We start from the raw sequence: 57,671 nt of genomic DNA, 5'->3' as shown, positions 1-57,671 counted from the left end.
AGATTTTGCCATAACTGGTTTAGCAGGAATCGGACACATCCTACTTGGCGTAAGTATTGTACTAATCTTATTGCAAATTAAACGCAGCATCGCTCATTGTGCTAATACTTCAGTAAAATAGTGAGTTTGGGAATAAATTAATAAATATTTTATTAAGTATGTAGCACATGTTTCGTATGCGCTACTACGCTAAGAAGGCTTCTATGAACAACGCTGTATATAAGAAAAGTAGATTATACGCTCCTGAGCGTTTCTTTGAATGCGAAGGTAAAGGCTTAAAATGGCTTTCTGAAGCTCACAAATACGGCGGCCCTAGAGTGGCTGAAGTATTTGATTGGGGAAACGGTTACCTTAATATTGAGCGCATTGACACTCACTCAGCAACACCACTTGCTGCATTTGAGTTTGGTGCAGCGCTCGCTCATATGCACGATTACGGTGCAAAATATTTTGGTGAAGCACCAGCAGATTACGATGGCACATGCTATTTTGGACCTTTAAGTGATCCAGTTGAAATGCCAACTGGCACTTGGAGTAACGTTATTGACTACCTTGCGGACGGACGATTGCGTCCTATGGTTGAGCTTGGTATTGCTCGCGGAGAGCTTACTCAAAGCGATTTAGATCTTACAAACGAAGTTATTGATGCGCTGCCTGATTTATTAGGAAAAGCTGCAGAAGATAAGCCTGCTCGAGTTCACGGAGACTTGTGGAGCGGAAACGTGTTATGGACTAAAAGTTCAGACGGCGAACACACTGAAGCTGTTCTTATCGACCCTGCAGCACATGGTGGGCACCGCGAAGAAGATTTAGCTATGCTTCATCTGTTTGGAATCAGCTATTTTAGGCAGATTTTAGACGGCTATCAGTCTGTTCATCCACTTAAAGCAGGTTTTGAGCAGCGCATGATTATTTGGCAGCTCTACCCTATTGCAGGACATTGCGTGTTCTTTGGCGGAGGCTACGTGAGCGAATACCGTAATATGTGCGAAAGTCTTATAAAAAGTTCTATAAGATAATTTTGCTCACTAAAATAGCAATGTAAGTATTTAGCACATGGCTATATACAATGTTAGAAGATAGTTACAAGTAGATCACATATAGACAGCAACAGATAGACCACGAAACGAGAGGTCACTACTATGATTCGTTTGTGCAACAGAACTATGCATCGTTCTTTAGTTATGCTGGCAGCATTAGTTACGATGCTTTTTGTTGTTAGCTCGTGCGCAAGTTCAACAAAAACTTCTTTAAAATCTGAAAATAAAGAACAAGCGAATCACGGTAACGTTATTGTTTTTACTCCATCAGACGGATTAGCAATAACACGCAATAAGCCTCTAAGCACGTGGGACATATTGGTTCCAGAATTAATAAAATCGTTAAAAGATAAGGGATTTGACGATAATTCTATTACTACTAAAACTTCTTCTAGCCTTTCAGAACAAAGCCGCGATGTGCAAGATTATGTAGTAAATTTGCTAAGCTCATTGAACAATGCAAAACAGAATAATTCAGGAAAGCACAATTCTGTTTCTGAAAATTCAAAAATCAAAAAACAATTAAGTAAAACGACAATTGTTATAGCTCCATGGACTAGCAAAAACGGCAATAATAACTATGGAGATTATGCAACGCTGCCTGCGTCTAATTCTGAAAATACACAAAAATCAAATACTCAGGACTTAAATTTACAAAACGACGATAACTCTCAATCATCTAAAGATGAGCTTAATGCAGAAAAACGATTGGCATCCTCACTTCGCCTAGCAAAAAAGGCGGGAATCCACGTTGTTATGCTCTCACGACGTGTTAGCGGTTTCAAACCTGATGTGATGTTCCATTTATCTGACGCAAGAACCATTGGCGAAATTCAAGCAACAACTCTGATACAAAAAATCGCTCTAGATCGTGCAACTAAAGAAAATCCACGCTATATTGAAGTTCTTTTGCCATGTCACAATCAAAAAAATATTAATGCAAACAATAATAATCAACAAAATAACAGCGACGAAGCAAGCGAAGATGATGATTCTAACAACAATACGCATGCAAATAGCGAAACAGCATTCCATGATGATTTTGCTGAAGAAGCATTCGCTGGCATTTGGAAAGTTTTGAGACCATATTTTGCTTCTGGGACATTAATAAGCACTTCTGGAAGATTGAATGTGAATAGTAGCGAAAAAGACTGGACCAATGTTGCTTTCGACGCAGATGTAGCTGACTCTGTGAAAAATGAGTTAACAAAACGAATTACGAAAAGTACAAGTCTTTTTTCACACTCAAAGCATCGCGTTGATGGAATTATTGCGCTCGATGATCAAATTGCTTTACAAGCCGTACAAGTACTAAACAATCTCGGTTATGAAGGAAGCGCAGCAGATATAAACCCATCTTTCAATTTGCCGGACGTTATCGGAAACTTCATAGGGAAACGAGATCTTAATAAAAGACCAGTTCCTGCTCCAAAAGATTCTGCAAAGAAATCCGAAAAAGAATTACAACAACAGCAGAAAAAAGATGAGGAAGAAGAATCAGAAGCAAAGAAATGGCCAGTAATAACTGGTTATGGCGCGTACAAAAATATTATGCCAAACATTGTGAGCGGAAAGCAATGGATGACAACTATAGAAAATCATAAGCAGATTGTTCAAGATCTTACTGCTACTTGTTATTCTTTGAACAGAAACGGTAAACTTGACAAAAAAATCGCTACAGTGCAAATAAAAATTGAACACGGGGAAACTGTACCTACTGTTAACGAGCAATTAGTGGCAGTAAGCGCAACAAATCTAAAGTCACGTTTAATTGACCCAGGTTACGTATCATTAGCAGACGCAGGCTTGTAAATACAATTTTTGAACGCAAGTTATGGAACGCAAGTTGTGAAATATAAGTTGTGGAACGCAATCTGCAGCTTCAAGCTAACTTCAAGCTATATTCCCCACGAATTTACACACAGCTAACGTTTGCGTGGAGCATAAATAACGTGTTCGATAAGGTCGTTATAACGCTCTACAACAACTTGACGACGCGCCTTTAAACTTGGCGTAATCAAACCGTTTGCTTGAGTAAACTCATCTGGAACTATTTCGAACTTGCGAATAGACTCAGCTCTAGAAACTAGCTCATTTGCTTTGCTAACAGCACGTTCAACTTCTGCTCGCACAATACCGTTATGTGAAGCTTCTTTTAAAGACCGTACGGGGCATGCACCACGCGAAGAAAGCCAAGTATTTACTTCTGATAAATCGAGCGCAATAATTGCTGAAACAAACGGCTTCCTGTCTCCGATAACAACAGCTTGAGAAATAATAGGTGAAGACATTAATGAAGCTTCTAACGCATTTGGAGATAAGTTCTTACCGCCAGCAGTAATAATAAGATCTTTCTTTCTGCCTGTAATACGCACAAAACCGTCATCGTCTAAAGATCCAAAATCTCCAGTATGCAACCAGCCATTTACAATCTGCTGTTTGGTAAGCTCAGGATTATTATGGTAGCCTCTGCACACTGCAGGACTTTTAATACACAATTCACCATCATCAGCAATAGCAACAGATACACCCTTTACAGGCAAACCAACGGTACCAATGCGATAACCTGTCGTAGGATTCACCATAGAAGGAGCACAAGTTTCTGTCATTCCATAGCCTTCTAGAAGAGGCAAACCAATGCCATTAAAGAAGTGTGCAATCGACAAATCTAAAGGAGCACCGCCCGAAATAGCGTATGAAACAGAGCCTCCAAATACGTGTAGTAGTGGAGCATACACTAATTTTTTACATATTGAATGGCTAAGAGCGAGCATTGGAGGAACCATTGAACTAGACTGTTGAGCGCGAGACCATTCGCGAGCAACCTTAGATGCATAAGCAAAAATAAAACCTTTTACTCCTCTGCCTGCTTTTTGAGAAGCAGCATTGTAAATCTTCTCAAAAATGCGTGGAACCCCAAGAATAAATGTTGGTTTAAAAGTTTGAAAATCAGACAATACAGTTTTCAAATTACTCGTCAAACCAAGAGTTATATTTCCAGCAAAGCAGAACAATTGCATAAACCTAGCAAAAACGTGCGCAAGAGGCAAGAACAGCAAAAGACGCGGGCTGCCTTTTAACGCAATGTCTGGCATAGAAATAACACCTGATTTAGCAATAAAGACAAAATTGCTATGAGTAAGTTCAATTCCTTTTGGCTCACCAGTTGAACCTGAAGTGTACACAATTGTTGCTATGTCACTTCCATTAACAGCGTGCACTCGCTCATAAAATTCAGCATCAGTTACTGCTTTACCGTATTCAATGCACGCGTCGATAGCACCACGATTCATCACATATACGTCGTGAAGAGTAGGACATTCTTCTTGAACAGCCTCTACTTTCGGCAACATTTCAGGAGACTCCACAAATATTGAACATACTTGAGAATCTTGAACAATATGTTGTATTTGCAACGAAGAGCTTGTTTCATAAATTGGCACTGTCAATGCGCCTATAGACATAATAGCCATATCAAGAATTGTCCATTGCCATGAAGTGTGAGCAATAATTGACACAGCGTCACCAGGCATTACCCCTCTAGCAATAAAGCCTTTAGCGACAGCTATTACTTTATCTCTAAATTCTTGAGCAGTATATGACTTCCAAACGCCGTCAGCTCCAACGTATTCAACCAAAGAACCATTAGGATTGCGCTCTGCTCGCTCTTCTAGCAGTGAGAAAACATTAACATCTGTATCAATAGACTCATCAAGTGGACGAGAATATTCTTGCATATTAGCTCCTCTATCTGCTGAATTGATGTATATCTTTACTATACGCGATTTGCAAGCCCTCGCATATGCGAATATCTACAAGATTGTAATAAATTTTGTTCATTTATCTACAAATATCTACGATACAAATATAGTATTTTGCTTATTCCACAGGCTTAAGCACAATGCGACGCTTAACAGTCATTCTTTCAGGATTAGCATATGTACGATTTTTACGTTTTAAACCCCACTGCACACAAGTTGTGCCGCAATGGTCCGAACCTCCTTCGACATGTGCAAAATTCTGGCCTCTTTTCACAAAAACACCAACGCTAAACTTTGTTACAGCAGGCTCAAAAGTGGATGTCAGTTCACCATGCCTAATAGTCACAACTGATTTACCAGCGACTTTACCAGCAAAACTAATAACGCCATCTGCAGGCGCAAATAAAGGAGTCCCTGTGCTTGCAGCTAAATCTACGCCGCGATGCCCAGCCATCCAAGGTTTAGGCGGAGGATTAAAAGCTTTTACTATTCGTGCAGGTTTTACAGGCCATTGCATAGCTGACTTGCATGTTTTTTCGCTATAAGAGCCTTTAGAAAGAGCACACTTGTGGCAACATGTCACAGCAGATTCTACAACATAATATTTAAGATGATGACTATTTTGCGAAATTTCGGGTTGTAAAAACAGCGTATCTAATAAAATAACTGAGATTATAAAAATCCCCAAACAGGCAGATATTTTGTAATATAATTCATAATTTTTGCGAATACACATATATTCCCCATCCATATTTTTATAAAACGACTTTTATAAAAGTTTTGCAGCTAATTTGCAAAAATCATAAGCTTTTAAAGCATTGTGGATAAAACATATGCTTATAATCACTGTTTCGACACGCCAAAACACGCCATATTTGCATCTTTGAAAATTACGTGTAATATAAATGTCTTGTGCACAGCGCTTAGTTGAGTACAAGATATTCCTGCGTAGCTCAGTTGGCAGAGCGTTCGACTGTTAATCGAATGGTCGCTGGTTCAAGCCCAGCCGCAGGAGCCATGAAGCCACTGGTTTTCCAGTGGCTTTTTGCGTTAAATATTACGACTTGTATCCACAAGCAAAATCTTGATTGTTTAGTGCTCATGAGCGTGGCTAACATAAACATTTTGGCGTATTATATAAACAAGTTGCGTATTTAAATGCGCTAATGTTGAGCAGCAATAGATAACAGAGGACAAATATGAATCAACATAGCTCCGATAGTGTTGAAAAGAGTCAAAAGAAAAAGCTCATTATTCTCATTGTGGGAATTGTTGTGCTAGCTTTAGCTCTTGGCGCAGTTGGCACACTTTGGTATATGAAGCAGACTGAACGCACTAAAGCAGCTCGCAAACAGTGCGAAATAAAAGTTGCACAAATTTCTAAAGCCAAAGCCGTATGGAAAAGTTTAGTACACAACAGCGTAATAACAGATCTCACAAAAGGTGACTCTGATAACGCAAAAGAACTTGCTAAAATCATGAGCGAAAAGGTTCCTGACGCAGTATCTTGCACAGCAAACTCTCCTGAAGAACTTGGTTCCCAAAGCGTAGAAGCTTTAGCTGCTTCTGAATGGTATGCAGTCAAAGCAAAAAGAGTGCGCGAGTTGGCTGTTACATTAATCGATGAAAATAACAAAAAAGATAAAGACAAAGACAAGCAAGACGAAGAAACAAAGAAGCAAGAGATAAATGAATCGACTGGAATTGTAATTCAGCGTTCAAATGTTGTCCCACCAAAGCCAAAGCCAACACCAGCGCCGACGACAAATACTCAAGACACTAAGAAACAGAAGACTGAGAAGAATAAGAATAAAGACAAAGACAAGAACAAAGACAAGAACAAAGACAAGAACAAAGATAAGGAAAAAGAACAGGAAAAGAACAAAGAAAAAGATAAGGATACAAAAGGCAGCGAAGACGGATCTGGCGACGGAAACCATAAAGGAAATGATGGTCAAGAAGATCCGAATGATAAAGCAAAAAAGGGCGACCAAGATTCCTCTGCTAAAGCGGATCTAATAGGACCTCCACCATCTTCAGAATCTCCACAAAAACCATAAAACATATTCCTCTGTTATCTAACTCAATAATAAAAGCTCCCAGTGATATACGCTGGGAGCTTTTACATTATCTAACTCTACATCGTAAACGATGTTGAACTTTATAAACTATTCATTCATTTTGCTACTCGAACATGAGTTAAATCGACTTCCTCAAGAGGAATTACTCGAGTATGATTTTTAATCTTATAACCAATGTATAGAACGATAAATAGCGGCACAGACATGTACGTGATTCCAATAGCCTGCCAGTTAAGCGTTGCAAATGAATGCAAATCCTGACCAACAATAACAAGAATACATAAGAAGAACGCAACAATAGGACCAAACGGATACCACTTTGCTCGATAAACTAATTCATCTAAGGAATGACCTTGAGCCAAGTATGCTTTACGGAAGCGATAATGAGCTGCAGCAATACCAGCCCAAGCAATAAAACCAGTCAAACCACTTGCAGCAACCAGGAACATGTAAATTTGCGAACCAAAAATACTCATAAAGAAAGTAAATAAAGCAACTACAAATGTAGCAATCAACGCAGGAACAGGAATACCACGAAGACTTACCTTGCCAAATACTTTTGGAGCATTATCTTCTTTTGCGAGCGAATAAAGCATTCTTGTTGAAGCATACATGCCGGAATTTGCTGCAGAAATAACAGAAGTCAGAATCACTGCATTCATAACTGCCGCTGCAGCTGCAAGCCCTGCACGTTGGAACACAAGCGTAAACGGACTAATAGCAATATCAGTTACATCAGAACCAAGTAAGTTCTTGTCAGTATAAGGAATAATGCAAGCAATAACGAAAATTGCAAGAATGTAGAAGAGAAGAATACGCCAGAACACTTGCTTTACAGCTTTTGGAATACTCTTTTCAGGAGTTGCAGACTCTCCAGCAGTAATACCAATAAGCTCAGTTCCTTGGAAAGAGAAGCCTGCAATAGCGAACGCACACAACACTGCAGGAACACCGCCTGCAAATGGAGCGTCCTTATGAGTGAAGTTTTGCAAGAATGGCGCTTTGCCGCCAACAATGCCAACAATCGTAAGCGAACCGATAACAAGAAATACGATTACTGCCAACACTTTAATAATAGAAAGCCAATACTCAGTTTCTCCAAAGCACTTAACTGTAAGCACATTGATAACCAAAATAAGCATAAGAACCGACAGTGAGAAAATCCATATTGGCACTGTTGGGAACCAATATTGCAGAACTATTGCTGCAGTACTAACGTCCACCGCAACCGTAATAGCCCAATTAAACCAATAGTTCCAGCCCATTGCGAAACCTAGTGCAGGATCAATAAAACGTCCAGAATACGATGCAAACGATCCACTAATAGGCATAAATGTTGCCATTTCACCAAGGGAAGTCATAAGGAAGTACACCATAATGCCAATCGCACCATAAGCAAGCAAAGCACCACCAGGACCAGCCATATGGATTGTTGCACCACTAGCAACGAATAAGCCGGTACCAATGCTGCCACCTAAAGCAATCATGGAAATATGTCGGGTTTTTAATCCTCGATGAACATCGTTATTTTGCTGAGTATTCTGCTGAGTATTCTGTGCAGCAGTAGATGATAATGAGCTACTCATTTTTCCTCCTTTCATGACAATCAGAGGCAAAACAAGCAAGCAAAAGCAAGCGTGTCGATAGCTCTCCGCAGCGAATGCCGACTCGCTGCGACAGTCCTTGGTATATTAAGCCAAGTCCCAGCTCACTACTTTTGGGATTAAGCAGTAAACTTCGGCGCTCTCCCCTTTTGTAAACAATTAACGCTTTCCCTAGCTCATGCTTACTACTCTTGTCGAGCGCGACCTCTGGTCGATGGTGTTCATTATTAGTACGACTTGCAGACAAACAGTAAAAAATACGGCGTGGCGCATAAAAATTAAAAAATAATAACAAAAAACGCCACCCCCAAAAGAGGTGACGTTTAAAATTTGTGGAGCTAGGGGGATTCGAACCCCCGACCCCCTCCATGCCATGGAGATGCGCTACCAGCTGCGCCATAGCCCCGTTTTTACTTATGCCGTTCAAACGAACCTTTGATAGGTTACAACAAATAGCCGTTCTATCCAAATGCGGCGTGTCGAATTCAACTTACAAATTCTAAAAATCCTGCGAATTCTACTAACAATTTAGTCGCCAATTCGGCAAACCAATTCAAGAACCAATTCGAAAATTAGTTACCATTGGCACTTCCAGATTGATCACCATTACCAGGAGAAGTTACATTGTTTGAAGAACCAGTAGATCCCGAAGATCCAGCAGATCCAGCACCTGCATCAGAACTATCAGCACCCGATCCACTATTCCCACTAGCAGCATCACCTGAATTCGTTCCTGAATCATTGTTAGTATCACTACCTAAATCATTATCGGAATGACCACCTGTCGAACTATCTGCATTTTCATTGCCATGCTCATCATTTTCATCTTCATTACCATCTTTACTATCAGAATCATCATGAGACTTCTTATGGTCTTGATTAGTATTCGTATTAAGACGTTGCTTAGGTTGTGGCTGATTTTGCTGCTGCTCATGACTAATTTCTTCATGCTTATCAATATTGTCTGTGCCTTTTCCTTGTGTAAACAAAAGAACAGCACCTGCAGTAACAATAACAGCTATAAGAGCACTTATAACAGCAACAACAATTGTTGTACGATGATCGTTTCTATTTTGGTAAGATCCAGAAGAGTAACCGTAGTTTTCACTAACAACCTTAGATAACGGCACCGGCTCTGGAATTGTGCCTTCCGACAGTTCCATGTCTTCTTCATGCTGTTCACGTAATTTCGACAATTCCCAAATACGCGTATTTTCTAATTCTGGATTACGGACTTGCGAACTAACAGTGCGTCCAAATCTTGCATCTTGAACAGCCATATTTTTGTCATCTGAAGGATCAGTATTACATTGCAACGAATTTGATGAATATTGCATATGAATATCATCTCCAATTCTTTTAGAATCAACATTCTCTAAACCATTTGAACGCACGCTAGAATCTGACACATTACTAAAATTAGACTGTTCTGTAGAAGTATTCGGATTTACTTCCGAAAGTTTACGCGATGAAGCGTGAATAACATTCTGATACAACTGTGATGCTACTGCTGAGACAATAGAACCAATAGCTACGCCAATAACTGAACCAGCAATACCAATTTTAGAAGCAAGTAAAAACGAAGTCACTGCAGCGAGCGATCCAGCTAATACTTGCGTAAACGATATGCCTTTGAAGAAATTCTTCACTTATGCACCTTAACTATTTATGCGAATATAATGCCAAAATGCATGGCAAATATGCAAATTCCACTACCAACATCATTACAACAATGATGGTATCACTCTACGCAAAAATTGCACAGTATTGCCAGAGCATTCTTACAACAAAATCACAAGTCTTATATACATAAAACTTAGCTACACAAAACTAAAATGCCTAAGACTTAGCAACCTCAAAATCTCTATCTTTATAAGAAAGCTCACAATTCGCTTTTTTATCACAATAATGCTCACCTAAGCTTGCAGTAATAATTGCAGCAAATATTAAAGCAAATCCCACAAAAGCCATGTTAGAAACATGCTCATGAAAAAGAACAGTAGAGAATAAAAGCGTGAACAAACTTTCAGTGCACATAATCACAGAAGCATTTGCAGTAGAAAGATTCACCAAACTATAGTTTTGCATAATTTGCGCAACTACTGTTACTACCACTATAAGGTAGAACATATTAGCAAAAATAGAGAAATGATCAGCAGCGTTAAAGTTTGGCAAAGGCTCACAAATAAGCGCACCAGCTACAAAAAGTACGCCTGAAACAACAAATTGCCCAAAAGTTAACGTAACTGGATTATATTTACGAGAATAATACGCAAGGAACGTAAGATTAAAAGCAAAAATTGCAGCACATAATAGAGTAAGAAAATCTCCATAAGACAATGTGAGCACAAGCATTCCAGGTTTTAATGCCACAAAACCTACTCCAGCAACGCACATAACTGCAGCTACTAATCCTAAAAGAGTTGGCTTTTTCTTGACGATTAACCAAGCAGAAAATGGCGTAATTACGCAATATGCTGCTGTCAAAAACGCGCTACGACCTGGATCAATTGAACGTAACCCTTCAGTTTGCAAAATTAAAGTAGCATAATACGTAATTCCAGTTAGTAAAGAAGGAACAATAAGCTTTTTTGTAAAAGTTTTACGAAGCGTACCGAAAAAAATAACAGCCATAATCGTGCAAGCGCCAACCATACGAACACCCATAAGCCATTGCACAGGAAACACTTCAAGAGCATATTTTGAAGAAACATAGCTGCCACCCCAAATAGCAGCACAAATCAACAACATAATCTGAGCAGTATGAACACTTTTGCCTTGAGGCATGCCCGATTTATCCGAAAGCGGTTCAGCTATAGATTTAGCTGTTTCATATTTCACCTTCATAATGTTCCCCTTCAACTATAAAAGTTGATTCTTTAAAATTTTTCTTTTATAAAGCGTTTTAGCTTATAAAATAGACAGAATAGCCATAAAATCGTGAAAAGTACAACTTTCTGGCGTTCCTTCGTAAAATTTCCGATATACGCTTCAGAAAACAGTGGCAATCAAGTATTTTGCTGTATAAATTTCGCCCACGAAACTATTAAAGAATTGGGTGATTTATATCACAACTTACAATTTTTTTACGCTACACGCTCGTATACACTTTTAAATCAGCGTAATGTAGCAATGTAGGCTTATAAATTGCGTACGAAGAAAGTACGCAATCTTGTTAGGAAAGGAATATTATGGCAACTCTTAGCGCAGATATGAAAGAATTTATTGCGAATAATTTGGCTTGGATTGCAACAGTAAGCAAAGATGGCGAGCTTGATTTGGGACCAAAAATGTCTATGTTCGTACTCGACGACAACCATCTTGCCTACCACGAGCGCACTGCAGGTCAGCATTATAAGAACTTGCAAGACGGCAGCCAGCTGGTTGTAGCAGTTGCTAATTTGGCAGAAAAGAAGGGCTATCGCTTCCGCGGAACCGTTACCCTTCACACTGATGACGCGATTTACGAAGAGCAAGTGCGTATGGCTGAAGAAAAAGGTACGAAGAAGCCGGCTGCAGTTCCAGTTATGGAAATCACTGAGATTCAGGACTTGACTTCTGGAGCTACTGCCGGCAAAACTATTGCAAAAGATTAGTGCGTAGTTATTCAGTCGTGTGGATATTAGTGTGGTAGAGATTTGAGATTTTTCGCACTGAACGAAGGACGCTCGCTCGGTTAACGCGCTCGCTACGAAACTCGCGTTGGAAGTCCACTGGACTTCCAACTTTAGCGAGTTTCCGCTCCGAGTTGCTTTCGCGCACTACGCTCTGAGCGCGAAAGCAGGTCGTCGCGCAAAACGCCGAATTAGTACGTCTATAGTAGGCGTCATACAATATCGAGTGGCGTTCGTCCTCAACGGCGAAGATGAACACCACTCAATTCTTTACTTGATTATTTAGTTGTAACTATTTTACTTGCTTTCTTTACGCAATGCTTGCAGTCTAGTGTTCATTTCTTCCGCTTTCTTCTTCTCGAAGTAATAAATTATTGCAGCAATCGCAATCGGGAAAATAACAGTGAACGCAATCCATCCGCAAATCACAGCTGGCTCATCTTTGAACGAAATCCATCCAACAATCACCGATACAATAAATTGAATAGCAATTGGTGGTACTAGTGCAAAAACGAACTTTGCAAGATTTGACATACGCTCATTCGACCAAAAAATAGCGAATACTCCATAGCTTATGCCTATAACAAACGTTGCTACAGCATAAGATGCAATTCTGTTTCCAACCGCAGTATTTGCTAACAAGCTCGACACAAAACTGATTGCAGTAAAAATAGTGCACCCTATGCCAATGCCATTAACAATGTTTTTTACCATTGTTTTACCAAAAGTTGTAACTTGCTTTTCCATAATAATCGTTTCCTTCTTAAGTATTAAAATCTTGTATTAAAAATTAGTATTAAAAATTTTGATAGTTTTATATTCGACTACGCTTAAAACTACATTCCCAAGCGCTTTTTGAACCCAGCTAAGCAGCGGCGACTAATCCACTCAACGCTTCCGTCGTCCATTTTTACGCTCATACTTCCGCCGAATCCTGGATCGACTCGAACAATGCGATTCAAGTTCACGATTGCGGATTTAGATATGCGCACAAACGACGCGAATTGCGGATTGTCAAAATCCATTAGGCGCTTGTAAGACACGCACTCGCCTTTATCACCGTGAATGATTACGCGCGAATTTTCAACGCAAATCATAATCACATCTGGCTCATGCATAACAATAATCGAATCGTTAATATAACCGTATATGAATGGATTATTGTTGCTCAACTTATCTGAAGTATTAATTTCAGTATTATTTTCAGCACTTCTTACATTTGCATCATTGGAGTCAATGCTTTGTAACTGAGCGATAATGTGCTTAAGCTCATCGTCAATATTGTGAATTGATAACTGAACTGACTGCTCTTCCTCAGGCGGAACGATAGCAATAGTTACTTTCATCAAGCCTCCTTTCCATACACTACTGTTAGCGTTTGTTAGCTTTTTGTTTTGTAATTTTGACTATACGGCACTGTAAATAGTCTGTCTTTACAAAATCGCTAAACGGTAGCTTTCGGTAATTAAGCGGTAAAGGAGAGATTACGCAGCACCCCAAATGCGAATAAGACGCTGGCTTGTAGGGTCAGCTGCAGGACCTTGATCGTAAGCATCCAAACGCCAATGAATCGAGCCATCTGAATTTTGGCTTGGAATTAAGCGCGCCCAACGGCCGTTTCCCATTCCGCCAATCGTCTTATAAGAAGAATCTACCTTGTCTAATCCAAGAAGCTTATGAACAGTTTGAGAAAGGCAAGATCCGTGCGAGAACACTAGTAAATCGCGGTCCGATCCAGTTTTGCGCACCCAATCTTCAACAGCTTTCGCAGCGCGCTCGCCAACTTCTTGCTTAGTTTCTGCACCGTGATTAAGTTCTCCACCTTCGCCTTTTACCCAAGCATTAAAATCTTCAGGCCATTTTTCGCTAATTTGCTGGCGATTAAGCCCTTCCCACTCGCCAAAAAATCGCTCGCGCACGCCATCTTCAACATGCACATTAAGACCAATCTTATCTGCAAAAGCATGAGCAGTCTGTTGAGCACGAATAAGTGGAGAAACAATCGCCACAAAACTCGCGTCCGCTTCTTCCGGCGTAATGCGCACGTGTTCAGCACTGTTCGGGTCCTTTGGATCTTCTAAATCAGAAGCACCAAAAAGCACGCGCAAAGCTTTTCCAGAGCGAGTCACCTGATCCATTCCAGACTCATCCAAAGCAATATCAATCATGCCTTGCAAACGGAACTGTGCATTATACGGAGTTTGACCGTGGCGAATAAGCATAACAGAACGAGCAATTCCTTCATGCGCACTATTAATGGAATTATTTACGTTACTCGCAACATTTTCTACGAAATCAACCATGGTTTGTACCGTACTTTCTTCTTATTATTCAGTTTTGCTAGAATCTTCAGTTTCGCTAGCATGCTCTGGCAGCTGCAAATCGATTGCCGGGCAATCATTCCACAGGCGTTCCAAGCGGTAAAATGCTCGTGCTTCCTCATGCATTACATGAACCACAAAATCGCCAAAATCAAGCAAAATCCACTGTGCTAATTCCAAGCCTTCACGAGATAAAGCCTTGCGCTTGTTGTCTTTCAAGTACAAGTCTTTTTCGATTTCTTCTGCAACAGCCAATACTTGACGCTCGTTTGAAGCAGAAACAACTAACATAGCATCCGTAATACCAAGCAAATCGCTTACATCAAAAGCCTGCTCGTTCGTTGCTTTCAAACGGTCTGCAGCAGCGGCAGCAATACGAATTGCACTAATTGAGCTTTCTAAAGCTGTCATAACGTTACTACTCCTTAATTCTCCAACAAACGCTTTTTAGCGTTCCCAAGCTGGCTTCCAATTTTCGACTACATGCTGAGTATTTTCAGAGTACACCATAGAATCAGCCGGAACATCGTGACGTACCACCGATCCAGCGCCGGTAGTAACATCATCTCCCACAGTAACCGGTGCTACAAACAGGTTTCCTGCACCAACGTGAGCACCAGAACCAATCGTAGTATGATTCTTATGCACTCCGTCATAATTTGCAGTAATCGTACCGCCGCCAATATTCGTATGCTCACCCAAATCAGCATCGCCAATATAGCTTAAATGAGGTACTTTAGTGCCATTTCCAATATGAGCTTTCTTCATTTCTACGAAAGCTCCTGCCTTACTTTCCTCACCAAGTACGTTTCCTGCACGCAAATACGTCCAAGGACCAATGTTTGCAGCTCTACAAATATGCGATTCCTGTACGCGCGAACGTTCAACCACAGCATCCTCATCAATTTGCGCATCAATAAGAGTCGTGTAAGGGCCAACTACAGCACCACTTGCAACCGTAGTACGACCTTGAAGGAAGCATCCAGGAAGCACAGTAACATCTTGTGCGAGCGTAACACTATCTTCAATCCAAGTAGTATCAGGGTCGAGAATAGTTACACCTTCAAGCATCCATTTTTCGCACACACGCTTATTATGTGCTTTTGCGAGTGCAGCTAATTGCACACGATTATTTACGCCTTCTACAGTAAGCGGATCTGGAGCAGACATTGCGCCAACATGACCAAACTTTCGAGCATGTTCCAAAGCATCAGTCAAATAGAACTCACCTTGGGCATTTTGAGAGTTAAGATCTGCAATTGCGTCACATAATACAGTCGCATCGAATACATATACAGAAGTGTTCACTTCATGAATAGCAAGCTCTCCAGCATTTGCATCTTTATGTTCAACAATACGCAAAACGTCACCGTTTGCTTCGCGCACAATACGACCGTATCCAGTTGCATCGTCTAATACTGCTGTAAGAACTGTTGCCACATTGTTATTATTATTGTGAAAATCAACTAAAGACTGCAAAGTTTGCGTATCAAGTAGCGGCATATCGCTTGCGGCAATCAGCACAGCTCCTTTTAATGCTTCACCGGTTTCGTTTTTAGCAATTTCGTTAAGATCTTTAATAGCGCATTGCACTGCTCTGCCGGTTCCAGGAGTTTCGTCCTGATTTACAATATGCACATTTTCGTTATAGCTAATAGCAGCAGCAGCTACGCGTTCAGCCTGAGCATGCACAACTACAGCTAGTTTTTTAGGATTTACGCCATTCATGGCATCCATAACACGATTGAGAAATGTTTTACCAGCAAATGGATGTAGTACTTTTGGAGTTTCTGAACGCATACGCGTCCCATCGCCTGCTGCCAAAATTATTGCCGCAGTTACATCATGCTTTTCCACGCATACGCTCCTTATACTATTTCAATAAATTTCGCTGTATGTAATTCTATTACTTATTAGCAGCGTTCAAAACAAAAAACGCCACTCGATTTAACGAGTAGCGCTTCAAGTAAGCTCCCTCACCTGGATTCGAACCAAGACAAAGGGTTCCAAAGACCCGTGTGCTGCCATTACACCATGAGGGAACGGCGGAAAAACCGCCAAGTCACTATTATGCCATAATATCAAAAAACGTCAAATTGGCGTGCCGAAAAGCAAACCGCATGAAATCAATACTTAAGCAAATAAGAATCCTTGTCCGTGATGCTCAGGATAAGTGTCAAAAAGCTTAGCAACCGAACCATCCTCAAACACTGCTTTAATAGCGCTTGCAAGAAGCGGAGCAATTGAAAGAACAGTCAAACCATCCCAACGCTTCTCTTCTGGAATAGGCACAGTATCAGTCAAAACAACTTCCCTAGCACCACAAGACTTCAAACGTTCGACTGCAGGACCAGAAAGCACGCCGTGAGTTGCAACAACTGTAACAGACTTAGCTCCAGCTTCCTTCAACACATTGCAAGCTCCTGCAATAGTTCCTGCAGTATCGATCAAGTCGTCAACCATAACGCAATCGCGTCCAGCAACGTCACCAACGACGCGATTTGCAACCGTCTTATTAGGGCAAGTGATATCGCGAGTTTTGTGCACAAAAGCCAAAGGACCGCCGCCTAAGCGCTGAGCCCACTGTTCTGCTACGCGAATACGACCAGCATCAGGAGACACGACAGTCACATTAGCAAGATCATCGCGGAAACGATCACGTACGTAATCAACCAAAACTGGCATAGCAATCAAGTGATCGACAGGACCGTCGAAGAATCCTTGAGACTGAGCTGCATGCAAATCGACGCTCATAATGCGATCAGCACCAGCAGTCTTTAGCAAATCAAACATCAAGCGGCAAGAAATAGGTTCGCGACCGCGATGCTTTTTATCTTGTCGAGAATAACCAAGCAACGGGCATACTGCAGTAATTGAACGAGCAGAAGCCCTCTTCAAAGCGTCAATCATAATTAACTGTTCCATAATGGACTTGTTAACAGGATCACTGTGGCTTTGAAGCACGAATACATCTGTACCACGCACAGATTGCGTATAGCGAACATACATTTCACCATTAGCAAAATCGTATGCCGTAGTTTCAAGTACATCAATTCCAAGCTGATCAGCTACATCACGAGCAAGCTTCGGATGTGCGCGACCGGTAACGAGAACAAGGTTTTTATCTGGCTTTCCTTCAAGGACGATGCTCACCATATCTCCAAACATTAGTTCGCTTTAATTCGCGAAATGAACATAATCAATACTAACTTTTTGCACAGACGATAAACGACAAGCCTACAAAATCAATAATTACGCACGATATAAACCATGCTTAACTATGTATTGAACTACTCCATCTGGAACTAAATACCACACCGGCTCACCATGCTCAGCTCGACGACGAACATCAGTAGAAGAAATAGACAATGCTGGAATCTCTAAAATATCAACCGGCAAATGCGTAGAATCACAATGAACCATATCGTCACAATTCGCTGCAATACCAGTATCATTCGTATGCATTTGGCGAGGCATTAACGGAGAATTAGAATCTGCTAACTTTTCTGGCCTCGAATAGCCAGGACGAGTAACAGCCACGAATCGAGCCAAATTCCACATTTCGCGCGCATTTTTCCATTGCATTATTTCAGCAATAGCGTCAGCTCCAGTAATAAAGAAAAGTTCCGCATCAGGATGTTGAGCACGTATATCTCGCAAAGTATCGATAGTATAAGTAACTCCAGGGCGATCAATATCAACCCTAGAAACAGTGAACTTTGGATTTGATGCTGTTGCAATAACAGTCATTAAATAACGATCTTCTGCATTCGTAACTTTTTTATCAAGCTTAAAAACAGGCCTACCGGTAGGAACGAAAATAACTTCGTCAAGATCATAAACCCAAGCAACTTCCGAAGCCGCAACCAAGTGACCATTGTGTATTGGATCGAATGTGCCGCCCATAATTCCAATGCGTTGACGTTCATGCACATTGCCACGAGCAGAAGTACGTTTATGAACTGAATTCACAACCGCAGGAGGAGCCGCTTCTTTACCAGTAAACGCGCCATGAAATAGGTCAGACATGCGACGTTCTGCATCTTCGTGAATTTCAGGACTCATTCGCTTCAGATTCCTTGTCTTCCACTTGAGTTTCATTCACTAATCCAGATGCAACATTTGCGCTATCCGGATTAATGTTGCCCATTTCTTCATCCCACTCATCTTTTACGACACGCTGGATTTCGGCAAAAGTTGGAAGAGGGAAATCTGGTTGATATGCACCACGAATTTTCGCTACAGATTCCGAAATTTTAGCAAGCATGGATGTCATGCCATCAATATCATGATCACGTTCTAATTCGCTAAACTTAATAATATTCTTTTCCATATTGCGAACATTTTTAAGAACATTATTAAACGAAGTTTCATCAGGAATAGTCACATCATTCGAATCAGAATCTGGCCAGCCCATCAACACTGCGTCAGCATACTCAAGCGATGAACGTTGCGATGCAGAAGCAATACCATCTTCAATTTGCACCAAAAAAACATATCGCACAATGGACAAACGTTCAGCAGCAATATCAAGCGCTTCAGCTGTACTCAAATTCACGTCATTATTAGGCATACTCTTACCTTACCGCCACGTAACTATTAAAACCAGTACTACTCGCGTATCTGCCCATCTCCGTAGCCGATCCATTTGGTTGTTGTCATTTCAAGCAAACCCATAGGGCCTCTCGCATGCAATTTTTGCGTAGAAATACCAAGTTCTGCGCCGAAACCAAATTCGCCACCATCCGTAAAGCGCGTTGAAGCATTTACCATAACTACAGCGGAATCAACACTTGCAATAAAACTTTGAATAGTTGAATAATCTTCAGCAATAATGGTTTCAGTATGGCCAGTAGAATATTTCGCAATATGAGAAGCTGCATCAGTATAATCATCTACAACTTTCACACCCATATTCAGCGACAAATATTCTCGCTTCCAATCTTCCTCAGTGGCACGCTCAAGCTGCAATCTTTGAATATTAGCGGATTGCAAAATATCGTAAGATTTATCGTCTGCATGTAAAATTACATTATGCTCAGCTAAAGCAGCAGCGATTTTTGGCAAAAATTCTTGCGCAACAGCTTTATGCACTAATAATTTTTCAGCAGTATTGCACACGCCCACTCGTTGCGTTTTTGCATTAATAATAATAGGTATAGCTTTTTTAACATCAGCGCTTTTATCTACATAAATATGTACGTTTCCAGCTCCAGTCTCAATAACAGGGACCGTAGATTCTTGAACAACTGCTGCAATAAGATTTGCGCTACCTCTAGGCACAAGCACATCAATATGACCGTGAGCATGCATCATTGACGTAGCTCCGTCTCTTCCTAAATCATCAACAGACTGAATCAAATCAGCACTAAAGTTAGAATTTTTAAGAACCGATTGTATAACTTCAATACTCGCCTGATTCGTATGGAGAGCCGCGCTTCCACCACGCAAAATCGCAGCATTTCCAGATTTAATACACAAAGCAGCTACATCAATAGTTACGTTTGGACGAGCTTCGTAAATCATTCCCATAACGCCCATTGGAACTCGAATTTGCGAAAGTTTAATGCCATTAGGAAGAGTGTATCCGCGAACAACCTCTCCTACAGGATCTTGCAATTGTGCAATTTTTCGCACGCTTTTTGCAGAAGCTTGGATTCGCTCTTCGTCAAATTTAAGCCTGTCGAGCTTTCCAGCATCCATTCCTTTAGCTTCAGCTTCTTTAAGATCTTTTTCGTTAGCCTCAGCAATATTTGAAGCTGCATACTCTAAGGCATCTGCCATTTTTTCGAGAAGCGCATTTTTTGCGCGAGTATCTGCATGAGCAAAATTACGCCACGCTTTGCGCGCACAATCAGCACGAGCATTCACTAAATCATCAACAGACAACGTTCCCCCTATAGATTATTTGCCTAATCGCCAATTAATTAATAGTAAAACAAAAGCATTTATACATATGAGATTAGCACACGCCCATTCGCCCAGCGCTTCAGGTACCATAATTTGATATAAGTTGTGTAAATAATTTACATAAATAATCTATGTAAGTAAAAAATATTTTTTATAAACAGACGGTTACGGAGTTATTATGGCAGCAGATACAACTATTTTCCATAGCACTCGTTCGCTTAAGCCAACTTGCACATCAAAAGAGGCAATACGTAAAGGAATTGCTGAAGATGGCGGATTATTTGTAGCTGATAGCCTTGGTAGCGAGCGTTACGATATTTCTAAATTGCAAGGCAAATCGTATCAAGAAATTGCGCAGGATATTTTGCAACTGTTGCTGCCTGATTATACTTCAGAAGAGCTTTCTTCTTGCATTAAACTGGCATACGGCAATCAATGGGCTAATAACGCTATTACTCCACTTCAGCAGCTTGGAAACACTAGCGATTTTGTTATGGAACTTTTCCATGGTCCTACTTGCGCGTTTAAAGACGTTGCTTTGCAAATGTTGCCACAATTAATGTCTCGCACTAAAACTCAACACGAGAACGAATCTGATATTGAAAAAAGCGTTATGATTCTAACTGCAACTTCTGGAGATACAGGTAAAGCTGCTTTGGCTGGTTTTGCTGATGTTCCAGGCACTTCTATGGTTACTTTTTATCCAGAAGGAAAAGTTAGCCGCGTTCAAGAATTGCAAATGACTACGCAGGTGGGCGAAAATGTGAAAGTTTGCGCAGTTCGAGGCAATTTTGACGATGCTCAAACTGGCGTAAAACAGATTTTCACCAATAGTGAGCTTAATAAAAATATTGAAGAATCTGCGAATACTGAATTGTCTTCTGCTAATTCAATAAATGTTGGACGACTCGTGCCGCAAGTCGTGTACTATTTTGCGGCTTATAAGCAACTTGTTGAGCGTAAAGCAATAGCTCTTGGAGACGAAATTGAGTTTTGCGTACCAACCGGCAATTTTGGCGATATTCTTGCTGGATATTACGCAAAAATGCTTGGTCTTCCTGTAAAACATCTTATTGTTGCAAGCAATAGCAATAATGTTTTGTTTGATTTTTTGGTAAGCGGCACTTATAACCGTCAGCGCACATTCCATCACACTGTTGCTCCTTCTATGGATATTTTGGTTTCTTCTAATTTGGAACGAATGCTTTATTACATGTGCGATAAAGACACGCGTTTAATACAAATGCTTATGAACGATTTACAGCAGTGGGGCGCTTTTGAGATTCCAGAAAATGTGCTTGCAAAGATTCGCTCACTGTTTGGCTGCGGTTGGGCAAATGAAGATCAAATTCGCGAAGCTATTTATGACTGCTGGAACAAGTACAAGTATGTAATCGACCCACATACTGCTTGCGGATTCTTCGTTATGCAAAATATTCCACATGACGAAAGCACACCTAGAGTATTGCTAAGCACTGCAAGCCCATACAAATTCCCTCGCGTTGTTGCTGAAGCTTTGAATATTGAGCATGTGCAAGATATGAATGATTTCAAATGCATGGACGCTCTTAGTAAAGCTACAGGAACTAAAGCTCCAAGCATGCTTAGAAATCTTGAAAATAAAACTCCACGCTTTAATGATGTTATTAATGTTGAAGATATGCCTGAGTATGTTTTAGCTCAAGCGCATAATTTCGCAAAATAATCATAAAGTTTTAAGCGAAAGAGGCTGGTTTACTTGTATAATCCAGCCTCTTTTACTATTCATTCGTTATTACTTTCGAATAAAGCTGCATACACTTCGTTAATAACGTTTAAATCATGACCTTTTCTTGCAGCTGCTGCGAAAAATCTTCGTCTTCGAACTAAAGGCTCAAGATTTCTCGTGCGCGAAGCCGTTTTGCGACCGAGTTCCCACGCTGCTTCAGTGAATACTCCAGAGTTTTGAGCAGAAGCTACATTTTGTGAAATAGCAGCAGGATCAACATTTTTACGCTGCAATTCCATTCGAGTAGCTCTAGCACCAAGAAGCCTCACTGCGCAAGAGCGAATCACCATTTGAGCGTATTGATTGTCATCGAGAAGATGCAATTCAAGCAAGCGACGAATAACCGCGTCAACAGCAACTTCCGTGTAACCTTTTTCTTTAAGCCTTTTGCGCATGTTCATCACAGAGCGAGGAGCATAATCTAAAAGCCTTAAAGCAGCTTCCCTGCAATCATCTTCACTACTATTGCAAAGTTCGTCGCTTAAATCACTTACTTTAGCGTTTTTTACATACGGCATGTTTTTTGTATTATTTTTTGCGCTTAAAAGTACTGACTTATGCGATATTTTTTTGCGAGTATGTGTCACTACACTATTACTTTCGTCATTTTCGTCAGCACGCTCTACTGGATGATCGCGAAGAAAACTCTCTACACTAATAGGCATATTGCATTCGCTTTACACTGTAATCTTATTATTACTTCGATTCGGATGACTTTTGTGCAGAATTTTTAGCTACAGAATCATCATCGAATTGATCTAGTTCAGAATCTTCAGCGAATTGATCTTCAGTATGCATTAAACCTAACAAAGCTTTGACTTTTTCGCTAATTTCTTCAGTAATAGCTGGATTATCTTTCAAGAACTTACGGACGTTTTCACGACCTTGTCCAAGCTGCTCACCGTCATAAGTAAACCAAGAACCAGATTTCTTAATAACTTCAGCTTGCAGTCCCATATCGATAACAGAACCTTCAGTCGAGATGCCTTCTCCGTAAAGAACATCAAACTCAGCAGTTTTGAAAGGCGGAGCCATTTTATTCTTGACAATCTTAACTTTAGTTCGGTTACCAACAGCTTCTTCGCCCTCTTTAATAGTAGAAACTCTGCGAATATCCATGCGCACAGACGCATAGAACTTCAAAGCTTTACCACCAGTGGTAGTTTCAGGGTTACCAAAGAATACGCCAATTTTTTCACGAAGCTGATTAATAAAAATAGCAGTAGTGCCAGCTTGTGAAAGAGCACCAGTCATCTTACGCAACGCCTGACTCATTAAGCGAGCTTGTAAGCCCACATGGCTATCTCCCATATCGCCATCGATTTCAGCTTTAGGAACTAATGCCGCTACAGAATCAACAACAATAACATCTAACGCACCAGAACGAATAAGCATATCAGCAATTTCCAATGCCTGCTCACCATTATCTGGCTGAGAAACAATAAGAGCATCCGTGTCTACTCCAAGCTTTCTCGCATAGACAGGATCCAACGCATGCTCAGCATCAATAAATGCCGCTACCCCACCATTTTTTTGAGCATTTGCAACAATATGCAAAGCAAGAGTTGTTTTACCAGAAGACTCAGGACCGTAGACTTCAACTATTCGCCCTCTAGGAACACCGCCAATCCCCAAAGCAGTGTCCAACGCTAATGAACCAGTAGGAATAACTTCTACATCTTGCATAGGTCTATCACCTAAGCGCATTGCAGAACCTTTTCCATATTGTCGTTCAACATTGGCTAAAGCAGTTTCTAACGCTGCTTGGCGACGTGGATCTGTTTTATCCGCATCAATAAGGCGATTAATACTGCCTTTACTTTTTGTTTGCGCCATGTATGCTACTCCTTTCGCATGCCGTTATGTATCGAACGACCTTAGTTCCATACTAGATTCAAGTACAAGCATTTTTGTGCAATGTGGATAAAACATTTAATCCAAGCACTTAAACACTTAACTCAGCTTAAATCATCTCGACAAACATAAGTATACTACATATGCGAACATTTGTTCGATAGCGCGTGTCTTGATTACAACCCAACTACTTACAATCTTCGACATAAGCAATCAAGTCATTAGCTATTCTCAACAACTGAAATACAGTAGATTCGCGAACTTCTTGACGACTGCCAGATAATCTCAATTCAAAAACAAAAGCAGCACTTGATGGCGCAATTTTAGTTACGCTTTGACTTTCGATTTGAGCAAAATCATAATCATAGACGTTACTCACACAGCCATTTTCAAGTTCTTTACGAGCTACATCTTTAACAGAATCCATAACATCACTAACTTGAGGCAAAAATATTCCAACATAAACTAAACCTGCTGGTTTACTACCATCAGGACCAGGACCTGCAACACCAGTTGTAGACAAGCCAATAATAGGAAAATTTGCACAACACTCACAATCTTCCTCATACGCCCATCCACTGCCACGATATATTTGAGCAGCTCCAATCGCCATTTGAAAAGCAACATCCTGGTAAACCGCGCCTTCAGATTGTAAAAGATTAGAATTTACGCCAAGAATTTTGGATTTAGCATGAATATCATAAGTGACAGCAGATCCACAAAAAACTCGTGACGCACCAGGAACAGAAACAAAAGCATCAGCCAAAAGCCCGCCAGTTAATGACTCTGCTGAAGCAATATGCATTCCTTTAATAAAACTTTTTTCCAATAGATTCGCAGCTAAAGAAACTGTATTAAAACCTGAAGAATTATTCATAATACGCTCGATATGATTGTAGCTTACGATTTTCCAAAACATAAACCCTTTAGGGATAATCTATGAAAAACCGTAAGCTACAAACAAGAAGTTTAACTCGTTATATTTTATTTACTTCACAGGAGACAAAGGCACTGCATTTTTTGCATCATCAACTTGAGATTCGCTATTTGAAGAACCCTCAAAGAAAGCACTATAGACATACAAAACTGCAGAATAGAAAGCAAAGCCCAAAGAAATACCAAGCAAGCCAAAAGCAACTGCATAGTAAGAAACCATCCAAGAAGGCAATGGATTAGCATGAAGAGTTGCAACAAGAGGTGCAATAATCATTGCAATACCAATCGACTGCGTAAGAGTCTTATATTTTCCTGCAGAGGATGCAGCAATTACCCTTCCACGAACATGAACAACATAAATTCGCACAAGAGTAATGGCAATTTCGCGAATCATGAACAAGATGGTTATCCACCAATAAATTTCGCCGAAAACAGAAGCAATAATAAGCGCAGCTAAAATAAGAATTTTATCCGCAATTGGATCAAGCAACTTACCTAATTCTGTAACCTTATGATATTTACGAGCCATCCACCCGTCAAGCTTATCCGTAGAAGCAGCTACAACAAACAGCACAAACGCAGCCCAACGCAACGAAACTGAATCAAAACCCCATATACCTGCTTTCAAATATAAAACAATAAAAACAAGCGAAAGCAAAATACGGATATAAGTCACAATATTCGGAGCATAATTCCAGCCAGCAAAAAATGATGACTTAGCTTTTTTCTTCATACACATAACCTTCATTCTACTGCAAAGTAAAAACTTCTAGCACATCACACAACTTGGTACTGCACATAACAATACAATATCTTATAACGAATCTGACTCACCACGAATAAAAGCCAAAACTTTTGGCAAATCTTCCGGCTGAACCAAAACTTCGCGAGCTTTAGAACCTTCAGAAGGTCCCACTACTCCTCGAGATTCAAGCAAATCCATCAATCGACCTGCCTTTGCAAAGCCAACGCGCAACTTGCGCTGAAGCATTGAAGTAGAGCCAAATTGCGAGCTAACAACAAGCTCAGCAGCCTGAAGCAACTCATCCATATCGTCGCCAATATCGCTAGTTTTAAGCTTGCTTTGAGCTTGAGCATCAGCTTTTTGAGCCATTTGCTCAATATCTTCACGATACTTTGGCTTGCGCTGCGTGCGAACATACTCAACAGCCTTACGAATTTCAGATTCACTCACCCACGAACCCTGCACACGCTGAGGCTTAGCAGCACCCATTGGAAGGAACAAAGCGTCGCCTTGACCAATCAAGGTTTCTGCGCCAACAGTATCGAGAATAACCCTTGAATCAGTAGCAGACGAAGTAGCAAAAGCCAAACGAGAAGGAATATTCGCCTTAATTAAACCTGTTACAACATCAACAGACGGACGCTGAGTAGCGAGAACCAAATGCACACCTGCAGCTCGAGCAAGCTGAGTAATACGCTGAATAGAACTTTCCACATCGTTCTTAGCAACCATCATCAAATCAGCCATCTCATCTACCACCACAAGTAAATACGGGTATGGAGCAACTTTTCGCTCAGATCCAGCCGGAGCATGAACCTTTCCTTCACGAACAGCCTTGTTGAAATCTTTAACATGACGGAAACCAAAGAATTGCAAGTCGTCGTAGCGAGCATCCATCTCTTTAACAACCCACTCAAGAGCCTGCGCAGCCTTCTTAGGATCCGTAATAATCGGAGTAAGCAAATGCGGAATGCCAGCATAAGCAGAAAGCTCCACGCGCTTAGGATCGACCATAATCATGCGAACTTGTTCAGGAGTTGCTCTCATAATAATCGAAGTAAGCATTGAATTAATGAAACTCGACTTACCAGAACCAGTAGCACCAGCAACAAGCAAATGCGGCATTTTATCGAGAGCTGCCGTTACGAAATGACCTTCAACATCTTTTCCAACGCCTGTAAGCATAGGATTAGGGTCATTCATAGCTTTTTGCGAGCGCAGAACATCTCCCAAATGCACAATTTCGCGGTCGACGTTTGGAATTTCAATACCAATAGCAGACTTTCCTGGGATTGGCGACAAAATACGCACATCCGTACTAGCTACAGCGTATGCAATATTTTTTTGCAAATTCGTAACTTTTTCAACTTTTACACCAGGACCAAGCTCAACCTCGTACTGCGTAACAGATGGGCCTCTAAGGAATCCAATAACGTGAGCGTCAACGTCAAACTGTTCGAAAGTAGAAGTTAACGCGCGAATAACGTTATCGTTTGCTGGAGTTCTCGCAGCATGAGGCTTGCCATAAGCCAAAAGATTCAAATCAGGGAGCTTGTAAGGTTCAGAGGAAGAATCAAAAGAAGGCTCATTATTATTGCCAGCACCACTTTCACTGCCGGCAGCATTTTCATCATCTGAATCTTCCTGATCCCTGCGATATTGATCCATACGTTCAGCTGGAATACTTGACCACGGATCGCTTGCAGATAAAGAGGAATCACTCATAGGAGCTTTTGGCAATATTTCTTCAGGAACAGGCTTTGATGAAGATGAAACACTTCTAGGTGTAAGTTGACTCGAATTATTATCAGCATTTTCAAATTGAGAATTATTTGCAGCATTATTATCTGAAAAGCTGCTCACAGTTCTTGCTTTACGAGGTTCAACTCTTTCAAGATTATCTGCACTATTACCGTGAGAAGCAGCATGCGAAAATGCATCATCGCCGGCGTATTCGTCAAGCAATTCCCCATTATTATTGCTGTTTTTACGCTTAAAGAATGATTTAAACAGTTTCAATACAGAAGACATTTGAGAAGATCTGCTATTATTTTTAGGCGATTCTTCATTGTGAGTTGGCACATCATCTGCAAATTCCAAAGAATTGGTTTTGCTGTCAGAATTATCTTCTGCAGAGTTTCCTAAATCTTCAGAAGACTTTTTACTGTTATATTTAGCAAAAATAGTAGCAACACTTTGAGCTATATCAGTTACATGAAGGCGAGCAATCATTAATATCGAAAAAATAGCAGCTACTACAAAAATAATAATTGCAAAAATACGAGAAAGACCCCACGATAGCGGAGATCCGAGCACAAAACCTAATAACCCACCTGACTTCTGTACAGTGTCTAAATTAAACGCTTTTCCGCGAGGTGCAGAAGAAATATCAAGAATTGAGCAAACAGACAACAATAGAATAATAAATCCGCTAATAACACGAGGATTACCAGAGCCAACTCCACTGTTACGCATCAACCTAAAAGCAACAACGCTTAACCACACAGGCAGAACAACGCTCATAATTCCAAGCAAACTAGAAGACACAAAATGGAGACCTACTCCAATAAACCCACTAACTCTAAACCATTCTGATGCGCAGAACAAAATCGCAAGAACAAGCATAACGAAGCACAAACCGTCCCTGCGATATGCCTCATCGTATTCTCCAACACCAAAAAACGAGCGCACTAACTTTCCTAAAGTTCTAGGCACAAACAGGAGAATTGTCTCCCACAATGGTTCACTAGGTGAAGCCTTACCAGCCATAAATACTCCTTCTGTGCATTACTTCATTGCGCACGCACAATTTAAGTCGGGAAACACCCTAACCATATCAGTTTACCCTATGTACTGTTTGGCTTGAAGGGTTACAAAACTAACAAAAAACGGCTGGTCAATTACCAGCCGTTCAAGTGGGGTGGCTAACGCGGCTTGAACGCGCGACCTTCTGAACCACAATCAGATGCTCTACCGACTGAGCTATAGCCACCATGCGCGTGAAAACATACATAATCACACAACAAAGGGATACTATACACGATTTTCTAGATTTCCGCCAGAGCAACACACTTCGGCGCGTCGTAGTAGCAACATCAATTATTCGACAATGGCAAATGCAACAATGGGTGTATGAGTTTTTCTGAGCAAAATCAACGCATTTTTGGCGTAACTGCAAATAGCAACAACACGACAGCACTTCTTCTTGGCTCAGGCGAGCTTGGCAAGGAAATTGCGATTGAGCTTATGCGATTAGGCGTGCGAGTATGCGCTGCCGATAGCTACAAAAACGCTCCTGCAATGCAAATAGCTCACGAATACCACGTGCTAGATATGTCGAATCCGCAAGAATTGCAAGAACTTATTTCAAATGTGAATCCTGACATTATTATTCCAGAAGTTGAAGCTATTGCTACTGAAGTTTTGAAAGATGCTGCTAAAAAGAATATTCAAGTCGTTCCTAGCTCAGATATTGCCGCGATTGCAATGGATCGCGAGCGCTTGCGTAGAATTGCGCACGAAGATTTAGGACTGCCTACTACACCGTATTGTTTCGCTTCATCTTATGAAGAGTTAGAGGATGGAGCTAAAAAAGTTGGATATCCTTGTGTAGTTAAGCCTGTTATGAGCTCTTCTGGTCACGGTCAGTCAATAGTTCGTAGTTCTGAAAATTTGCTTGCAGCTTGGAATGAAGCTCAGCATGGCAGGCGTGCAGCAGCTGGTCATGAGAATGAGTGTTCACGCGTTATTGTTGAAGCTTTAGCTCCGCTTGATTATGAGCTTACAGTACTTACAATAAGCTCTTGCGCAGGAATTACTACTTGTGAGCCGATCGCTCAGCGTCAGCAAGACGGAGACTATAGAGAATCTTGGCAGCCTGCAAATATTCCTGAATCGATCCGCACTAATGCGAAAGATATTGCAAAGCGCGCTGTAGAAGGTTTGACTGATATTGCGCAAGAAGCTGGCGAAACAGGTTGGGGCGTTTATGGAGTCGAATTATTCGTGCTTACTGATGGCTCTTTGCTTTTTAATGAATTGTCACCTCGCCCACACGATACTGGCATGGTAACTATGATTTCGCAGCACTACAGTGAATTCGCATTACACGCATTGGCTATTTTGGGAGTTCCAGTTACAGCTAACTATACTGAGCTTTCTTTGAAAAATAATGAAGTTGCAGCAAGTCACGCCATTGTTATTAAGGCGGAAGGATCTGTTGGTTTTACGAATATTGCTCAAGCTTTGCAATCTGGCGAAAATTATCGATGCAACTTGCGTATTTTTGCTAAGCCTTCTGTACATGGTCACAGACGCATGGCAGTTTCTTTAGCTACTGGATTAACGCAAGAAGAAGCTAGAGAAAATGCGACACGCGTCGCCATTTCGCTAAAAACTACACAAACAAATGCTTAGATACATTGAAAATTAAGGCATAGGAGTTAAAAAAGATAATAATTTACAGTATGCACGAAGGGAAATTTTGTAGGTAACAATTGTTACGCTAATCGTGCTGGCAAAGGTCAGGTAAACCTACAAATATTGTTGGTTTGCGCCTACAACTGTGAATGCACATAAGAGAGGGCATATCATGGAAAAACTTGAGAAGTTGTACGAAGGCAAAGCCAAAAAACTGTATGCTACCGATGACACCAATGTGCTATGGGTTGAATACATGAACCAGGCAACAGCTGGTAACGGTCTGAAGAAAGCTCAGATTGCAGGTAAAGGCAGTTTAAATAACCGGATTACTTCGTTACTATTCCATTTACTTGAGGCGCGCGGCGTAAAAAGCCACTTCCTCGGACGAATTTCCGATACTGAACAACTTGTAAAGCGTATGCGCATGTTCCCACTGGAAATTATTATGCGAAATACTGCTGCAGGTTCTTTTGCAAAACGTTATAACGTTAAAGAAGGAACACCTTTAAAGAAGCCATTGTTGGAGTTCTGCGTAAAGTCCGACGAGCTTGGTGATCCATTTATTAATCCTGAAGGCGTTGTGGCTCTTGGATTAGCAACAGATGAAGAAATAGCAGAAGTCACTCGTCAAGCTCATGCTGTTAACAATGCTTTGTTGGATATTTTCTCAAAGATTGATGTTCAGCTTGTCGACTTCAAGATTGAAGAGGGCGTGGACGCCGAAGGAAATATTCTTCTCGCTGATGAAATAACTCCTGATACTTGCAGACTTTGGGATAAGCGCAATGCTGGTACGAATGAGGTAAGCCATTTGGACAAGGACTTGTTCAGACGCGATTTAGGCGACATCATTCCTGCTTATGAAGAGATTTACGATAGGCTTGCATCTTTAGCTCAAAGCGAAGGCTTGGATGTCTCTGTGCGCAAACCTGACGATTGCGTAGAACGATAATGATTGTTGTGGCTCGTACCTTTAGGGGTGCGAGCCACATGCATTCTTAATGTGATTTTGAATAATTTAATATTTATAATTTAAAACCAATACAACAATAAACACTGCATTCATACCGCACATTCAACAAGGTAGGTTTCTCGTGGTATTTCGCGTATATGTGGAAAAACGCACTGGTTTTGACGTTCAAGCGCAACAGCTTTTACATGAGCTTAGGGAGATTCTTGGCATAAGCGCGATTACTTCCGCAAGAATTATTAACCGTTATGACGTTGAAGGTATCAGCAAAGATTTATTCGACAATGCTGTGCAAACAGTATTAAGCGAACCTCCAGTTGATAATACTTACGATTACTTGCCTATTGAAACCGACGAGCACGTATTTGCTGTAGAATTTTTGCCTGGTCAATTCGATCAGCGTGCGCAATCTGCTAGCGAATGCATTCAACTTATTAGTCAAGGCGAACGCCCAACAGTGCGCACTGCTAGAGTAATCGCTTTAAAAGGTGATCTTGACGAAAAAGCACTAAACGATATTAAACACTACGTTATTAATCCTGTTGAAGCGCGAGAAGCTTCACTTGATGAGGTAAAAAGTTTACAGCGAGAAGCAGTTGTACCATCTGATGTAGAAGTAATTAGCTCATTTAACGATTTAAACGAAGCTGGATTACAAGACTTTATTAATACTCGCGGTTTGGCAATGGATTTGGCTGACGCAAAGTTCTGCCAGAAGTATTTCCGTGAAGAACATAGAAATCCTACTATTACAGAAATTCGCGTTATTGATACGTACTGGTCCGACCACTGCCGTCACACGACTTTTGGCACCGAGCTTACAGATATTTCTATTGACGATAACACTGTTCAAGAAGCATTTAGCCGTTATCTTGATTTGCGAAAAGAACTAAATCGCGAAAATAAGCCTGTTTGCCTTATGGATATGGCAACTATTGGCGCAAAATACTTAAAGCATACCGGCGAGCTTAAAAATTTGGACGAGTCAGAAGAAATCAACGCTTGCACAGTAAAAGTTAAAGTGGACGTAAACGGTCACGACGAAGATTGGCTATTCCTGTTTAAAAACGAAACACATAATCATCCTACAGAGATTGAGCCTTTCGGTGGAGCTGCAACTTGCATTGGTGGCTGCATCCGTGATCCTCTTTCTGGACGCTCCTATGTGTATCAAGCAATGCGCGTAACTGGTGCTGCAGATCCACGCACGCCTATTAGCGAGACTTTAAACGGTAAGCTTCCGCAGCGAAAAATTGTAACTTCTGCTGCCGCAGGATACTCTTCTTACGGAAATCAGATTGGTTTAGCTACTGGCGAAGTACACGAGTTATACCACCCTGGTTATGTTGCAAAACGTATGGAGGTTGGTGCAGTTGTTGCCGCTACCCCAGCCGACCATGTGCGCAGAGAAACTCCAGCTCCTGGCGATGTGATTATTCTTCTTGGCGGACGCACTGGTAGAGATGGCATTGGCGGCGCAACTGGCGCTTCTAAAGCTCAAGATGTTGAAAGTATTGAAGAGTGCGGAGCTGAAGTTCAAAAAGGTAATGCTCCTATTGAGCGAAAACTGCAACGACTTTTCCGACGCAAGGATGCTTGTCAACTTATTAAGCGTTGCAACGATTTCGGCGCTGGCGGCATTTCTGTCGCAACTGGCGAAATTGCCGACGGCTTAACTATTAATCTCGACAAAGTTTCTAAAAAGTACGAAGGTCTCGACGGCACTGAGCTTGCTATTTCTGAATCTCAAGAGCGCATGGCTGTCGACGTTGCATCAAGTGATGCTGAAGAATTTTTGAAGTATGCTCGTGAAGAAAATCTTGAAGCAGAAATAATAGCGACTGTTACTGAAGAAGCACGAATGCGAATGACTTGGCGTGGAAAAACCATTGTTGACTTAAGCCGCGCATTCTTGGCTTCTAATGGCGCTGCAAAACAGCAGATATTGCATATTGAAAGTGGAGAATCTTACGAAACTCCATGGCAGAATCAGTCAGATTTGCCGTTAGAAAAGCGCATGCATAACTTAGTTTCGGATATTAATATTGCTTCAAATAAAGGCTTATCTGAACGATTTGATTCTACTATTGGCGCTGCTACTGTGCTTATGCCTTTTGGCGGTCGTCGCCAGCTTACTCCTGCTCAAGCCATGGTTGCTAAATTCCCAGTATTTGGCGAAACAAACACAGCTTCCGCAATGGCTTGGGGATTTAATCCGTATTTGATGGAAAAGAATCAGTTTACTGGAGCTTATGTTGCGGTTGTTGAATCATTGGCAAAGCTAGCAGCTAGCGGTTTCACTCGCGAACGTGCTTACTTGAGTTTGCAAGAATATTTTGGCAAGCCTCACGATATTCCAGAGCGTTGGGGAAAGCCAGCTGCAGCAGTTCTTGGTGCTTTAAGTGCACAACTTGATTTTGGCGTTGGAGCTATTGGCGGCAAGGATTCCATGAGCGGCAGTTTTGAGAATCTGGATGTGCCACCAACTTTGATTTCGTTTGCTGTTTCTACTGGAGATGCACGTTTAACTGTTTCACCTGAATTTAAGGGTGTAAATCATAAAGTTATACGTATTGCTCCGAAGTATAAATCCGACGGAATTACTCCAGAAAAAGAAAGCTTCCTGAAAGCACTAGAAATTGTAGAAAATATTACGAAAAACAAGCAAGCTCTTGCTATATCTACTCCTAGCTACGGTGCTAGTGCAGAAAGCTTATTCAAAATGACGCTTGGAAATCATATTGGTCTTAAATTATTCAACAATTTAAGCGACGATGATTTATTTAAGCCAGCATATGGAAGCTTCTATGTTGAGCTTAAAGAAGACGCTGAAGTTCCGTCTTTAGCTAACACAAGCTTGGTTGACGTTGAGCTTGTTGGCGAAACAACTGAAAATTACGTAATTACTTCATCAAATGGCGAAGAAATTGATTTAAGTGATTTGCAAAAGGTTTGGGAAAGCGAACTTTCCTCAATCTTCCCATATAAAAAGCCTGGCGAGATTGTAGAAACTATTAATAACGAAACTAATGTTCCTACTACAGACCGCATGCACACAGGAAAACTAAAGCCGCTTTCGCATCCTCGTGTTATTATCCCAGTTTTCCCTGGAAATAATTGCGAATACGATACTCAAGCTGCTTTTGAAAAAGCTGGAGCAGACGCTCATACGCTTATTATTAATAATTTAAGCGCAAAAGATATTGCACAATCAGCTGAGAAATTGGTTGAAGAGATTAAAAAGAGTCAAATTGTAATGATTCCAGGAGGCTTCTCTGGAGGGGATGAGCCGGACGGTTCTGCAAAATTCATTACAGCATTCTTTAGGAATCCAGCAGTAACAGACGCAGTTCGTGACTTGCTTAATAATCGTGACGGTTTAATGCTTGGAATTTGCAACGGCTTCCAAGCGCTTATTAAGCTTGGTCTTGTGCCTTTTGGTGACATTATCCCAATAAATTCCGAATGCCCAACTCTTACCTACAACACTATTGGCAGACACCAAAGTAGGATTGTTCGCACTAGAGTTGCTTCAAATCTTTCACCATGGTTAGCAAATACGCAAGTTGGAGACATGCATACTGTTGCAATTTCTCATGGAGAAGGTCGCTTTATTGCAACGCCAGAAGTTATGGAAAAGCTTATTAACAACGGCCAAGTAGCTACGCAATACGTTGATAGCAATGGCGTTCCAAGCATGAGTTTGAATGTGAATCCAAACGGATCGATTATGTCCGTTGAAGGAATTACCAGCCCAGATGGTCGAGTTTTTGGAAAAATGGGACATTGCGAGCGCGCAGGTCGTGACTTGTATGTCAATATTCCTGATTTCCACGAGCAACCATTGTTTGAAGCTGGTGTTGAATATTTCACTGCATGAGCTTTAGTTTACAGTTGCAAAACTTGTATCAAAATAACTACAAAATTCGACGATTACAATCATCGATTATTAGGGGGGTATGAATGTCTGCAGAACTTGAAGATATTCACGAAGAATGCGGCGTATTTGGTGTGTGGGGTCATCAAGATGCAGCTAGGCTGACATATTTTGGACTTCATGCGCTACAGCATCGAGGACAAGAAGGTGCCGGCATTGTATCTAACGACAATGGCAAACTGCATGGGTATCGCGGATTGGGATTGCTAACTCAAGTATTTAGCAATGAACAAGTTATGAATCGTCTTACTGGAAACAGGGCTATCGGTCACGTGCGATATGCTACTGCAGGTTCTGGAAGCGTTGATAACATTCAGCCTTTCCTATTCCGTTTCCACGATGGAGACGTAGCTCTTGCTCATAACGGAAATTTGACAAATTGCACTAGCCTACGTAATTCCTTGGAAGATAAAGGCTCAATATTCCACTCAAATTCTGATACTGAAATATTGATGCATTTGATTCGCCACTCCAGTAAAGCAACTTTTATGGATCGCCTAAAAGAAGCTTTACAAACTGTTCATGGCGGTTTTGCTTACTTATTACTTACTCAAGATGCACTAATCGGAGCGACTGATCCAAATGGTTTCCGCCCTCTTTCGCTTGGTCGTATGAAGAACGGCGCATACGTGCTCGCTTCTGAAACTTGTGCGCTTGATATTGTGCGAGCAGAGTTTATTCGCGATATTGAGCCTGGCGAAATCATTGTTATTAATGACGATGGCTACACTATTGAGCAATATACGAAGCATGTACAGCATGCAGTATGCTCAATGGAATTTATTTATTTCGCTCGCCCAGATTCTAATATTTACGGTATTAATGTTCATTCTGTGCGAAAGCGTATGGGTGCGCGTTTGGCTAAAGAATCTCCTGTTGAAGCAGATATGGTTATTGGAGTACCTAATTCTTCACTTTCTGCTGCTGCAGGATACGCTGAAACAAGCGGAATTCCAAACGAAATGGGATTGATTAAAAACCAATATGTTGCACGCACTTTTATTCAACCGACACAAGAATTACGCGAGCAAGGCGTTCGTATGAAACTTTCTGCTGTTCGTGGTGTGGTTGCAGGAAAACGCGTTATCGTTATTGACGATTCGATTGTTCGCGGAACTACTTCTAAGCGCATTGTGCAATTGCTTCGAGAAGCTGGCGCTAAAGAAGTGCATATGCGTATTTCTTCCCCTCCGCTTAAATATCCTTGCTTCTACGGTATCGATATTCAAACTACGAAGGAACTTATTGCAGCAAAGCATTCAGTTGAAGAAATTCGCGAGTATATCGATGCTGATTCCTTAGCATTTTTGTCTTTAGATGGATTAGTCGAGTCGATTGGATTAAAAAAGCCTGCTCCTTATGGCGGTTTGTGCGTTGCTTACTTTAATGGCGACTACCCTACTGCACTAGACGATTATGGCGAAGAATTCTTGGCTTCCCTTACTCCTGAAGAACGCGAACATTTGCAAGAAGTAAGGAAGCACAGTAAATATTCACACGAAAATCTTATATAACTTAATAACTTGATTATTTATTAATTAAATTGTTCATTGCAATTTATAAATAAAACTTAAGAAAATACTTATAACATATTTACGAAAGGAACCAATATGCCACACGCATATGAAGAAGCTGGCGTAAGCGTAGAAGCAGGATACGAAGTAGTACGTCGTATTAAATCTCATGTAAATCGCACAAAGCGCCCAGGCGTTGTAGGTGGCATTGGCGGATTTGGCGGCTTATTTGATTTGGCATCTCTTGGTTACAAAGAGCCAGTGCTGATTTCTGGCACGGATGGCGTTGGAACCAAGCTTGTGATTGCAAAAATGATGAATAAGCATAACACTATTGGCATTGATTGCGTTGCAATGTGCGTAAACGATATTGCAGCTCAAGGTGCCGAGCCGCTTTTCTTCCTCGATTATATTGCATGCGGAAAAAACAATCCTGAAATACTTGAGCAGGTAGTTTCAGGCGTTGCAGATGGTTGCGTGCAATCAGAAGCAGGTTTAATTGGCGGCGAAACTGCTGAAATGCCTGGAATGTATGACGAAGACGAGTACGATCTTGCAGGTTTTGCAGTAGGCGTTGCAGAACGTTCGAATATTGTTGATGGATCCACTATTACTGCCGGCGACGTGCTTATCGGACTTCCTTCTTCAGGAGTTCATTCAAATGGATTCTCTCTTGTTCGCAAAGCTTTGTTTGAAGAAGCAGGTTTTAACGTTGACACCAAGCTAGATGAGCTTAATGGCAAAACACTTGGCGAAGTTCTTCTTGAACCTACTCGAATCTACGTAAAAGCTTTAAAGCCACTTTTTGCAGAACATCTTATTAAGGGAGTTGCTCATATTACAGGCGGCGGATTTATTGAAAATGTTCCACGCATGTACGCAGATGATTTGGCTGCAAAAATTGATACCACTAGCTGGAGCGTTCCACCTATTTTTGGAGTTATTGAAAAAGCTGGAAAAGTTGCTCACGCTGAAATGTTCAACGTTTTTAATATGGGTATTGGCATGGTTTTGGCAGTTGACGAAAACAAAGCAGACGAGGCAATGCGAATACTAAAAGAGCATAACGAAACCGCTTATATTATTGGCAAAATGGCTAAGCGCGAAAACGTTGCAGTCGAATTGTTGTAATCCACAAAACAGCAAAATTTTAAAGCAATAAAGGATTAAAAATGAAAGTTTTAGTAGTTGGTTCTGGCGCTCGCGAACATGCTATTGCACACGCGCTACTTAAAGGAGAAAGCGTTGAAGAAGTAACTGTTGCTCCTGGAAATCCTGGTATTGCAGCAGATGGCATTCAAACTGCAAACATAAGTCAATCAGATCATGACGCTCTTATTAAGTTCGTTAAAGACAATAACTACGATTTTGCGTTCATTGGTCCTGAAGTTCCCCTTATGAATGGCATTGTTGACGATTTTGAAGCGCATGGAATTGCCGCTTTTGGTCCAAACAAAGCCGCAGCTCAAATTGAAGGCTCTAAAGATTTCGCAAAAAAGCTTATGGCTCGTCACAACGTTCCAACTGCCTCCTACAAAACATTTGACGCTTTGGAGCCGGCACGCGCATACGTTCTTGAGCATGGTGCTCCAATTGTTATTAAAGCGGATGGTTTGGCTGCTGGAAAAGGCGTTACTGTTGCTATGGATGAGCAAACAGCAGTTGATGCTTTGGATGATATCTTCGTAGATCATCGTTTTGGTCAAGCTGGAGCAAAAGTTGTTATTGAAGAATTTTTGCAAGGTCAAGAGTTTTCGCTTATGAGTTTTGTAAGCGGAACTGATTTTTGGGTTATGCCTATTTCTCAAGATCACAAGCGTGCTTATGACGGAGACAAAGGACCAAATACTGGAGGCATGGGAGCTTATAGCCCTGTGCCGCAAATTAGCGACGAAACAGTTCAGCGTGCTATCGACGAAATTGTGCGCCCAACTGTTGAAGGACTAGCTAAAGAGGGTACGCCTTTTACCGGCGTGCTTTATGCTGGCTTAATTGATACAGCAACAGGTCCTAAAGTTATTGAGTTTAATGCTCGCTTTGGAGACCCAGAAACAGAAGTTGTGCTTCCTCGCCTTACTTCAGATTTTGGTGAAGCTATATGGAATATTTTGCGACATAAAAGCCCAACTTTTACTTGGAAAGATAGCGGTGTTACGCTCGGCGTAATTATTGCAAGCGAAGGCTACCCTGGCACTTTAGTTACTGGAACTCCTCTTCCTCAAATTCCTGTTGACGAAAATCAAGGTCAACACGTGTATTATGCAGGAGTAAAAAGCGATGAAGAAAGCGGCAAACTTCTTACTTCTTCAGGTAGAGTAGCTCTTGTGCAAGTGCATGGAGATGACGTAAAAGACGCTCAAAACAACGTCTACAGCATATTAAATAAGCTTAATCTTCCACACATGTTCTTTAGGCATGATATCGCATCTAAAGCCTTAAAATAGTTTGTTAATTGATATAGTTTTCATTAACAAATTGCAAATCAATAAGCCCCTCGCTATTTGAAACATACTATGTATCAAATACAAACGAGGGGCATTGTAATAATCAAACTAGCTTTTAGCGCGGTAATTTCAGAAAATCAGTATTACGCAAATAATGCTTTCCAGCAGTAATATCGTATTGTATTAAGCGATAGTCATGAAGAAGTTGACGTGACTTCTTATCCATCTTAGACAAAATCATAGGATTACCATCGTTATCCAAATAAATTGATTGTCCCTCAGGAATTCTATCCCAGCCTTGAATAGTATTTACAACAGGAGGCTCCATAGCGCTCACATGCTCATGTAAACAAGTTAAGAAAGCAAGATACGGAGAAACTTTAGCGTTCATATGTAAAGCAGCCTGAGAAATAAAGAAGTTAGGTGAAGAATACTTATTAGTACGATCTACATCTTTACTTGTATTAGAATGCTCTACATTTTTGTTTGAAGATTTTTTCTCACTACGCTCTTTACGCTCCAAAGCAACTTTATTTGACCAAATAAAATAATCAGTCAAATGCAAAGACAATGAATTCTTTTCATCTGAACTTGCAGTGCCGTAAATTCCTGGCAAATGGTCACCATAAAACATAACAGTAATAGGCTTATTTAGTTTATCTAAACTCTTCAAAAACGCTTGTGTTGCCTCATCAGTGTGCTGCACACCCTTAGCATACGTTTCAATAGAAGTTTTTTCATCATCACCAAGATCAGCGGCACCATCTTTAGAAGACGCTTCGAATTCATTATTCGCATACCAATCCCTATAAGGCATATGGTTTTGCATAGTAACAATTTGTACGAACCTAGGTTGCTTATGCTCTTTAATCTTTTCTAACGCACTCTTATATGCTGATGCGTCAGAAACATACGGTGATTTATCTATAACATCACGGTGAGCAATAACATCAGGTCCTTGCAATGCGTAGAACTTACTAAATCCAAACTTTTTGTAATTAGTAGCGCGCAAATACATGCTCGGCTCATACGGGTGGAAAGCTATAGATTTAATAGAATTACGAGAATCATCCCAATATTGATTAATAGTTGGAGACCATTGAGCATTAGGAACCAACTGCTGATACGGACTCGTCATTGAAGGATCAAAATTAGCCATGCTCAAACCAGTTAAAGACATGTACTCTAGATTTGCAGTACCGCCACCATAACCAGAAGAAAGCATCAAACCACTATCCGTATGCTTCTTTAAATTGCTAATAAATGGTATTGGATTCTTGTTCAACTTCAAACCAGGAACACGAGTAGGATCAGAGAACGATTCAGACAAGATAAGAATAAAAGTATTATCGTTCATATTTGTTGTACGAGAACGATTTATACGTTTAGCTTCATCGTTATAACGCTTGTATACAGCCTTCATAGTTTCTTCACTGTAATCAGCCGGCCTATCCATAATTTTAGGATTTACATTACGCAAAAATGCCACAATAGCACCATTGCGTTGAGCGTCATAAACAGAATCCCACATAGCAGGACTGTCACCAAGCATTTTAGAAAAAACATTAGCCGAAGAGTCAACTGTGCCAACGCCGCCAATATACCAGCTTAAATTCCCTATTAAAATCAACGCAATTGCAACACGAATACCAGCAGAATAACGCCAATCTTTAAATCGCACAATCTTTCCATGATTTGTATCAAATATGTGTAAGCAAACAGTTGTAACTAAAAGCAAAATAAAAACGCCTAAAGCAACACCAATGACCATAGGAGCATTATCTGGCAAAAATGAAGCGACATTACCAGTGTTACTTTTTAAAAAGTTTAAGTCCGCAGGAAGAATAGTTTCATAACGAACATTTACTTTCATATATTCAATAACAGCAATAAGCAATGAAACACTTAGAATTATTGCACTTGATATCCAAAATCGGTTACTAATCAAAAGAATTAAACCGTATATCATCGCAACAACGAGCGCACTAAGAACAATAACGAAATTAAGTTCTTTCCAGGTTTTAGTTATTAATCCCCAACGTCCACCAGACATTGCAGAAGTCATCTCAACTCTTCCAGCGCGCTGCACACCCATTTGCACAATAATTACCGACATGCCGTCAATAACAAAGAAAAGAAATGCATACAGCCAATACGGAACTTTCAAGCGCAAAAATGACTTCATACTATCCTCAATAAATCACACACGTACTAATTATTACTAATAATGTGCAAGTTTACTTATTGCTATCGTCATAAATTTTTAACAATGCATTGAAACAAGAAAAAATAGCAATTTTAATACTTAGGACTGATTACAATATATGTTTCGATATTTATTATTTAAATAGAATAAATAATAAAAAATAAAACAAATATTGAGGAAAATTTCAGATACTAGCATTACATTACTAGGTTGGGCAATTACTGTGCGTATATGTCGCTTAGATTAGTAACTGGTCCGCAAATTAGACTAGAAAGTATAGGAGTCAAACATGCTGCAATTGGCAAAAGTGAGTCTTTTGCAAGGATGGCTACCAGTAAGCCTTTTTAGCGTAAATGGTATTTCTTTAGTCTTGTTGCTTTTTATGAAAACAAAACGCGGCAAGAAAATGTTCCACTTACTAATACAACTTGCAATAGGTGTCATAACATTTTTTGTCGGTGGAATAATTGCTTGGCTTATTTCTGACGTGTTTCTTGTATTCGAAGTAAGTCTTGGATGGCTCGTTATTTTTTCTATTGCATGCGGCTTCGGGCTTATAGGTTTTGCAGCAACAGCATTTGTTTTCTTACACAAATGGAGAAAACTAGTTGCAGTAATAGCTATTATCTTGACGTTAGCAAGCACAGCTCTTCATGTAGACATGATTTATGGGGAATACACGACAATAGGTTCAATATTTGGAATGGGCGGTTTTCCAAAACTAGAAGTTAATAAGCAAAAATCCGCATCCTCTAGTATTAAACAATGGAGAGAGTTAGCAGCACAACAAAAACTGCCAAAACTGCCTAAAAAAGGTATTGTTCGTTCAGTTTATATCCCTAACACTGCTTCACATTTCAATGCCAGAATAGCAAACGTATACTTGCCACCTGCTGCACTTGTTAAAAAACCACCAAAACTGCCAGTTATGGTCATGTTTGCAGGACAACCTGGTAGCCCTAATCACTTTTTTGCAGCAAGCGATATTGCAAATACTTTAGACAATTACGCGAAAAATCACTACGGTCTTGCACCTATTGTTGTAGCCCCTGACCAAAATGGTGAATCTTCGCATAATTCTCTGTGTGCGGATACACATGTGTTCGGCAAAGCAGAAACATATTTAATTAATGATGTTCCTAAATGGATACGCAAACATTTGCCAGTAAGCAAAGATCCTAAAATGTGGCTTATGGGCGGCTTCTCACAAGGAGGCACTTGCTCAACGCAACTAGTTCCATCTCACCCTGATATATTTGGAAACATTTTTTCTGCCGGAGGGGAACTAGAACCAACATATAAGAATCGCCAAGAAACAATTAATCATTATTTCAATGGAAACACATCAGAATATGAGCGACATATACCTAGCGTGATAATGCGTAAAAATGCTCCTTTGAAACAAAATTATTACGCTATTGCGGGCTCATGGGATACTAAATCTCAAGCGAATCAGGCAACCATCGCACTAAGCGCACATCGCGCTGGAATGAATGTTATAACCATGCTTTCTCAAGGCAATGGTCATGATTGGCACACAGTAAAAGCTGGATTAAAAATAGCAATTGATCAATTCTGCAAAAAAACAGGTATTTCAAGCACTGCACCAAAACTTAATACCTACCAAAATGTACAAATTCTTATCAACCAGCAAGTGAATCGAGACTAATATGATGCTGTCTTTCTTTCATAAACGTTGTAAGAAAAATGATTCTGATTCTAAACATTCAGCAATTCGGCATACAAAAATATTGATGCACGATTTCATAACCTGGATGCAACATAAAGTTTTTGCATTAACGCTTACATGCATTTTTATTGTTATAAATTGCATACACTGGCTCGTATTAGCACTTATGCATTTTTATACTTATGGCACAAGCGCTACTCTTGCACAATTGTTTATGCGACATCATCATTCAAAAGGTCCAAGCCTATTCTTCGGGCACGGAAACGTCACAGAGCTGCTGATAAAAGTGTGCCATTCGCTTATTTTCGTAAATAATATGCCATCTCTTATGGTTAATTGTTTACTTGTTGCCGTACTTATTGGCGTTGCAGAAACTCGTATAAGTAGACTTAATATTATTTATATTGCAATATTTAGCACACTTGTTGGCATAATTGTAGGATTAACAATCATAGGTAATCTTTCAATCATTATTCGAAACATGCATTGGATTACCAAGATTCCTATTCGACTATCTCCATTCACACTGTTTATTGGCGCTTTTATGGCTTCTGCATCTTACGAATCTATTTTGTGGTGCAGAAGAACTTTAGTAATTGGATACGCTACTACTTCAGCAATGCTTCTTTATAGTGGAAATCCAGGCGATTATTGCACTATTATTGCAGCCCTTACAGGACACATCATCGGCAATATTATGAGCAAAACAAAAGGCGTTAGACGAAGTGTAAACTGGTGGGAAGGTACAGATTACGAAATTCGTAGGCTTTTTGCAGTAGCTCAGAGCATTATTGCATTAGGTCCAGTGTTGGCATTATCTTCACGCTCTCACGCAGGAATTCTTACTACTCTTGGTTTGTTTATGTCACCGCAACTAGGCTCTAAGACATGGCTTACGCGATGCATGACAAATTACAGCACAAATAATTGTTTTCTTCATTCAGGTCTACATCACGCTGCAATTGGCGAATTATGGATTCGCATTCTATTACCAAGCATCACACTGATGATTATTGCGTGGGGAATGTTACGAGGGCGTAGACTAGCTGCATTAACTTCTATATTTATAAACGCACTGACTGTGCTATATGCAGGAATGTATTTCACTGTTTTGCCTTTAATTGCCACAAAACAAAATATTTTGGAACATCAACATAATGCTGTTGCTGTTGCTTTTATGCTTACCGCTCTCCCACCATTATTGCTTACTATTTTGTTGATAATTAATTTAAAGCATTTTTCTGTTCATACGAGCAAACTACAGGCACGTTTGGGACTAATAGCAATTTTTATAGCATTGTATATAACTGGTGCTGGATATGTTGCTTTTGGTCTTATGATACCTGAAGAATTTACTCCATCTGCTGATATTTACCACTTATTGCGAGATTTACCAGGGCGCTGGATGCCTATGGGATTTGGAAACAGATCTAACGCAATGCTTCGCACTGAAACACCCCTATCTTCTTTACTAGCACAAAGCGTGGGCGTGATATTCTGGACAATATTGTTTATTGTCTGCTTTACGTGGTTCCGCAGCAGCATCTCTACAAGCGAAAACGATAGAAAAAAAGCAAGCTCATTAGTAGAACTTGGTGGAAACACAATGAGCTTTATGACGACTTGGGCGAATAACCATTATTGGTTCTCTCAAAGCGGGCAATCTGCAATTGCCTATAGACTAAATTACGGTATTGCGCTCACTCTTACAGAACCTTTTGGAGATGAAAAAGAGTATTCACAAGATATTCGAGGATTTATTAAATTCTGCGAACAAAATTCGTGGTCTCCAGCATTCTATGCTGTGCACGATAAAACGCGTCAAGAACTAGAAAAACTTGGATTTACTTCTATTAAAGTCGGAACAGACATGCTAGTAGACCCTAATACTTGGCAGACGCGAGGGAAAAAATGGCAAGATATTCGTACAGCTATAAACAAAGCAAAACGAGATGGAATTGCCGACGTACTTACAACTTATAACGAAGCCTCTTGGGACGTACGGCAACAAATTGTAGAAATTTCAGAAGAATGGGCAGAGTTAAAAGCTCTTCCAGAAATGAAATTTACTCTCGGAGGACTTGATGAACTTCAAGATAGCCGCGTCAAAATTTTATACGCTATTAATGAAGACGGCAGGGTACTTGGAGTAACAAGCTGGATGCCAACGTATAGAAATAATCGAATTATTGGTTGGACACTTGATTTTATGCGTCACCGCACAGATAGTCCTAATGGGATTATGGAATTATTAATTGCTAGAATGGCAGAACGTTTAAGAGATGAAGGATTAGAAAACCCAGACTGTTCTGTAGAATTTATGAGCCTTTCTGCAGCACCTCTAGCTGGCATAAACGAAGACATATTGAACGAAAATGGTCAAAAATCTTCTAACGTTATTAATCATGCGCTAGAAATGATGTCTGACATTTTGGAACCAGCTTATGGGTTCAAATCGCTATATTTCTTCAAGAAAAAATTCCAGCCATCCGCAAGTTCCGTATATGTTTGCTATATGGATTCTGCAAAATTAGCTCAGATTTCACTAGCTGTAACTCACGCCTATTTACCGGAAGCTAATCCTAAACAAATACTAGAAATGGTAAAATCGTTGCGACCAAAAAGCAATGAAGCGAACAAATAATTTGTTAAGTTTTAGATAAACTTCGGCGAGTTCTCCCTAGTGTTGCGTAAAGTAACAAGTGCACGTCAGGGAGGTTCATCGTGTCAGAAGTAAAGCCAACCGTCGCTGTCGTAATGGGATCCTCAAGTGATTGGGAAACCATGCGTCATGCTTGTGAAATTCTAGATAAGTTCCAAGTTCCGTATATGAAACGAGTTATTTCCGCACATCGTACACCGGAATTAATGGCAGATTTTGCGCATAATGCTCGCTCAAACGGTTTCCACATTATTATTGCTGGAGCCGGCGGAGCCGCCCACTTGCCTGGCATGATTGCGGCACAAACCACGCTTCCTGTTATTGGAGTGCCAGTACGCTCGCATGCGCTATCAGGCTGGGATTCATTGCTTTCAATAGTACAAATGCCAGGAGGTATTCCTGTTGCAACTACTGCAGTTGGAAACTCTGGTGCGACAAATGCTGGATTGCTTGCTGTAAGTATTCTAAGTACAACTGATAATCGTCTTGCTAAAGAACTAGCAGAATATCGCAATGAGCTAAAAGAAAAAGTCGAGGAATCAAATGCCAACCTTATCTGAAGTAACTAATGGCGCTGTTGAACGTTTAATGCCAGGATCCACTATTGGAATTATTGGCGGCGGCCAGTTAGGGCGCATGATGGCTATTGCAGCTCGCCATATGGGTTTTCGTATTGGTGTTCTTGACCCTACGCTTGACTGCCCTGTGTTCCAAGTAGCAGATTTGCAGGTTGAAGCTAATTACGACGATCCTGAAGGCTTGCGTGAGCTTGCTGAACGTTGCGATGTATTAACCTACGAATTTGAAAATGTTAACGCAGACGCACTTGATAAAGTTCGTCATTTAACCGCAATCCCACAAGGAACTGACCTGTTACGCGTAACTCAAGATCGCGTCAGTGAAAAAACGTTCATTAATAGTCATAAAATCGAAACAGCTCCGTGGCGTGAAGTAAATAATTTGGACGACTTAGATGCTGCTATTGACGAAATAGGCTTGCCAGCAATTCTTAAAACTCGTCGCGGCGGCTACGACGGTCATGGTCAAGATGTTTTGCGCACAGAAGAAGACGTTGCTAACATTCACCATCGCTCGGATCGCGGAGGAAAATTCCCTCCTTCAATTCTCGAGGGTTTCGTCGATTTTGCTTTTGAAGCATCAATCTTGGTTTCTGGAAATGGTAAGGATTTCGTAACTTATCCTCTAGTAAAAAACGTGCATCACAATAGTATTTTGCACATGACTTTAGCTCCTGCAGTAGTTGATCCTGAAGTTGAAAAAACAGCTCACGAATTAGCTTTGCGCTTAGCTAAAGGATTCGAACTAGCAGGAACATTAGGAATCGAGCTTTTCATCACTAAAGATAATCGCGTAGTAGTAAACGAACTTGCTCCTCGCCCTCACAATTCCGGGCATTATACGATTGAAGCTTGCGATATGGATCAATTTGAAGCACATATTCGCGGTATTGTTGGTTGGCCTTTAAAGAAGCCTAAGCTACTTTCCCCTGCTGTTATGGTAAATGTTCTTGGGCAACATGTGGCTCCTACACGTTCGCTGATTTTGGAACATCCAGAATGGCATATACATGATTATGGAAAAGCTGAAGTTCGTAAGAATCGCAAAATGGGTCATATTACTGTGCTATGCGATAATCCTGTTGACGCTGCTGCAGCATTAGATGCAACAGGCTGCTGGGACGACGAGCTAGACTAAAAACGACGAAAGGATGCGAAATGTCTAGTGAGCCTATGCGTAGACATACAAAACAAAAAGAAATAGTACTCTCCTACTTACGCGAGTCTCGTAATTTTGTTTCTGCACAAGATTTGCACCGAATACTCGCCAAAGACGGGGAGATTATTGGCTTAGCAACAGTGTATCGTCAACTTAATTCTTTAACTCAAAGCGGCGAAGTAGATACCGTGCGCTTTAATGGACAGCAATTATTCCGTATTTGCGATGAAAATACTCATCACCATCATTTAGTGTGCGAACGTTGCGGAAAAACCGTCGACATTGAGCCGCCTGACGACGAAGGATGGATTCATAAAGTAGCTGAATCTCACGGGTACACTGTGGTGGATCATACGCTAGAAGTATTTGGCTTATGCGAAAGCTGCCGCGAAGAAGATAAGTAACCTGTACGCGTCTTAAAGACGTGTACAGACCTAGCTTGCTTATGGTTGAAAGCACACAGTGCTTTCAACCATAAGCAAGCTAGGCACTCTGAAAAATCTTGAAATGCACTATGCTATTTCAAGATTTCATCGTGCCCCCGACGCGACTCGAACGCGCAACCAACGGATTAGAAGGCCGTTGCTCTATCCTTTGAGCTACAGAGGCAAACAAATGGTTATTATACCAAAAAACTGTTATCAACGCGCCATAAAATTATAAATATCAAACGTTTATATAAAAATTGTTATTCAATAATCCACGCAAGTGACATCAACACTGCAAGGAAGAACACATTGACAATAGTATACGTGAGCAAATAACGCCCACGGTAATGCGAATACTGGTGTGTAATTCCCTTATAAGAAATAAGCGAAGCCATAGAAGCAATCAAAGTACCCATTCCACCAAGATTCGTGCCAATAATAAGAAGCTTCCACTGATCACAGAATCCAGAAAGCAGAATCGTCGTTGGTACATTACTAATAAATTGGCTTGAAGCAATAGAAACTTCCATCGGATGCGCACCAACCCACATTTGCGCAAGATCGCTAAATCCAGAAACTCGGCGCATATTGCCAATAAAAACAAAGAACATAATAAACGTGAGTGGCAAAGCCCAATCTAAAACACGGAATACGTGGCGGTCGCAAACAAGAAAAGCTGCAACCATAATAAGCACCATAATCCAGTCAGGAATCCATCCACTAACACCACACAAGCAAACGACAAACAGCAAACTATAAACAGTAACACGCCAGCGAGTAAAACTCATACCATAGCCCATAACACGAATTTCATCAGGCTGCGGATGGCCATGCGAAGGAGCCAACACGCTTTGCTCAATATCGTCACCGTGCAAACCTGCAAACTGGTCAACTGTGCGCGACTTAAAGAATACGAATGCAAACACGATCATCAACAGTGCTGCTGTAATCGTATAAGGAGCCATAATCTTCAAAAAATCTTGCGTAGACATATGAGTCAACGCCTTTAAATACAGATTGTGAGCATTGCCAATAGGAGTGAGCATACTTCCAACATTGGCACCAATGGTCATAAGCGTAATTACAAGAATTGACTGCTTTTCAGCATTCGCCATTACGAGCACAGATAGCGCAAAAGGCACAAAAGTAACCAAAGCAACGTCGTTCGTGATCCACATTGCTGAAAAGAATGTTAACGACATAAGCACGAGCACCAAGCCGCGCTCAGTGCGCACATGCCTTAGCAAACGCGCACCAATAGATCGAAACACACCAATGCGCTGGAACCCGCACACAACCATCATAAGACACACTAATTGCGAAATAGTGTTGACATGAATATAACTCAAATATTGCGGATCTGGAGGTACAAAAAAACAAGAAATAACCGCTAAAATTGCGGCAACAATAAGAATGGTTTCACACTTGACCAGATTCAACAGCCAGCGCTTCATCATTCCTCCGTAACGCAATAGACACAATGGTTCTATTGTACTAGAAACCCAGTCCTACAATCGGGTTAAATTCCCGACAAAATCGTTGCAATAACAATAAATTAGCAACTATTAATAGCGTGATTTAGCCTAAAGTAGCTAACACAAAATTCCGCCCTTTTTTATGACACGCGCATTGCAAAAATTGCGTTTAAAGACAAGATTGCGTATATCATATTAAAACAAAGAATTTGTTGTCTACACAAGAAGCGAATTATGGCAGAAATAAACAAAACAGAAGATCAGAAGCTTGAACAAAAACTTGCTCGTCAAAAGCATCTTCGTGAAAACCACAAGCGCAATACTGCAGATTTAGTTGTTGAATGCTTGGTAAACGAAGGCGTTGAAGTAGTATTCGGTATTCCAGGTGAGGAAAATATTCCGCTTCTTGAAGCAATTGAGCGCGATGGACGAATTCGTTTTGTGCTTACTCGCCACGAGCAGGGCGCTGGTTTTATGGCAGCAACATACGCTCATATTACTGGAAAACCAGGCGTATGCTTGGCAACTCTAGGTCCTGGCGCATTGAATTTAACGCTTCCTGTAGCTCAAGCAAACGCAAGCACTACACCGCTTGTAGCGATTTGCGCACAAGGTAATGTTTCTAGGCTTTATAAGGAATCTCACCAAATTATTGATTTGGTTGCGCTCTTCCAGCCAATTACGCAATGGTCTTCTATGATGCTTGCTCCAGAATCTGCGCCGGAAATGGTCAGAAAAGCTTTCTCTATTGCCGGTCGCAACCGTCCGGGAGCCACGTGCCTTGTTATTCCGGAAGATATTAGCGAAATGCCAGCACCTGACGACGCAAAGTCTCTTCCACTTCCTCATCCTCTGCATATTATGCCAGCGCCCGACACTATTGAAGAAGCTGCAAAAATTATTAGTCAAGCAAAGCAACCTATTATTTTGGCTGGAAACGGCGTTGCGCGCTCTCACGCTGAGGCTCAGCTTCTTGCGTTTGCTGAGCAGCTTAATGTGCCAGTTGCAACTACTTTTGAAGGTAAGGGAGTTTTCCCGGATAATCATCCGAATGCGCTTGGAGTCGTTGGCTTCATGCATCGCGATTACGAGAACTTCGCGTTTGACACTGCTGATTTGATTATTGCTGTCGGCTTCTCAATTCAGCAGTTCGACCCGAAGAAAATCAACCCAAATATTGATAAAACTATTATTCACATCAATACTTTTGTGGAAGATACCGACGCGCACTACCCTACTGCGCTGAATATTATGGCGAATATTGGCCAAACGCTTAAAACTCTTACAGAAGTATTAAAGACACGCAACATCACTTTCGACGTAAGCCACCCACGTATTCGACAACTGCTTACGGAAGAATTACATTCTTGCGAAAACGACGAAAGCATGCCAATGAAACCGCAGCGCGTAGTTTACGATATTCGCCGCGCTGTTCCTGAAGGCACGAAGGTACTTGTAGATACAGGCGCTTTGAAAATGTGGATGGCACGCTTGTACCCAACTATGCACCCGAATACTTGCATAATCGACAACAGTCTTTCAACTATGGCTTGGACGCTTCCGGGAGCTGTTGGAGCTTCGTTTATTCGCGATAATTCCGGCAAAATTAACACGAAACCGGTTTTGGCTGTGATGGGCGACGGAAGCTTTATGATGAACGTGCAGGAAATTGAAACTGCAGTGCGCGTTGGCAGCCGAATGGTAGTTCTTGTTTGGGAAGATAACGCTTATGGCTTAATTAAGTGGAAGATGGAACTTCATGCAGGCGAGCACGAATACGTTGATTTCCATAATCCGGATGTGCCAAAACTAGCTGAAAGCTTTGGCGCGCGCGGTCATGCTGTTAAAAAGCCGGAGGATTTGTACAACATGCTGCGTGAAGCACTGGATCAGAAAAACGGTGTCGATGTGATTTCCTGCCCAGTTGATTACAGCGAGAATATGAAGCTTATTGAAAAACTCGGCGATATTGACTTTAGTAACTAAAATATATTTATACTGAAAAAATATACGCATTAATTTATACGCATTAAATATAAATACGACCGAGAAAGTTTGTGAACAACCATAAACAAACCCGGTCGTATTTAAATGTTATTTCAATATAGAAAGCATGTTGGTAAAAATAAATTTTGCTAATCTACAACATGCAAAGTACGATAAATGTAATTTTTATATTTTTCGGGATTAAGCCTACTACATATTTCAACATTCGGAGTTTTACCAGAGAAGAAATTAGCATCAACAAGAACTGAGCCATAACTTGGTCCAGGAGTTGCATCAACTTGGCAATAATATTTTGTGCACTCGCTTATACATTCAGGATATAACGCAGCGGCAACAGCAGATGGATCAGCCATATCTAGATAAGCATCCCCAAAACGGCTAACATTCATTTCCATTAATTCCCTATTACAATCAATGACAAACTTACCGAGTTCTCCACTTTTGCGAATATTAGCAATTTCTTGTGGATTCAGCATACATTCTCCCAAGCATGCGTCCCATCCAACAAACATAATATTTTTAAGACCAGAATCAACTAATATCTTTGCAGCTTCTGCATCTTGCCAAATATTAAATTCTGCTACAGGAGAAACATTTCCACGACCTAAACCAGCAGATCCCATAACGACTATGCGACCAACTTTTTTCATCGCTTCATAATCAACCTTAATAGCTAGAGCAATGTTAGTTAATGGTCCTAATGCAATAATATCTATTTCACCATCTTCACTGTTTCTCAAAGTTTCGATCATTTTCAAAACAGCATTACCATTACTTTCTTTCAAACGATGAGGAACTAGACCAATATCACCCATTCCATCTCTACCATGAGTTTCATGAGCATAAGCCAAATCGCGTAACAGCATGCTTCTGCTTCCTTTATATACAGGTGGCTCATATGAACCAGCATGCTCGATAGTAGTAAGCGTATTAATAGTCGCTTGTTCCATGCACACGTTTCCTGATACAGTGCAAAACATTAATATCTCATATCTAGGATCATTTAAAGCCATGGCGATTGCCATAGCATCATCCGAACCACAATCTGTATCTATTATTATTTTCTTTTTAGAATAAATTCCTTTATTTTCCATAAACTCTCAACATCCTATCAATTAATAGAAACTGTAGTTTCAGATGTAACTAACTTTAGCGTGCAGCTGAAGCAACACATACTGCAAGCATTATAAAACCAAATGTTATTTATATACGCAAGCGCGTATATGCCGTATATATGTCATATACTCGCGAAAATTTATCAAAAACACTAAATATTAATTTACAAACTTTATAAAGGTATCTTATAATCCATGAAAAGATTATATTTGTAGTAATAAAATAGGAGGTAGTTGCATGAAACAGATAATTAAATCATTCAAGGAAGAATTTACTACTGCTGCAGTTGTCACAATACCATTATGTGTTGCTATTAATTATATTTCTGGCACTATAGCTGGCGTACTAAAACTACCTATCTTCCTTGATACTATAGGCACTTTATTTGCATGCATGGTTTTTGGACCACTTGTAGGAATAATAACTGGAATGCTATCTTCAATAGTTTCATCAATCACTATGCCAACCATGCTTCCATTTATAGTGGTCAATATTGCTCTGGCCTTATGCGCTGGCATTCTAGCAAAACATAAAATGTTTTCAAATTATATGAAAATTTTTATTTCTTCAATAATCATGGCAATAGTATCCATTATTATTGCGGCACCGATAGTAGTAATAGTATTTAGCGGGTTTACTGGCGGAGGATCATCTATGATAGCGGGTTTAATAACTGCATCTGGAGTGAATATTTGGATTTCTGTATTCTCTGCTGAAGGATTCTTTACTTGGGCTGATAGAATATTAACAATCATTATATGTTTAAGCGTTATAAAATGCTTGCCCAATAAATTACTGCTTCTTTTCCCATTAGGTTCACTTTACTTAAAAAATTCAGATTCTGAATAGTAAAAATTAAATCGAGTCTACTATATACAGACAAAGATAAAAGTAATTATGCACATGCATTATATAGATACTATTAATCAAGTAAAAAATACAAATACGTTTGTAACGCTGTATCCTACAACAAAATTTATATTGACCATATATTTGATAATAGTAGACATTATATTAAATACTTTTTCATTCACATTATACTATTTACGACTTTTATTGTTCCCCTATTTTCTTGCTCTACTTATTCTGATGATTCTATGCGGAATAAAAAAGAATGGATATAAACTTGTAGCAAGTATAGCCATGTTCTCATTATTTGTTGCAATATTTCAAGTTGCTTTCTATAGACAAGGAAATGCAATATTAAATCTTAATTTTTTGCAAATTACAGATACAGCATTGTCTAATTCTATAACGCTTGGAATGAATACCTTAAACATATCAACTATAGTCATATGGTTTTTCCAAATAACTGATATAGAAGATATTACAATATCTTTAAGCAAACTTGGGATGAGCAATAAAATATGTTTCATAATACTTTCTACTTTCCAAACTATTGATTATTTACAAATGCAAATTAAAGCAATCATAATCTCGCAAAAAAGTCGTGGAATAAACTTTAATGGAAATTTAATACGTAGAATTGGCACATTTACTTCGATTTTGCTTCCAGCATTTATTACTTCACTAATAAACATAGAGCAGCGCATAATGATGCTTGATTCAAGAAATTTTTTTAGTTCAGAAAAAAAGACATATATTAAACAGGTTAATCATAATGGTCACGAAAAATTAGTACTAGCAATAGGAACAATTACACTAGTTTTTCTTATTCTAGGAAGAGTAATTTATGGTTATCTCATATAATATTTGCGATTTTTCATACACTTATCCACTTACTTCAAAACCAGCTTTAAGTAACATAACAATACAGATAGAATCAGGGAAAATATATGGAGTAATTGGAGCTAACGCTTCAGGTAAATCAAGTCTATGCTTATCTCTTAAGGGTTATATTCCTCATTTCTATAAGGGAGAATATTCTGGAAAAATACTATTAAACAACACGATTGATTTAGTAAAATCTGATGAAAGTGGCAGCATAGGCTTTGTATTTAGCGATCCTTTTTCACAGTTAAGTCATATTAAAAAAACCGTATTTGAAGAAATTGCATTCAGCTTAGAAAATCGCAACACCCCTACTCAACAAATAGAGAGTCGAGTTACACAAGTTATGCAATTACTTAACATAGAACAGCTTGCGCTTCAAAACCCACTAAGCCTATCTGGCGGGCAAATTCAACGCGTTGCAATCGCTTGCGTTATAGTGAATAATCCAGAAATACTAATTCTTGACGAACCTACTCTACAACTTGATCCAAAAGAAACTAAGAATATTTATAATTTTCTACAAAAATACAAAGATGAAGGACATACTGTAATAATTAGTGAACAAGATACAAATTTGTTAGCAGAATATGCAGATAATATTATTGTTCTTCAAAATGGTTTTATAACCCATTATGGGAATAAATATGATGTTTTTTATGATGAAACCTTCCCTTCTGACTGTATTGATATTCCAGAAGTCGTCAAAATTGTAAAAAAGTTACGTAATTTTGATATTCAAATAACGCCTAACATAACAGATATAAGCAAATTAATAGTTTTATTGAAGGAGAAATGCAATGAGCACCGCAATTAAATTGGACGATGTAAGTTTTCAATATCCTTCAAATGAAAAAATAAAAAATAAGAACAATAATAAACAAGAAAAATCATGCAAAATTCTAAAACACGTAAATGTAGAATTCGAAAGTGGTGAAGTATGCGCAATAATAGGTAGCAATGGAGCAGGGAAAAGCACTTTAGCCAGAATAATAGACAATTTATTACAGCCAACTTCTGGTGACATAACTATCGAAGGAAAACAATATAAAACATTAAAGCAACACGATATTACATCACTCGTTGGTTATATTTTTCAGAATCCAAATGATCAAATTTTTAACAGCACTGTGCATAAAGAGATTACATATGGGATAAAGAATATAAACAATGATCTTTACCGTCGCATTGTGAATCTTACTGGTTTAAACGATAAAGAAAATACAAACCCATTTAATTTGTCATTCTCTGAAAGAAAATTTATTAACATTGCATCTGCACTGCTAAGAGAACCACATATTATTATTATGGATGAAGTGACTGGCGGGTTGGATAAGCTACAAAAAATGCGACTTGTAAAAATACTTAATTATTTACATACGATAAATGTAACAGTATTATTTATTACCCATGACATGGAATTTGCATACAAAAATTGTCAAAATGCTCTCATACTTGATAATGGAAATGTGCTATACAAAGGGAGCATCGAATCTGCATTTCAGAATGTAGAAATAGTAAGACGCGCGCATATTGACCAACCAATCATAGTGCAGATAATGAATGCGCTCGAAATTAACTATATAAATACAGATAATCCTATATGTGCTTTAGCTAAATATATTGCAAATCGCAATAATCATTAATGTATGTGCAATCACAAGTATCAAAATATAAACAAAAATATCAATATTAAGATGCAATGTGAATGCGCAATGAGCATAGCTGAAAAGGATGTAATTCTATATTTAACACGTCATTATTCTTGTGCAAAGCTACAGGCATACCGTGCAACACGGGCATTTCCATAAGATCTACTTCTTCGATTGAGGCCGCACGCAAGATTTTGTTGAGTTTTATTTGTCCACTTGCGCAGCCACCACATGGCTCGTAAATACGCAAGATTATGTCTCCAGAACAATCGTCAGCTAGCTTAACCCAATCTAATGCAATTAGACCTGAGTTTCTATGAATCGTAAACAGCGGATCTACATCTGGAAGCTTATCAATAATTGGCGAATTCAAAAAATCAGCTATACTTAGCACTGAATCCATATTTGCATCAGCAATAAATGACCAAGTAAATTCATGCTTACCTTGATCCGTATTTGGATCTGGGTAAAGAGGCGCAGAAAGCAAAGATAATCTGAGCATAGTTCCACAAGATGAAACATAATCGCCAATAGGAGCAGCATCAGCGCCATAAGTAGACGAATTCGCAACTGCAACAGCATAAGAGGAATCTTCTATACGAACAAACCTATGCGTGCATGATTCAAATTTTGCGTCATCACTACGAGTATTTTTTACTATTGGACGTTCAACTAAACCATATTGACACTCATATTGCGCATTATTTGAACATATAGATGTTGGCATATCTACTTTCAAAAATTGCTCTTTAGCTTTCCAATCAACTTGTGCATGGAAATCAAGTCGTTTAACACATGGCTCTAAAATTATATTTGTTTTAATCTTTATATCTTTTTTACATGCCAAGATTTCAACAGACACACCGCCCGATAAAAGTTCTTTAACATCAGCAATTGAGGAATCATCAATCTTACGATTCCTCATAAATGCATCTCTATCAACATCCCACGCATCCCATTGATACGGCTCATCTTTTAGTATCTCGTATTGCGCCATGCGATAACCAGATGGAATTAGCTCGCGATTAAATTTAATATCTTTAACAGAAGATACTGTGCCATCGCGTTCAATAATCACACTTAAAACACTATTATTAAGAATTATTCCACCATCATTTTTGTGTTTTACAGTTGTTTTATTATTTTTACCGCTTTCATTGCATTGATATAAATTCCAAGCGACCTCATTTTTACCTGTATAAGTCAATAACTTTACATTTTCACGCATACTAATCGCGCTAATAGTGCCAGTCGCACTGTTAGCTTTTACAATCGCATGAGCAATATCTGAGATAATCTTACGTAAACAAGAAATATCTCTAGCATATTCTTCTCTAGCTTGCCTATGAACCCATGCAATAGCAGAGCCTGGAAGAATATCGTGGAACTGGTTCAGTAATAAAGTCTTCCAAATTCTAGTAAGCTCATTGCTATTAAAACGGTATTCTGGCGCATAAACTCGAGCTAAAACAACAAGATATTCAGCTACGCGCAACAATGATTCCTCCATGCGGCAATAGCGCTTCATATCTTGCTGAGAAGTAAGAGTTTTCCTATGCAACTCTAGATAAAGCTCACCTTTAAACACTGGTGTATTACCATTTGAATCGTCAACAATATCTTTTCGTATTTTTTCAAACAACTCATCAGGAGTGCCGAAATCAACTCTAGGAGCACCCTCTAAATTACAATCACGCCTAATACGAGCAGTCATTTCGCGAGTAGGTCCGCCACCGCCATCGCCAAAACCGTATAACAATATTGCGTGATCAGATAAATCTTTATCCAAAAAATTGCGTTGAGAATAAACTAACTCATGCATGCTCACAGCTGAAGCATAAGTATTAGATGGAGGAAAATGAGCTAAAATCCTAGAACCGTCTATTCCTTCCCAAAGGAATGAATGATGCGGGAATTTAGTGGTATCGTTCCAAGAAATCTTTTGAGTTAAAAACCAATCAAATCCAGCGCGGCGAGCAAGTTGAGGCAATGCTCCAGTATAGCCAAAACTGTCTGGGAGCCAAATGCCATGAGGTTCAACACCAA

45 protein-coding genes, 5 tRNA genes and 1 riboswitch (2 of these 51 running past the window's edge) are annotated in these 57,671 nt (G+C 40.0%); of the genes, 23 read left to right on the top strand and 27 right to left on the bottom strand.

Annotated features, from left to right (window positions below):
• The 3 genes from HXT59_RS03740 to HXT59_RS03730 all read left to right on the top strand — a co-directional run.
• Window positions 1-121, top strand: the final stretch of a protein-coding gene (locus HXT59_RS03740; protein ID WP_080551015.1) for a DUF2871 domain-containing protein. 323 nt of this gene lie to the left of the window's left edge; the window shows 121 of its 444 coding nt (coding positions 324-444); its start codon lies off the left edge, out of view; the stop codon is at window positions 119-121.
• Window positions 122-203: 82 nt separating this feature from the next.
• Window positions 204-1,019, top strand: a complete 816-nt coding sequence (locus HXT59_RS03735; protein WP_116431622.1) for a fructosamine kinase family protein — start codon at window positions 204-206, stop codon at window positions 1,017-1,019.
• Window positions 1,020-1,142: 123 nt separating this feature from the next.
• Window positions 1,143-2,852, top strand: a complete 1,710-nt coding sequence (locus HXT59_RS03730) for a hypothetical protein (protein WP_248893415.1) — start codon at window positions 1,143-1,145, stop codon at window positions 2,850-2,852.
• A gap of 113 nt (window positions 2,853-2,965) precedes the next feature.
• Here the strand turns inward: HXT59_RS03730 and HXT59_RS03725 are convergent, their stop codons facing one another.
• Window positions 2,966-4,777 carry an AMP-dependent synthetase/ligase gene (locus HXT59_RS03725; RefSeq protein WP_116994664.1) on the bottom strand — a complete coding sequence of 604 codons (1,812 nt, stop codon included), beginning with the start codon at window positions 4,775-4,777 and terminating at the stop codon, window positions 2,966-2,968.
• A 142-nt stretch (window positions 4,778-4,919) separates the two neighbouring features.
• Window positions 4,920-5,537, bottom strand: a complete 618-nt coding sequence (locus HXT59_RS03720; RefSeq protein ID WP_012914292.1) for a M23 family metallopeptidase — start codon at window positions 5,535-5,537, stop codon at window positions 4,920-4,922.
• Window positions 5,538-5,743: 206 nt separating this feature from the next.
• On the opposite strand from HXT59_RS03720, the gene HXT59_RS03715 reads away from it, so the two are divergent.
• Together HXT59_RS03715 and HXT59_RS03710 are read left to right on the top strand one after the other, a co-directional pair.
• Window positions 5,744-5,819: transfer RNA gene (locus tag HXT59_RS03715), tRNA-Asn, on the top strand.
• A 181-nt stretch (window positions 5,820-6,000) separates the two neighbouring features.
• Window positions 6,001-6,861: an ATPase gene (locus HXT59_RS03710; protein ID WP_421784136.1), complete on the top strand. Its 861-nt coding sequence runs from the start codon at window positions 6,001-6,003 to the stop codon at window positions 6,859-6,861.
• 116 nt (window positions 6,862-6,977) lie between these two features.
• On the opposite strand, the gene HXT59_RS03705 is transcribed toward HXT59_RS03710, so the two are convergent.
• The 4 genes from HXT59_RS03705 to HXT59_RS03690 form a co-directional block, all read right to left on the bottom strand.
• Window positions 6,978-8,369, bottom strand: a complete 1,392-nt coding sequence (locus tag HXT59_RS03705) for an amino acid permease (protein ID WP_162861137.1) — start codon at window positions 8,367-8,369, stop codon at window positions 6,978-6,980.
• Window positions 8,370-8,518: 149 nt separating this feature from the next.
• Window positions 8,519-8,705, bottom strand: a riboswitch (Lysine riboswitch).
• A 114-nt stretch (window positions 8,706-8,819) separates the two neighbouring features.
• A tRNA-Ala gene (locus HXT59_RS03700) sits at window positions 8,820-8,892 on the bottom strand.
• 166 nt (window positions 8,893-9,058) lie between these two features.
• Complete coding sequence (locus HXT59_RS03695) at window positions 9,059-10,135, bottom strand: ATPase (protein ID WP_421784134.1); 1,077 nt, start codon at window positions 10,133-10,135, stop codon at window positions 9,059-9,061.
• 190 nt (window positions 10,136-10,325) lie between these two features.
• Window positions 10,326-11,333, bottom strand: a complete 1,008-nt coding sequence (locus HXT59_RS03690) for a DMT family transporter (protein ID WP_415685151.1) — start codon at window positions 11,331-11,333, stop codon at window positions 10,326-10,328.
• A 344-nt stretch (window positions 11,334-11,677) separates the two neighbouring features.
• On the opposite strand from HXT59_RS03690, the gene HXT59_RS03685 reads away from it, so the two are divergent.
• Window positions 11,678-12,082, top strand: coding sequence for a pyridoxamine 5'-phosphate oxidase family protein (locus HXT59_RS03685; protein WP_415693700.1), 405 nt, complete (start codon window positions 11,678-11,680; stop codon window positions 12,080-12,082).
• Between the two features lie 315 nt (window positions 12,083-12,397).
• Here HXT59_RS03685 and HXT59_RS03680 read toward each other — a convergent pair whose 3' ends face one another.
• The 10 genes from HXT59_RS03680 to HXT59_RS03635 all read right to left on the bottom strand — a co-directional run bounded on the left by HXT59_RS03680 (window position 12,398) and on the right by HXT59_RS03635 (window position 20,310).
• Window positions 12,398-12,847: a DUF3021 family protein gene (locus tag HXT59_RS03680; protein WP_004108296.1), complete on the bottom strand. Its 450-nt coding sequence runs from the start codon at window positions 12,845-12,847 to the stop codon at window positions 12,398-12,400.
• A gap of 89 nt (window positions 12,848-12,936) precedes the next feature.
• Window positions 12,937-13,446, bottom strand: coding sequence for a LytTR family DNA-binding domain-containing protein (locus HXT59_RS03675; protein ID WP_064340409.1), 510 nt, complete (start codon window positions 13,444-13,446; stop codon window positions 12,937-12,939).
• A 138-nt stretch (window positions 13,447-13,584) separates the two neighbouring features.
• Window positions 13,585-14,403: a histidine phosphatase family protein gene (locus HXT59_RS03670; RefSeq protein ID WP_421784131.1), complete on the bottom strand. Its 819-nt coding sequence runs from the start codon at window positions 14,401-14,403 to the stop codon at window positions 13,585-13,587.
• A gap of 24 nt (window positions 14,404-14,427) precedes the next feature.
• On the bottom strand, window positions 14,428-14,832 hold the full coding sequence (rsfS, locus tag HXT59_RS03665; protein WP_004108303.1) for a ribosome silencing factor: 405 nt from the start codon (window positions 14,830-14,832) through the stop codon (window positions 14,428-14,430).
• A gap of 36 nt (window positions 14,833-14,868) precedes the next feature.
• Window positions 14,869-16,278: a bifunctional UDP-N-acetylglucosamine diphosphorylase/glucosamine-1-phosphate N-acetyltransferase GlmU gene (gene glmU / locus HXT59_RS03660; protein ID WP_102703176.1), complete on the bottom strand. Its 1,410-nt coding sequence runs from the start codon at window positions 16,276-16,278 to the stop codon at window positions 14,869-14,871.
• A 114-nt stretch (window positions 16,279-16,392) separates the two neighbouring features.
• Window positions 16,393-16,463 (bottom strand) — tRNA-Gln (locus HXT59_RS03655).
• Window positions 16,464-16,554: 91 nt separating this feature from the next.
• Window positions 16,555-17,577, bottom strand: coding sequence for a ribose-phosphate diphosphokinase (locus HXT59_RS03650; RefSeq protein ID WP_032837849.1), 1,023 nt, complete (start codon window positions 17,575-17,577; stop codon window positions 16,555-16,557).
• Between the two features lie 96 nt (window positions 17,578-17,673).
• Window positions 17,674-18,486 carry a nicotinate-nucleotide adenylyltransferase gene (gene nadD, locus HXT59_RS03645; RefSeq protein WP_416090851.1) on the bottom strand — a complete coding sequence of 271 codons (813 nt, stop codon included), beginning with the start codon at window positions 18,484-18,486 and terminating at the stop codon, window positions 17,674-17,676.
• Window positions 18,476-18,994 (bottom strand): phosphoribosylglycinamide synthetase, encoded by a 519-nt coding sequence (locus tag HXT59_RS03640; protein ID WP_112928724.1) that lies wholly within the window; start codon window positions 18,992-18,994, stop codon window positions 18,476-18,478. The genes nadD and HXT59_RS03640 overlap by 11 nt, the downstream gene beginning before the upstream one ends.
• 38 nt (window positions 18,995-19,032) lie before the next feature.
• The gene (locus HXT59_RS03635; RefSeq protein ID WP_421784129.1) at window positions 19,033-20,310 is read right to left on the bottom strand and encodes a glutamate-5-semialdehyde dehydrogenase; all 1,278 of its coding nucleotides are present in this window, start codon (window positions 20,308-20,310) and stop codon (window positions 19,033-19,035) included.
• A gap of 199 nt (window positions 20,311-20,509) precedes the next feature.
• Here HXT59_RS03635 and thrC point away from each other — a divergent pair, with 199 nt between their 5' ends.
• Complete coding sequence (gene thrC, locus HXT59_RS03630) at window positions 20,510-22,036, top strand: threonine synthase (protein WP_004108328.1); 1,527 nt, start codon at window positions 20,510-20,512, stop codon at window positions 22,034-22,036.
• A 59-nt stretch (window positions 22,037-22,095) separates the two neighbouring features.
• On the opposite strand, the gene HXT59_RS03625 is transcribed toward thrC, so the two are convergent.
• The 6 genes from HXT59_RS03625 to HXT59_RS03600 all read right to left on the bottom strand — a co-directional run bounded on the left by HXT59_RS03625 (window position 22,096) and on the right by HXT59_RS03600 (window position 28,626).
• A complete protein-coding gene (locus tag HXT59_RS03625) occupies window positions 22,096-22,764 on the bottom strand; it encodes a regulatory protein RecX (protein WP_004108330.1) in 669 nt (222 codons plus the stop codon).
• A 31-nt stretch (window positions 22,765-22,795) separates the two neighbouring features.
• A complete protein-coding gene (recA, locus tag HXT59_RS03620) occupies window positions 22,796-23,935 on the bottom strand; it encodes a recombinase RecA (RefSeq protein WP_004108332.1) in 1,140 nt (379 codons plus the stop codon).
• 205 nt (window positions 23,936-24,140) lie between these two features.
• A complete protein-coding gene (locus HXT59_RS03615) occupies window positions 24,141-24,830 on the bottom strand; it encodes a CinA family protein (RefSeq protein WP_004108334.1) in 690 nt (229 codons plus the stop codon).
• A gap of 111 nt (window positions 24,831-24,941) precedes the next feature.
• Window positions 24,942-25,622, bottom strand: coding sequence for a CDP-diacylglycerol--glycerol-3-phosphate 3-phosphatidyltransferase (gene pgsA, locus HXT59_RS03610; RefSeq protein WP_004108344.1), 681 nt, complete (start codon window positions 25,620-25,622; stop codon window positions 24,942-24,944).
• Between the two features lie 81 nt (window positions 25,623-25,703).
• Window positions 25,704-28,403: a DNA translocase FtsK 4TM domain-containing protein gene (locus HXT59_RS03605; RefSeq protein WP_421782733.1), complete on the bottom strand. Its 2,700-nt coding sequence runs from the start codon at window positions 28,401-28,403 to the stop codon at window positions 25,704-25,706.
• A gap of 147 nt (window positions 28,404-28,550) precedes the next feature.
• A tRNA-His gene (locus HXT59_RS03600) sits at window positions 28,551-28,626 on the bottom strand.
• 140 nt (window positions 28,627-28,766) lie between these two features.
• On the opposite strand from HXT59_RS03600, the gene purT reads away from it, so the two are divergent.
• The 6 genes from purT (at window position 28,767) to purD (ending at window position 38,921) form a co-directional block, all read left to right on the top strand.
• Window positions 28,767-30,050 (top strand): formate-dependent phosphoribosylglycinamide formyltransferase, encoded by a 1,284-nt coding sequence (purT, locus tag HXT59_RS03595; RefSeq protein ID WP_421782735.1) that lies wholly within the window; start codon window positions 28,767-28,769, stop codon window positions 30,048-30,050.
• A gap of 175 nt (window positions 30,051-30,225) precedes the next feature.
• Window positions 30,226-31,008, top strand: coding sequence for a phosphoribosylaminoimidazolesuccinocarboxamide synthase (gene purC, locus HXT59_RS03590; protein WP_421782737.1), 783 nt, complete (start codon window positions 30,226-30,228; stop codon window positions 31,006-31,008).
• A 142-nt stretch (window positions 31,009-31,150) separates the two neighbouring features.
• On the top strand, window positions 31,151-34,906 hold the full coding sequence (locus HXT59_RS03585; RefSeq protein ID WP_421784125.1) for a phosphoribosylformylglycinamidine synthase: 3,756 nt from the start codon (window positions 31,151-31,153) through the stop codon (window positions 34,904-34,906).
• 83 nt (window positions 34,907-34,989) lie between these two features.
• On the top strand, window positions 34,990-36,477 hold the full coding sequence (gene purF / locus HXT59_RS03580) for an amidophosphoribosyltransferase (protein ID WP_415693208.1): 1,488 nt from the start codon (window positions 34,990-34,992) through the stop codon (window positions 36,475-36,477).
• 96 nt (window positions 36,478-36,573) lie between these two features.
• Window positions 36,574-37,608, top strand: a complete 1,035-nt coding sequence (purM, locus tag HXT59_RS03575) for a phosphoribosylformylglycinamidine cyclo-ligase (RefSeq protein ID WP_421784123.1) — start codon at window positions 36,574-36,576, stop codon at window positions 37,606-37,608.
• A gap of 41 nt (window positions 37,609-37,649) precedes the next feature.
• On the top strand, window positions 37,650-38,921 hold the full coding sequence (purD, locus tag HXT59_RS03570) for a phosphoribosylamine--glycine ligase (RefSeq protein WP_421784121.1): 1,272 nt from the start codon (window positions 37,650-37,652) through the stop codon (window positions 38,919-38,921).
• Window positions 38,922-39,036: 115 nt separating this feature from the next.
• Here purD and HXT59_RS03565 read toward each other — a convergent pair whose 3' ends face one another.
• The gene (locus HXT59_RS03565) at window positions 39,037-41,106 is read right to left on the bottom strand and encodes an LTA synthase family protein (RefSeq protein ID WP_076002951.1); all 2,070 of its coding nucleotides are present in this window, start codon (window positions 41,104-41,106) and stop codon (window positions 39,037-39,039) included.
• A gap of 310 nt (window positions 41,107-41,416) precedes the next feature.
• On the opposite strand from HXT59_RS03565, the gene HXT59_RS03560 reads away from it, so the two are divergent.
• The 5 genes from HXT59_RS03560 to HXT59_RS03540 all read left to right on the top strand — a co-directional run bounded on the left by HXT59_RS03560 (window position 41,417) and on the right by HXT59_RS03540 (window position 47,620).
• Window positions 41,417-42,796, top strand: a complete 1,380-nt coding sequence (locus HXT59_RS03560; protein ID WP_012914357.1) for an alpha/beta hydrolase — start codon at window positions 41,417-41,419, stop codon at window positions 42,794-42,796.
• A 1-nt stretch (window position 42,797) separates the two neighbouring features.
• Window positions 42,798-45,461 (top strand): bifunctional lysylphosphatidylglycerol flippase/synthetase MprF, encoded by a 2,664-nt coding sequence (locus HXT59_RS03555; RefSeq protein WP_421784118.1) that lies wholly within the window; start codon window positions 42,798-42,800, stop codon window positions 45,459-45,461.
• 113 nt (window positions 45,462-45,574) lie between these two features.
• The gene (gene purE, locus HXT59_RS03550; protein ID WP_004108375.1) at window positions 45,575-46,039 is read left to right on the top strand and encodes a 5-(carboxyamino)imidazole ribonucleotide mutase; all 465 of its coding nucleotides are present in this window, start codon (window positions 45,575-45,577) and stop codon (window positions 46,037-46,039) included.
• Entirely contained in the window at window positions 46,023-47,195 is a 1,173-nt protein-coding gene (purK, locus tag HXT59_RS03545) for a 5-(carboxyamino)imidazole ribonucleotide synthase (protein WP_004108378.1), read from the top strand. The genes purE and purK overlap by 17 nt, the downstream gene beginning before the upstream one ends.
• 20 nt (window positions 47,196-47,215) lie before the next feature.
• Window positions 47,216-47,620 (top strand): Fur family transcriptional regulator, encoded by a 405-nt coding sequence (locus HXT59_RS03540; RefSeq protein ID WP_004106002.1) that lies wholly within the window; start codon window positions 47,216-47,218, stop codon window positions 47,618-47,620.
• Between the two features lie 132 nt (window positions 47,621-47,752).
• Here HXT59_RS03540 and HXT59_RS03535 read toward each other — a convergent pair.
• Window positions 47,753-47,825 (bottom strand) — tRNA-Arg (locus HXT59_RS03535).
• A gap of 79 nt (window positions 47,826-47,904) precedes the next feature.
• Complete coding sequence (locus tag HXT59_RS03530; RefSeq protein WP_102703190.1) at window positions 47,905-49,098, bottom strand: SLC13 family permease; 1,194 nt, start codon at window positions 49,096-49,098, stop codon at window positions 47,905-47,907.
• Window positions 49,099-49,353: 255 nt separating this feature from the next.
• Between HXT59_RS03530 and HXT59_RS03525 the strand changes: the two genes are divergently transcribed.
• Complete coding sequence (locus tag HXT59_RS03525) at window positions 49,354-51,105, top strand: acetolactate synthase large subunit (RefSeq protein ID WP_076002955.1); 1,752 nt, start codon at window positions 49,354-49,356, stop codon at window positions 51,103-51,105.
• Window positions 51,106-51,254: 149 nt separating this feature from the next.
• Here the strand turns inward: HXT59_RS03525 and HXT59_RS03520 are convergent, their stop codons facing one another.
• Window positions 51,255-52,220 carry a nucleoside hydrolase gene (locus HXT59_RS03520; RefSeq protein WP_012914360.1) on the bottom strand — a complete coding sequence of 322 codons (966 nt, stop codon included), beginning with the start codon at window positions 52,218-52,220 and terminating at the stop codon, window positions 51,255-51,257.
• Window positions 52,221-52,479: 259 nt separating this feature from the next.
• On the opposite strand from HXT59_RS03520, the gene HXT59_RS03515 reads away from it, so the two are divergent.
• Genes HXT59_RS03515 through HXT59_RS03500 form a run of 4 tightly spaced genes read left to right on the top strand, consistent with a single transcriptional unit; the run spans window position 52,480 to window position 55,619 of the window.
• Window positions 52,480-53,091 (top strand): ECF transporter S component, encoded by a 612-nt coding sequence (locus HXT59_RS03515; RefSeq protein WP_012914361.1) that lies wholly within the window; start codon window positions 52,480-52,482, stop codon window positions 53,089-53,091.
• 54 nt (window positions 53,092-53,145) lie between these two features.
• Window positions 53,146-53,952 (top strand): energy-coupling factor transporter transmembrane component T, encoded by an 807-nt coding sequence (locus HXT59_RS03510; protein ID WP_012914362.1) that lies wholly within the window; start codon window positions 53,146-53,148, stop codon window positions 53,950-53,952.
• The gene (locus HXT59_RS03505; RefSeq protein ID WP_041160522.1) at window positions 53,936-54,790 is read left to right on the top strand and encodes an energy-coupling factor ABC transporter ATP-binding protein; all 855 of its coding nucleotides are present in this window, start codon (window positions 53,936-53,938) and stop codon (window positions 54,788-54,790) included. Before HXT59_RS03510 ends, HXT59_RS03505 begins: the two co-directional genes overlap by 17 nt.
• Window positions 54,774-55,619, top strand: coding sequence for an energy-coupling factor ABC transporter ATP-binding protein (locus tag HXT59_RS03500; RefSeq protein ID WP_012914363.1), 846 nt, complete (start codon window positions 54,774-54,776; stop codon window positions 55,617-55,619). Before HXT59_RS03505 ends, HXT59_RS03500 begins: the two co-directional genes overlap by 17 nt.
• A gap of 46 nt (window positions 55,620-55,665) precedes the next feature.
• Here HXT59_RS03500 and HXT59_RS03495 read toward each other — a convergent pair whose 3' ends face one another.
• On the bottom strand, window positions 55,666-57,671 hold the 3' portion of the coding sequence (locus HXT59_RS03495; protein WP_162863112.1) for an alpha-mannosidase. It continues 1,129 nt past the right edge of the window; 2,006 of the gene's 3,135 nt are visible here — the last part of the coding sequence; its start codon lies off the right edge, out of view; it ends in the stop codon at window positions 55,666-55,668.

The sequence above is a fragment of the Gardnerella sp. KA01001 genome (assembly GCF_049244025.1).
GTDB lineage: Bacteria > Actinomycetota > Actinomycetes > Actinomycetales > Bifidobacteriaceae > Bifidobacterium > Bifidobacterium swidsinskii.
This window is presented reverse-complemented; position numbering and strand designations above follow the sequence as displayed.

Bases quoted from the DNA above. Each gene is read 5' to 3' on its own strand.
- HXT59_RS03735 (WP_116431622.1), top strand. From the start codon at position 204: ATGAACAACGCTGTATATAAGAAAAGTAGATTATACGCTCCTGAGCGT.
- HXT59_RS03730 (WP_248893415.1), top strand. From the start codon at position 1,143: ATGATTCGTTTGTGCAACAGAACTATGCATCGTTCTTTAGTTATGCTG.
- HXT59_RS03725 (WP_116994664.1), bottom strand. From the start codon at position 4,777: ATGCAAGAATATTCTCGTCCACTTGATGAGTCTATTGATACAGATGTT.
- HXT59_RS03720 (WP_012914292.1), bottom strand. From the start codon at position 5,537: ATGTGTATTCGCAAAAATTATGAATTATATTACAAAATATCTGCCTGT.
- HXT59_RS03710 (WP_421784136.1), top strand. From the start codon at position 6,001: ATGAATCAACATAGCTCCGATAGTGTTGAAAAGAGTCAAAAGAAAAAG.
- HXT59_RS03705 (WP_162861137.1), bottom strand. From the start codon at position 8,369: ATGATTGCTTTAGGTGGCAGCATTGGTACCGGCTTATTCGTTGCTAGT.
- HXT59_RS03690 (WP_415685151.1), bottom strand. From the start codon at position 11,333: ATGAAGGTGAAATATGAAACAGCTAAATCTATAGCTGAACCGCTTTCG.
- HXT59_RS03685 (WP_415693700.1), top strand. From the start codon at position 11,678: ATGGCAACTCTTAGCGCAGATATGAAAGAATTTATTGCGAATAATTTG.
- HXT59_RS03680 (WP_004108296.1), bottom strand. From the start codon at position 12,847: ATGGAAAAGCAAGTTACAACTTTTGGTAAAACAATGGTAAAAAACATT.
- HXT59_RS03675 (WP_064340409.1), bottom strand. From the start codon at position 13,446: ATGAAAGTAACTATTGCTATCGTTCCGCCTGAGGAAGAGCAGTCAGTT.
- HXT59_RS03670 (WP_421784131.1), bottom strand. From the start codon at position 14,403: ATGGTTGATTTCGTAGAAAATGTTGCGAGTAACGTAAATAATTCCATT.
- rsfS (WP_004108303.1), bottom strand. From the start codon at position 14,832: ATGACAGCTTTAGAAAGCTCAATTAGTGCAATTCGTATTGCTGCCGCT.
- HXT59_RS03650 (WP_032837849.1), bottom strand. From the start codon at position 17,577: ATGGTGAGCATCGTCCTTGAAGGAAAGCCAGATAAAAACCTTGTTCTC.
- nadD (WP_416090851.1), bottom strand. From the start codon at position 18,486: ATGAGTCCTGAAATTCACGAAGATGCAGAACGTCGCATGTCTGACCTA.
- HXT59_RS03640 (WP_112928724.1), bottom strand. From the start codon at position 18,994: ATGCCTAATAATGACGTGAATTTGAGTACAGCTGAAGCGCTTGATATT.
- thrC (WP_004108328.1), top strand. From the start codon at position 20,510: ATGGCAGCAGATACAACTATTTTCCATAGCACTCGTTCGCTTAAGCCA.
- HXT59_RS03625 (WP_004108330.1), bottom strand. From the start codon at position 22,764: ATGCCTATTAGTGTAGAGAGTTTTCTTCGCGATCATCCAGTAGAGCGT.
- recA (WP_004108332.1), bottom strand. From the start codon at position 23,935: ATGGCGCAAACAAAAAGTAAAGGCAGTATTAATCGCCTTATTGATGCG.
- HXT59_RS03615 (WP_004108334.1), bottom strand. From the start codon at position 24,830: ATGAATAATTCTTCAGGTTTTAATACAGTTTCTTTAGCTGCGAATCTA.
- pgsA (WP_004108344.1), bottom strand. From the start codon at position 25,622: ATGAAGAAAAAAGCTAAGTCATCATTTTTTGCTGGCTGGAATTATGCT.
- HXT59_RS03605 (WP_421782733.1), bottom strand. From the start codon at position 28,403: ATGGCTGGTAAGGCTTCACCTAGTGAACCATTGTGGGAGACAATTCTC.
- purT (WP_421782735.1), top strand. From the start codon at position 28,767: ATGAGTTTTTCTGAGCAAAATCAACGCATTTTTGGCGTAACTGCAAAT.
- purC (WP_421782737.1), top strand. From the start codon at position 30,226: ATGGAAAAACTTGAGAAGTTGTACGAAGGCAAAGCCAAAAAACTGTAT.
- purF (WP_415693208.1), top strand. From the start codon at position 34,990: ATGTCTGCAGAACTTGAAGATATTCACGAAGAATGCGGCGTATTTGGT.
- purM (WP_421784123.1), top strand. From the start codon at position 36,574: ATGCCACACGCATATGAAGAAGCTGGCGTAAGCGTAGAAGCAGGATAC.
- purD (WP_421784121.1), top strand. From the start codon at position 37,650: ATGAAAGTTTTAGTAGTTGGTTCTGGCGCTCGCGAACATGCTATTGCA.
- HXT59_RS03565 (WP_076002951.1), bottom strand. From the start codon at position 41,106: ATGAAGTCATTTTTGCGCTTGAAAGTTCCGTATTGGCTGTATGCATTT.
- HXT59_RS03560 (WP_012914357.1), top strand. From the start codon at position 41,417: ATGCTGCAATTGGCAAAAGTGAGTCTTTTGCAAGGATGGCTACCAGTA.
- HXT59_RS03555 (WP_421784118.1), top strand. From the start codon at position 42,798: ATGATGCTGTCTTTCTTTCATAAACGTTGTAAGAAAAATGATTCTGAT.
- purE (WP_004108375.1), top strand. From the start codon at position 45,575: ATGGGATCCTCAAGTGATTGGGAAACCATGCGTCATGCTTGTGAAATT.
- purK (WP_004108378.1), top strand. From the start codon at position 46,023: ATGCCAACCTTATCTGAAGTAACTAATGGCGCTGTTGAACGTTTAATG.
- HXT59_RS03540 (WP_004106002.1), top strand. From the start codon at position 47,216: ATGTCTAGTGAGCCTATGCGTAGACATACAAAACAAAAAGAAATAGTA.
- HXT59_RS03530 (WP_102703190.1), bottom strand. From the start codon at position 49,098: ATGAAGCGCTGGCTGTTGAATCTGGTCAAGTGTGAAACCATTCTTATT.
- HXT59_RS03525 (WP_076002955.1), top strand. From the start codon at position 49,354: ATGGCAGAAATAAACAAAACAGAAGATCAGAAGCTTGAACAAAAACTT.
- HXT59_RS03520 (WP_012914360.1), bottom strand. From the start codon at position 52,220: ATGGAAAATAAAGGAATTTATTCTAAAAAGAAAATAATAATAGATACA.
- HXT59_RS03515 (WP_012914361.1), top strand. From the start codon at position 52,480: ATGAAACAGATAATTAAATCATTCAAGGAAGAATTTACTACTGCTGCA.
- HXT59_RS03510 (WP_012914362.1), top strand. From the start codon at position 53,146: ATGCATTATATAGATACTATTAATCAAGTAAAAAATACAAATACGTTT.
- HXT59_RS03505 (WP_041160522.1), top strand. From the start codon at position 53,936: ATGGTTATCTCATATAATATTTGCGATTTTTCATACACTTATCCACTT.
- HXT59_RS03500 (WP_012914363.1), top strand. From the start codon at position 54,774: ATGAGCACCGCAATTAAATTGGACGATGTAAGTTTTCAATATCCTTCA.